Raw genomic sequence first — 57,462 nt, 5'->3', positions numbered from 1 at the left:
GGGTGAGGCAGACGTACAGGCGGCGCAGGCCCGTGCGTTCGTCCGGCTCGCCCGCCACGATCGCCGCCGGCTCGTCCAGGACCACGTAGTCGTACTCCAGGCCCTTCGCCAGCGACGCCGGCACCAGCGTCAGGCGCGACTGCGCCGTCGTCTCCTCACCCGGCGCCAGGTACGGCAGGCCCGCCGCCAGCAGGGCCTCCGCCAGCACCGGGATCCGCGCGTCCGCCGCGATCAGGCCGATCGAGCCCTCGTGCGCGAGGGAGGCCCGGCAGGCGGCGACCACGTCCGCCGTCAGGCCGTCGGCGTCGGCGGACCGGGTCACCGTCAGCGAGCCCGGTGTCTCACGGACCGAGGACACCGCGGCCAGCCCCGGGGAGATCGACGGCAGCAGCCGGGACGCGTACGCGATCACCTCGCGCGGCACGCGGAAGCCCGCCGTCAGCTCCTCCAGCACCGCTTCCGGCTTGCCCAGGTGCGCCAGCGCCTCCTCCCAGCTGCGCGTCGCCCACGGGGTGGTGCCCTGCGCGAGGTCGCCCAGCACCGTCGCCGAGCCCGTCGTGCAGCGGCGGCCCACCGCCCGGTACTGCATCGGGGACAGGTCCTGGGCCTCGTCGACGACCACGTGGCCGAGCGAATGCGTCCGCTCCACCAGGTCCGCCGCCTCGTCGATCAGCACCAGGTCCGCCGCCGACCACTTCGCCGACTTCACGCTGCGGAACGGCTTCGGCCACAGCAGCAGCTCCTGCTCGTCCTGCGTGAGGACCCCCTCCGCGTGCAGCGCCAGGAACTCCGCGTCCGACAGCAGCCGCAGCACCAGCTTCGCCGGGTCGACCGCCGGCCAGACCGCCTTGACCGCCGCCTTCACCGCCGCGTTGCGGGCCACCGCGTCCTGCACCCGGTCGTCCGGCGCCTCGCCCGCCTGCTCCATGCGGACGAGCACCGTGTGCGCGATCCGCTGGGGCAGCGCGTCGCGGGCGGCGCCGTAGCGGATGTCGCGGGCCTGGAGCTCGGCGACGATCTCCGCCAGCTCGTACGCGGGGACGCGCCACCGGCGCGAGCCGCGGACCACCATCAGGGGCTCGGTCGGCACGGTGACGTGCGAGCGGACCGCGCGGCGCAGCACCTCGGCCATCCGGGCGTCGCCCTTGACCACCGCCGTGGCGGCGGCGTCGGCGCCGCGTACCTCCAGCCCCTCGCGGGCGACGAGGTCGTCCACGGTCGCCTGCTTGACCTCCAGCTCGCCCAGGGCCGGCAGGACCTGCTCGATGTAGTGCAGGAAGGAACGGTTCGGCCCGATGACCAGGGTCCCGGTCCGTGCGAGGCGCTCGCGGTGCGCGTACAGGAGGTACGCGACCCGGTGCAGGCCGACGGCGGTCTTGCCGGTGCCGGGGCCGCCCTGCACGCAGACGGATCCGGAGAGCCCGGAGCGGACGATCTCGTCCTGCTCCGGCTGGATCGTCGCCACGATGTCGCGCATGGGGCCGACGCGGGGGCGTTCGATCTCCTGCTGGAGCAGCTTGCTGACGGCGGCCGACTCCGCCGGGTCGGACAGGTGCTCGTCCTCGTACGCGGTCAGCTCGCCGCCGGTGTAGCCGAAGCGGCGGCGCAGCGCGACGTCCTGCGGGTCGGCCTTGGAGGCGCGGTAGAAGGGCTGGGAGACGGGGGCGCGCCAGTCGATGACCATGGGGTCGCCCCCGGCGTCGTGGACGTGGCGGCGGCCGATGTAGAACTGCTCGCCCTCGGCGCCCTCGGCCAGTTCCGCGCCCGGGGCGTGCAGGTAGTCGAGGCGGCCGAAGAAGAGCGGGGTGTGCGCGAGGTCGGCGAGGGCCTTGATGCGGTCGTCGATCTGCGCCTGGAGGACGATGGCGTTGACCCAGTTGGCGGTGACGTCGCGGATGTCGAGGGCCTCGACGTCCTCGCGCATGGCGCGCAGGGCGGAGCGCGAGGCCGACAGGTGGGCCCGCTCGCGGCCGAGCGGGTCGCCGGGGTCGGGTGCGGTCGCCGTGGCGGGTGCGGTGTCGGGGGCGTGCGCGGACACGGGGAGGCCTCCAGCTGCTGGTCTGGTGTCTGGTGCTGCGTCTGGTGCGGTACGGAAAGCCCCCGGTTTCCGTCCGGAAGGCGGCTCTCCCCGATGGGGCGGCGGGAGGCGGCAAGAGCGGAGATTGTACGCAGCAGGGCGGGGCGGCGCGAATGCTTTTGAGGGGCCGGGCGTCCGGCGGGGGAGGCCCCCGTACGGGTGTCATACCTGGGGGTGTCAGACCTTGGTCAGGGCTTCTCGGGGGTGCCGTGGGCCGTGAGGAGGACGCGGGGGGCCCGCAGGTTCCGTCCTGAGGGCGATGTGCGACGAGGGGCGGAAACGCACCATGGATCCATGAGCACCGCAACCTTCGCCCCGGTCCAGGGCGGCCGCCCGAAAGGCGCCGCCGACACCTCCGACCACCGTTCCCGCCACCGCGTCGGCGACGTCCTGCGCGCGGCGAGGGTCTTCGCCGCCGCCGCCGTGAGCGTGGTCGTGCTGGGTGAGTACGCCGAGGACACCGGCCTCATACGCCGCTGATCCCGGGCCGGCCCGCGCGCTCACGGCCCGTGCGAGCCGTGGCCTGAACTCGGCGGGGGTGGGCGGTTGATCCACTAGGGTCACGCGCGTGACCCGCAGCTCCACTTCCGCTTCTTCGCCGTCGCCGCTCGCAGGCGTGCTGGTCACAGCCCCGCTGCTGGTGCTGGGCGTGCTGGGCATCGCCCTGCGCATCCCGACGGCGGACGCCGTCCTCAGCGGCTTCTCCGCCGCCGACTGGCATCCGCCCTCCGCCTATCCGCCGTTCGCCGCGATCCTCTTCACGCCCGCCGCCTGGCTGCCGGCCGGTGTGCTCAAGGCCGTCCTCGTCCTCGGGAACGCCGGCCTGCTCGCCCTGCTGGTCCTGCTCTCCTGCCGCCTCGCGGGAGTACGGACCCGGCGGGGGCCCGTCCTGGCCGCCACCATCGCCGGGCTGTGGCTGGAGCCCCTGTTCCAGAGTCCGCTGCCCGCCCAGATCAACCTGGCGCTCGCCTGCCTCGCCGTGTGGGACCTGGGCCGGGCGCACGCCGCGCTCGGCAAGGGCTTCGCCCTGGGCACCGCCGCCGGGATCACCCTGACCCCGGCGCTGTGCATCCCGTACCTGCTGCTGACCCGGCGCGTCCGGGCCGCCCTGACCGCCCTCGCCGGCTTCGCCGGCACCGCCCTGCTCGGCCTGGTGGTGCTCCCGGAGGCCTCCGCCGACTTCTGGGCCCGGCACCTGCACGGGAGCGGCCGGGCCCTGCTGCGGGAGTGGCCGCAGCTGTGGGTGTGGTGCGTACCGCTGCTCACGGCCCTGGCCGGCGCGGCCCACCGCCGCCACACCGGCCGCCGGCCGACGACGGCGCGCGTCCCGGCCCCGAGGGCGACCCCCGGGGTCGGGGTCAGTCGCTCGTCAGGAGCTCGTCCGCGTCCATGATCCGGTACGCGTAGCCCTGTTCCGCCAGGAAGCGCTGGCGGTGCGCGGCGAAGTCCTGGTCGATCGTGTCGCGCGCCACGACCGAGTAGAACCGCGCCTCGTGCCCGTCCGCCTTCGGCCGCAGCACCCGGCCCAGGCGCTGCGCCTCCTCCTGCCGCGAGCCGAACGTGCCGGACACCTGGATGGCGACGGTCGCCTCGGGCAGGTCGATGGAGAAGTTCGCGACCTTCGAGACGACCAGCACGTTGATCTCGCCCTGGCGGAACGCGTCGAAGAGCTTCTCCCGCTGCGCGTTGGAGGTCTCGCCCTTGATGACGGGCGCGTCCAGGTGTTCGCCGAGCTCGTCGAGCTGGTCGATGTACTGCCCGATGACCAGCGTCTGCTCGCCCCGGTGCTTGCGCACCAGCGCCTCGGTGACCTTCCGCTTCGTCGCGGTCGTCGCGCAGAAGCGGTACTTCTCCTCCGTCTCGGCGGTCGCGTACGCGAGCCGCTCGGACTCGGTCAGGTTGACGCGGACCTCGACGCAGTCGGCGGGCGCGATGTAGCCCTGCGCCTCGATCTCCTTCCACGGGGCGTCGAACCGCTTCGGCCCGATCAGCGAGAACACGTCCGACTCGCGCCCGTCCTCCCGCACCAGAGTGGCCGTCAGGCCCAGCCGCCGCCGCGCCTGCAGGTCGGCGGTGAACTTGAACACCGGCGCGGGCAGCAGGTGCACCTCGTCGTAGAGGATCAGCCCCCAGTCGCGGGAGTCGAACAGCTCCAGGTGCGGGTAGACGCCCTTCCGCTTGGTCGTCAGCACCTGGTACGTGGCGATCGTGACGGGCCGGATCTCCTTGCGGGTGCCGGAGTACTCGCCGATCTCGTCCTCCGTGAGGGAGGTCCGCCGCACCAGCTCGTGCTTCCACTGCCGCGCCGAGACGGTGTTGGTGACCAGGATCAGCGTCGTCGCCTTCGCCTTGGCCATCGCACCGGCTCCGACGAGCGTCTTGCCCGCGCCGCAGGGCAGGACGACCACACCGGAGCCGCCGTGCCAGAAGCCCTCGACGGCCTGCGCCTGGTAGGGGCGCAGCGCCCAGCCGTTCTCCTCGAGCTCGATCGGGTGCGCCTCGCCGTCGACGTACCCGGCGAGGTCCTCGGCCGGCCAGCCCAGCTTGAGCAGGGTCTGCTTGATCTGCCCCCGCTCCGACGGGTGCACGGCCACGGTGTCGGCGTCGAGCCGGGCGCCGACCAGCGGGGCGACCCGCTTCGAGCGCAGGATCTCCTCCAGCACGGGCCGGTCGGTGCTGGTCAGCACCAGCCCGTGGACGGGGTGCTTGGACAGGGTGAGCCGCCCGTAGCGGGCCATGGTCTCGGCGACGTCGACCAGCAGCGCGTGCGGGACGGGGTAGCGGGAGTACTCGACGAGCGCGTCGACGACCTGCTCGGCGTCGTGCCCGGCGGCCCGGGCGTTCCACAGGCCGAGCGGGGTGATCCGGTAGGTGTGGATGTGCTCGGGGGCCCGCTCCAGCTCGGCGAAGGGTGCGATGGCCCGGCGCGCGGCGCCGGCGAGCTCGTGGTCGACCTCGAGAAGGAGGGTCTTGTCGCTCTGGACGATGAGGGGCCCGTTCACCTGGCTGCGTCCCTTCCGCAATGGGTCAAACGTCCAGTGTGCCTCATCAGGGGGCGTTCGGGCCCCTGAGGAGCAGGGCGGGACGGCCGTGGAATCCCCCGGGCACACGCCGTCCGGCCGGGGGCCCGGCGGAAAACCGCTGACACCGGTCCGGGCGCGAACGTACCGTCCCGGCATGAGTGAAGATCAGCAGCCCTTCGTCCCCGAGGACTTCGACGTGCCGCGCACGCTCGCCGGCGACGGCTTCCGGCTGGAGCCGCTCGGGCCGGAGCACAACGCGCGGGACCTCGCCGCCTGGAGCGGGAGCATCGCGCACATCCGGGCCACGCCCGGCTTCGCGGGCCGCCACTGGCCGCCGCCGGAGGGGATGTCCGCCGAGGCGAACCTGGCCGACCTGGAGCGGCACGCCCGGGACTTCGCGGAGCGGCGCGGGTTCACGTACAGCGTCCTGGAAGGGGACGCGGAGGTCGTCGGCTGCCTGTACGTCTATCCGGCGAAGGAGCAGCCCGGGCGGGTGCACGTCAGCTCCTGGGTGCGCGAGGACCGGGCGCACCTCGACGCCGCCGTGTACGGAGCCGTGAGCGCGTGGCTGCGCGAGGCGTGGCCCTTCGACCACGCGCGGACCGACTACGCGCCGAGGTGAGGCAGCGGGCCCGCCGGGTAGGGGGGCTCGGCCGGCAGCAGCGCGCGCGCCGCTTCGGTGTCGCCCGCGCGGACCAGGGCGTGGATCCGGCGGGCCAGCGGGGTGACGTCGCGGATGGACACCGTCCACTCGTCGGCGTAGGCCCGTGACGCCTCCCCCGACAGGCCCAGTTGCAGGGACCGGTGGGGCAGCGGGTTCAGGTGCAGGTCCCGCTCCGGGTCCCACTGCACCCGGGCCGGGGAACCGGCCAGGGACGCCTTCCACGCCTCCCGGTCCGGGTGGACGCCGGGCACGTAGTGGGACAGGCAGGCGCGGGCGAGGGCCCGGTCGAAGCCCGCACGGGTGATCTCGACCGCCAGCACGGTCTCCTGGTCGGCCTTCGTGGCCCAGCCGCAGCGGTACATCATCCACAGGAACGACGGCTTGACCCACGTCATCCGCTCCCGCTTCCAGGCGGGCGGGAAACGCCCGTCGCGGGCGGCGGGCAGGCCGAGGCGGGGAGCGTAGGCCTGGTAGACGGTGATCGTGGACGCGGTGTGGGCGGCGCGGATCCCGTACCGGGGGAGGGCCGGCCCGGGTGCGGGCACGACGTGGGGCGTGGCTTCGGACATGCCGCCAGGGTGCCGTGCGACCCGCCCGCCGACCAGCGGTTTTCCGGCGGGCGGCGTCTCCCGCGCGGCGGGGAACCCCCTAGACCTGGTCCTCCGCCAGCTCCGCCACCCCCGTGATGCGGTGCAGGGCGTACGTGCGGACCTCGTCCGCCGTGTGGTCGTAGCCCGTGACGAAGCCGCCCTCCACCCGGACCGGGGCGATCACCCGCTGGCTCGCCGCGCCGTCGGCGTTCACGTACCCGATCCACACCGCCGACCCCGTCAGCGCCGCCGCCTGCACCGTGGCCAGCGTCTCCGCCGCGCTGGTGCGCGGCAGCTCCCCCGGGACCCCGGCCGACGCGGCGGCCGGCTCCTTGCGGACCGCCGTCGCCGCCAGGTCGCCCGCACGGATCGCCCGTACCGCCGCGCCCAGCAGCGTCGCGTCCGGCACCGGCGGCCCGTCCGGCACCGGAACCGGCGCCGAACGCGCCGGGGTGCGGTGCGCGTCCGCCCGCGCCACCAGCACGTCACCGGTCCGCGACTCCGCCGCCGGGGCGTAACCCATCGCCCGCAGCCCCTCCAGCAGGGCGCCCGGGTCCGCCTGGGCCGCCAGCACCGTCGGCGCCAGACGCCGCAGGCCCAGCGGGGCCGACCGCTTGTCGGCCATGATCTCGCCCAGCATGGCGTCGTCGTCGCACCGCACGTACGAGGACGCCGCGCCCACCCGCAGGTGCCCGTGCCGCCGGGCCACGTCGTCGATCAGGTACGCGAGGGGCTGCGGCACCGGCGTACGGCTGTGCTCGGCGAGGAAGGCGTGCAGGTCGGAAGCCGCGTGCCCGGAGTCCAGCGCCCGCCGCACCGAACCCGGCGTGAACCGGTACACCGTCGCCCCGCCCTTGGACTCCACGTCCGCGAGCACGGCCAGGGTCTCCGCCAGCGGCCGCAGCAGCGGCCCGGGCGCCACCGCCGTCAGGTCGGCCTGCAACAGCACGTGGTCCACCGGCTCCGGCAGCAGCGGGGCCAGCAGCGCCGCCGGATCCCGGTGCTCCAGCAGGGCGCGGCCGAAGACGCTGAGCGCACCCCGGCCGGTGACACCCAGCACCTCGGCCTCGTGCAGCGCCCAGTGCGCGAGCCGGGCCCGCAGGTCGCCCGTACCGCGCGCCGGCCGCTCCCACGCCAGCCGCTCCAGCACCACCTCCGGGTCGGGCACCCCGCCCTCGGGCAGCTCGCCCAGCAGGTCCAGGACCCGGCGGCGCACCTCGGGCGCGGCCGACCGGTCCAGGTCCGGGCCGAGCGCGGACAGCGTGCGGCCCTTGGCGTCCTGCTCCCCGACCAGCCCGGCCGTGCGGGTGGCCGCCATCCAGGCCGCCGCCAGCACCGACCACCGCTCGGCGGGCGGCAGCTCGCGCCAGTCGTCGAAGGCGGGCGTGGGCGCGTACCGCTCGTCGGCCTCCCCGTCACTGGCCAGCAGCCCCGCCGCGTACGCGAGTTCGATCCAGAACGCCGCCTGCTGCTCGGTGGTGTCCAGCGCGGCCGCCGTCCGCTTGAGGTCCCGCACCGCCAGCCCGCCCGCCCGCAGCACCAGCGGCCCGGCGTGCTCCCAGGACTTCACCAACTCCTCGACGGTCGCCAGCGCGGCCAGCGCCTGCCCCGCCGCGTTCGCGTCCACAAGCTGTGGACGGTGCTCCCGGTGCACGCCCACCGGCGGCGCGAGCGGCTCCGTCCGCCGGTGCGCGAGCCCGCCGCGCAGGTGCAGCGCCACCTCCCGGGGCAGTACGACCGTCCGCGGCGAAGCCGGCAGCAGCAGCCCCCGGTCACGCAGCCAGCGCACCGGCGGCGTCGGATTCGGGGTCACCTCCCCGTACGGCGGCCCCCACACGAGCCGCCCCAGCACCTGGTGCGCCTCCGCCGGAGCCTCGTCCAGCAGCGCCGACATGCGCTCCGGGTCGGTGAACAGCCCGGTCAGCGCGGCCACCGCCGACACCGGGTCGTGCGTCGCGGGCAGCCCGGCCGCCGCCACGATCTCCTGGATCCGGGTCGGCGACATGCCCGCCGTCGCCTCCGCCACGGTCGGCCCCAGCCCGGTCGGCGAGGGCCGCTGCGAGGACGGGGCGAGCAGCTCCCGGGCGGTGCGCACCAGCCGCAGCCGGTCCTCGTCCCCCCACACCAGAGCCTGGTCGCGCAGGGTGCCCAGGGCCCGGGGGAGCGCGTCGCGGGCCGCCCCGTCCTCCGCGCCGGAGCCGGCCAGCAGCCCCTCCAGCACCGGGTACGGGCACGGGTCCGGGGCCACCGCGAGGGCCTCCGCCGTCTGGAGCGCGAACCGGTCCAGGCGGTCCAGGGCGCGCACCACCGACGCCCGGGTGCCGGCCCGGGTCGCCAGCTGGGTGACGTCGCCGGGCACCGGGTTCAGCAGATCGGGGCGGGCGTGCAGCAGGGCGGCCAGCGCCACGTCGTCGCGGGCGCGGAGCGCCTCGGCGAGGGAGCGCGGGGCGTTCGCCGCAGCGGTGCTTGCCTCGGGCACGTTGGTCGCCTCCTGGTCACGCCGGCCGGACCGCCGTCCGGTCCCCATCCGGCCAACGGTATCCGCTGCGCCGTCGGCCGCTCCACGGACGCACGCGCTACCGTCGGGGGCGTGGGGATCGAGAGCGACCATCTGGTCTACGAATATCTGAGCCGCGTCGGGGACTTGGCCCAGCGGCGGCAGCTGTCGTCCGGAGAGCGGATGCGGCTGGTTTCGGGGCTGCGGGACGAGATCGAGCGCCGGCGCGCGACGTACGAGCCGGACACCCCGGCGGCGGTACGCGGCATCCTGGAGCGGATCGGCACGCCGGAGGAGGTCGTGGACGGAGTGGGGCCGGCGCGTCCTGCCGCTCCGCCGGCGAGCCCGGGGGTCCCGGTGCAGCGGGGCGGCACGCCGAGCACACCGGCGGCCCCGCAGAACGTGCCGCCGCACCTCGCCGGGCTCGACGAACTCGGGCCCTCGGCCGGAGCCGAACCCGACTGGTGGAGCCTGTCCCCGGGCGCCTCCGGGGCGGGGCCGCAGGTGGCGGGCTTCGCGGGCGGCATCGAGTTCCCGGACTTCTTCCGCGAGCGGGAGGAAGAGGCGGCGGAGCGGGGAGAGAAGCCGGAGCCGGGAGCTCCGGTGACAGGGGCAGGGGCAGGGTCAGGGGCAGGGGGACTCGTACGGTTCCTGCGCGACCGGCGCGAACGGAAGAAGGCCGCCGCGCCGGAGGCCCGGGAACCCCGGCCCCGCCCCCACGCGTTCCTCCTGCTGGCGGCGGCGCTGCTCCTCGCGGGGGCGCTCACCGGGTACTGGCTGCTGCTCGGGGCCGGCGCGCTGGTGGCGTACGCCTCCCGGGTGCTCGGCCCCCGGGAGCGCAAGTGGGTCCTCCCCGGCCTGCCCGCCGGGGTCTTCGCCCTGGCCGCGCTCTGGCTGTGGGGCCGCACCACCGGCCGCTGGGGCGACCCCCTGCCCTCCACGGAGGCCGGTCAGGCCTTCCAGTCCCTCTGGCCCACCCTGGCCCGCACGGCGGCCGCCACCACGGCGGCGTACCTGCTGTGGCGCTCGCGGCGGCGGTAGGGCGGGGCTTCGGGGGCGGGGTCCCCTTGGGCGGTCTCACAGCTGGGTTGGGGGTTTCCCGTCAGTCCCATCGTCATTCCGGTTCGGGCCGGTCCCTCAAGGGCGCTCCTTCGTCGCGTCGCTTCGCGATGGCCTTCGGCCACCCTTGACAGACCGACCCGCCCCGGAAAGCCGAAAGACTGCCGGGAAGCCCCCAAAAGAACGGTCACCAGGGACATCGATCAGGAGCGGCTCCCTCATGGATGAGGCGAGGGGCCAGGGGCCACAACCCCCACCCAACAGCGGCCAGAGCAGCGCGGGAAGCGCCCAGGCGCGACAGATCGCTAGGCCCTCCTCTTGGCTCGGCGACCGGCGGCCGTCTGGGGCTGATACCTGCACCAGACGGTGACCGACAGCCCGTCCGGGACCGAAAGACCAGCGGATCGCGGTGGCGAACTGCGCACTGGATCCGGCCAGTTGCCGTCCATCAGACGTGGATGATGTGCACCCGGTCGCCGCAGAGTCTCGTCATGTCGTCGACATCGGAGGTAAGCAGTTCCATAGGTCGCCTCAGACACGTCTCCACCGGTATCAAAGAAGTAGGAATCCACCCCGGTCGTGCAGGGTCTCATGCGTCGGTCCCCTCCGACGGGCTTCTGTTCACCGTCTGGTGCAGGTATCAGCCCCCGACGGCCGGCAGTCGCCGAGATGTGAGAAGCGCGTAGCGATCTGTCGCGTGCGTGCGCTTCCCGGGCTGCTCTGGTCGCTGTTCGGTGCGGGTGGGGCCGGGGCGTGGGTTGTGGCTCGATGGGACCGGACCCGGGAAGGGGTTATGGCCCCTGGCCCCTCGTCTCGTCCCTGAGGGAGCCGCTCCTCGGACCTGTCCCTGGTGACCGTTCTTTTGGGGGGTTCCCGGCAGTCTTTCGGCTTTCCGGGGCGGGTCGGTCGGTCAAGGGTGGCCGAAGGCCATCGCGGAGCGACGCGACGAAGGAGCGCCCTTGAGGGACCGGCACGAACCGGAATGACGATGGGACTGACGGGAAGCCCCCACCCCAGCCCTGAGGCCGCCCCGCCGGAACCCCGCCCCGAAACCCCGCCCCCCGGTGAGGAATCCCCGCAGAGCTGACATTTCGCCAAATAGGGGCATCCGATAAGCCAACCTCCGCTTACGTTCCCTCACCCCGCTGGAGCCTCGGCACAATGGCGCTATGACCTCCCACATCCCCCCGCAGCCCGGTGCCCCGGTCGCACAGCTGACCGTTGGCTTCGACCTCGACATGACGCTCATCGACTCCCGCCCCGGCATCAAGGCCGCCTACCAGGCGCTTTCCGCGAAGACCGGGGCGTACATCAACGCCGATGAGGCCATCACGCGCCTCGGGCCGCCGCTGGAACAGGAGCTCGCCCACTGGTTCCCCGAGGAGGAGATCCCGGCGATGCGGGACCTCTACCGGGAGCTGTACGTCGACTACGCCATCGAGCCGACGCCGGCGATGCCCGGCGCCCGCGAGGCGGTCAAGGCCGTCCAGGCCCTCGGCGGACGGGCGATCGTGGTGACGGCCAAGAACGAGCCCAACGCCCGCCACCACCTCGAGCACCTCGGCATAGAGCCCGACGCCGTCATCGGCTGGCTCTGGGCGGAGGCCAAGGCCGGGGCGCTGCGCGAGTACGGGGCGCAGGTCTACGTCGGCGACCACGTCGGCGACGTGCGCGGGGCCCGGACGGCCGGGGCGCTGTCGGTCGTGGTGCCGACCGGGCCGTGCCCGGCGGAGGAGCTGCGCGCGGCCGGTGCGGACGTGGTGCTGACGGACCTCACCGCGCTGCCGCAGTGGCTCACGGAGTACGTCCGCAACCGCGCGGCCTGAGCGGCGGCGTCAGGCGGCCTGGGACGCCCGGGCCGCCCGGCGCTGTGCGGCGGCCGAGCGGAGCACGCCCGCCGCCGAGATGGCGAAGCCGACGCCCATGAGCATGCACACGGCCCACGCGTACGGCGGAAAGGGGTCGGTACCCAGGAACAGCGGGGCCATCGTCACCAGGGTCGCCACGGCGCCCACGATGAACACGATGCCCCCCGCCTTGACCAGGCCGTCGCCGGGGCGCGCTTCGTCGGGGTGAGGAGTAACAGTCACGCGACCAGGGTAGTTCCCTGGCCGAAGCGGCGAAGCGGGAAGGACCGGGGGACGTCTTGCCAGCGGTTTCTGGACCATTAGCCTTGAGGAGGCGGGTCGGAGGACCCGCTGCACTGCTATCCGGAGCCGTTCACCCCGGCCGACCGGACCCGACGAGCACAAGGACAGAGGACGGACGTGCCTACCGGCAAGGTCAAGTGGTTCAACAGCGAGAAGGGCTTCGGCTTTCTCTCCCGCGACGACGGCGGAGACGTCTTCGTGCACTCGTCGGTGCTCCCGGCCGGGGTCGAGGCCCTCAAGCCCGGGCAGCGGGTGGAGTTCGGAGTCGTCGCGGGACAGCGCGGTGACCAGGCACTTTCCGTGACGGTGCTGGATCCGGCGCCCTCGGTCGCGGCCGCCCAGCGCCGCAAGCCCGACGAGCTCGCCTCGATCGTGCAGGACCTGACGACCCTGCTCGAGAACATCACGCCGATGCTGGAGCGCGGCCGCTACCCCGACAAGGCGCACGGCACGAAGATCGCCGGCCTGCTGCGCGCGGTGGCCGACCAGCTCGACGTCTGAGACGCCCGGGCGTCCGGGACGTCCGTGACGCCTGACGGTGCCCCGCCGCTCCTGTGAGCCGCGGGGCACCGGTGCGTCACGCGTGCCGCGTCACGGGAAGCGCAGTGCGTCCGGCGGGATGGCCGGAACCAGTCCCTCGGCCGCGGCCCTGGTCAGCAGCCCGCGGACGGCCGCGTACCCGGCGTCGCCGAGGTCGGCGGTGAACTCGTTGACGTACAACCCGATGTGCTGGTCCGCCACCGCCGGGTCCAGCTCCTGCGCGTGGGCGCGTACGTACGGCCGCGACGCCTCCGGGTCGTCCCACGCCATCCGGACCGACGTACGGGCCGACTCGGCCAGCGTGCGCAGCGTGTCCGCGCCCAGCGAGCGCTTGGCGATGATCGCGCCGAGCGGGATCGGCAGGCCGGTGGTGGACTCCCAGTGCTCGCCCATGTCGGCCAGGCAGTGCAGCCCGTAGTCCCGGTACGTGAACCGGGCCTCGTGGATGACCAGTCCCGCGTCCACCCGCCCGTCGCGCACCGCCGGCATGATCTCGTGGAACGGCAGCACGACCACCTTGCCGACCCCGTCCGGCAGCACGTCGGCCGCCCACAGCCGGAAGAGCAGGTAGGCGGTGGAGCGTTCGCTCGGCACCGCGACCGTGCCGGTGCTCAGGTCCGCGCCCGGCTCCCGCGTCAGCACGAGCGGGCCGCAGCCGCGCCCCAGCGCCCCGCCGCACGGCAGCAGCGTGTACTCCTCCAGCACCCACGGCAGTACGGCGTACGACACCTTCAGCACGTCCAGCTCGCCGCGCTCGGCCATGCCGTTGGTGATGTCGATGTCGGCGAAGGTCACGTCGAGCGGGGGCGCGCCGGGGACGCGTCCGTGCGCCCAGGCGTCGAAGACGAAGGTGTCGTTCGGGCAGGGCGAGTAGGCGATGCCCAGCGGTTCACCGGTGCTCATGGCGTTCTCCCCATGTGACGAGTACGGGTCCCAGGGCGCCGAATCCGGCGGTCAGGGCGTCCAGCGCCTCTCCGATCCGCCAGGCGGCCCGGTCGCGCGGTCCGACGGCGTTGGACACGGCGCGGATCTCCAGTACCGGCAGCCCGTGCGCGGCGGCGGCCTCCGCCACCCCGAAGCCCTCCATCGCCTCGGCCCCGGCGAGCGGGTGCCGGGCGGACAGCTCGGCGGCGCGGGCGGCGGTGCCGGTGACGGTGGACACGGTCAGGACGGGCGCGAGCAGCGCCCCGGTCGCCTCGGCGGCGCGGGCGGCGAGCTCGGCGGGCGGCAGGTGCACGCTGCGGCCGAAGCCGAGCTCCTGCACCGGCAGGAAACCCTCGGGGGTCTCGGCCCCCAGGTCGGCGGCGACGAGCGCGTCGGCGACCACCAGCGAGCCGGGCGGGGCGGCGGGCGCGAACCCGCCGCCGATGCCGGCGGAGACGACGAGGGAGTAGTCGGCCAGCGCGAGCGCGGTGGCCGTGGCGGCCGCGGCGGCGGCCGGGCCGACACCGCCGACGAGCACGTCGGCGGCGAGGCCGGGCAGGTCCCGGCGGGTGATGAGGTACCCACCGGGAAGGGTGCGCGGCTCGGGCGTGACCGGGTCCGGATGAGGGGTCAGGCCGGCGGCCGCGGATTCGGCCTCCGCGGCCACCGCGGTCACGATCAGCGCGCGCACGCCGCTGCGCCTGCCGCTACTTCTTCAGCTTGAGCTTGAACGACCAGACGGCGAGGGGCTTGCCGTCCTCGCCGACCTGGACGAAGCCCAGCATCTTCGACTGGGGCGCCTCGCCCTGGCCACCGGTCGCGAAGACGTCGGCGCCCTGGAAGCTGCGGTAGGTGTTCGCGGACGGCTCGGTGATCGGCTGGCCGTCGAGGACCGCCTGCCACTTCTTGCCGTCCTCGACGATCTCGGGCTCGACGCCCAGGCGCAGCGTGTCGCCGCGGCCGTAGTCGATCGTCTTGGCGTCCTTCAGGTCCGTCAGGCACTCCTGGACCCTGTCCATGGAGAGGTCCTTGCCGTCGGCGCGGCACTCGGACTCGGCGGACACCGAGGTGCTGCCGACGGTCACCGTCGCGAGCGGCGTCGGCTTGTCGTTGGCGCAGGCGGACAGGAGGAGGAGGCCGGCGGACACGGCTCCGAGGGCCGCGACGCTGCGGCGGGCCCTACCCGGGAAAAGCGGTGCGGTCATGAGCCGAAGGCTATCGGGCCGGTGGGCTGCGCCGCCGCACGGGGGTCCTGCGGCGGGGCGACCGTTGCCCTGGCCGGGCGGGTGGGGGCACCGGGCGGCTGCGCCGCGGGCTGGGGGGCTCCCCGGGGCTCCGCCCCAGACCCCGCGCCTCAAGCGCCGGCGGGGCTGGATTCGGCTCCGCCCCAGTCCCCGCGCCTCGAGCGCCGGCAGGGCTGGATGGGTGGCGCCCCAGACCCCGCGCCTCAAGCGCCGGCGGGGCTGGAATCGGCTCCGCCCCAGACCCCGCGCCTCCAGCGCCGGTGGGGCCGGATCGGGCGCCGGGCCGGGGGCGCGCGCTTTGAACGCCGGTGGGGCGGGATTTCGCGCCCGAGGCTCGGGGTGTTACGCCACTCGGGGGTGGGCCGGGTGGGGGCGGGAGGTGAGGAGGCCGCGGAGGGCCATCGTCGTGCCCAGGGCGACCAGGACGGCGGCGACCGACATGCCCAGGATCCCGTTCAGCGGCAGGGCGATGCCGATCGCGCCGCCCAGCACCCACGCCACCTGGAGCAGCGTCTCCGAACGGGCGAAGGCCGACGTGCGGACGGCCTCCGGGACGTCCCGCTGGATCATCGCGTCAAGCGACAGTTTCGCCAGCGCCTGGCAGAAGCCCGCCGTCCCGGCCAGGACGGCCATGAGCAGCCCGCTGAAGAGGACGGCCGCCAGGATCGCCACGCCCAGGGTGGCGCAGAGGACCGCCGCCACGATCGCCTCCGGGGCGCGCGCCCGCAGCCACGCACCGACCGCCGTGCCGCAGGCGTTGCCGAGGCCCGCCGCCACGCCGACGATGCCCAGCGACACCGCCGCGCTCTGCCCCCCGAGCGGGTGCTCACGCAGCAGGAACGCCAGGAAGAAGATCAGGAACCCGGACAGCCCGCGCATCGACGCGTTCGCCAGCAGCCCGCACAGCACCGGACGGCTGACCGTCCGCAGCCCCGGGCGCTTCGAGTGCGCCTCGTGGGTGGACAGCCGGGCCCGGCGCTCGCCCTTGGCCTCGTCCACCTTGTGCGGCAGCTGGAACGCCGCGACCGTGCCCCAGACGAAGATCGCGCAGGCCCCGTACAGCGGCCACGGCGGCCCGATCCCGTGCAGGGCGGCCGCCACCGGCGCCGCCGCGCCCGTGGCGAGCAGGCCCGCCAGCGTGACCCGGGAGTTCGCCTTGACGAGTGAGAACGTCGGCGGCAGCAGGCGCGGGACCACGGCGCTGCGGACGACGCCGTACGCCTTCGAGGCCACCAGCACGCCCAGCGCCGCCGGGTACAGCTCCAGCCCGCCCGTCGCGACCGCGCCGGACATCATCAGCGCCAGCAGGGCCCGCGTCAGCATCGCGCCCGCCATCGCCGCCCGCCGGCCGTGCGGCAGCCGGTCCAGCAGGGGGCCGATCACCGGGGCCAGCAGGGTGAAGGGCGCCATGGTGATCGCCAGGTACAGGGCCACCCGGCCGCGCGCCTCGTCCGTGGGGACGGAGAAGAACACCGTCGACGCCAGCGCCACCGTGATCATCACGTCGCCGGCGCCGTTGATCGCGTGCAGTTCGATCAGCCGGCCCAGCCCCGATTCACCCGCCCCCTGGGCGTGCGTGGCACGCCGGATCCCGCGCGCCGGGCCGGTGATCGGCAGGTGCAGGGCACGCCCGACGGCCCGGCCGGCCCGCCTGGCCGGTCCCGGGCCGTCTGCGGACGACCGTACGGGTGCCACGTGGCCATAGTGCCCCACACGGCCGCCAGTACCCCCTCCGGCACGTCCCCCGGTGCGTTGCGGGCCGCCGCCGCGCCGGTCCCCTCGTACGGGCGTTGTCCGCGAATCGGACCTCGCATGTGGGCCGAAGGCTCCGGAGGAGGTAGCGTGCGTAGCGCGCCACCGGCGGTTGCACTTGGCCGCGCGCCTCTTCGCGATCCCGCAGAATGGATCACAGTGGGGTGCGCCCGAGGCCGATCGGGGCGCGGACGTCGACGCGGCCCTCTGGTCCGCTCCGCCCGCGCTACGTACGGACGAGACCGACGGGTCGTTGTGGACGACAGTACGGACGGCGCACTCGTGAGACGGCGTAGGAGAGAACGAGACCTGTGAGTGCTGCGACGACGCGAAGCCGTACCCCGCGTACCCCGCGTACGCCCGCCCCCGACCGCCTCTGCGCCGAGGCGGTGGAGTTCGCCCGCGCGGCGGCCGAGGAGGCCGCCCACCCCGGTGTGGTGGGCGAGCACGTGTCGGTCGTCGCGGAGGGCGACCGGGTCGTCACGCACCTCTTCGAGTGCGAGGAGCCGGGCTACCGGGGCTGGCGCTGGGCCGTGACCGTGACCCGCGCCTCCCGCGCGAAGAACGTCACCCTCGACGAAACGGTGCTCCTGCCCGGCGACGACGCGCTGCTCGCCCCCGAATGGGTGCCGTGGAGCGAACGGCTGCGCCCGGGCGACATGGGCCCCGGCGACCTGCTGCCCACGGACGCCGACGACCTGCGGCTGGAGCCGGGCTGGTCCGGGGAGGACGCGCCGCCGCCGAACTCGGTGGTGTCGGCCGAGATGGCCGAACTGGTGGAGGCGGAGGACGCCGACGTCACCGACCGGGCGGTCGTCCCGGCGCGCGGCTCCATCGCCGCGGTGGCGGAAGAGCTCGGCATGCGCCGTGCGCGCGTCCTGTCGCGGTACGGGCTGCACAGTGCGGCCGACCGGTGGGACGAGTCGTTCGGGGCGAAGACGGCGATGGCGCAGGCGGCGCCCGCGTCGTGCGTCTCGTGCGGGTTCCTCGTCGCGATCGGGGGCTCGCTGGGGCAGGCCTTCGGTGTCTGCGCGAACGAGTTCGCCCCGGCGGACGGCCGGCTGGTGTCCCTGTCGTACGGCTGCGGCGGCCACTCGGAGGCCGCGGTCATGCCGAAGCCGCTGCGGCCCGCGCCGCCGGTGCTCGACTCGATGGCGACGGACGAGTTCCCGCTCCGCCAGGCCCCCGACACCGGCTCGGTGCCCCCGGCGGACCTGCCGTCCGCCGACCTGGGGCACTCGTAGCGCAGGCGGCGCGGGCCGGCGGGCAGAGCGGGCGCGGACCCCTGTCGTCACCCCCGTGAACGACAAGGGCCCGGGCCCGGCGGTGCGCCGTGGCCGCAAGGCCGGGCGCGGAGAGGGACGCCGTCGGCCGCCCGCCCGGTTCCCGAACGCCCCGGCAACGCCGGAACGGGCCCGCGGCCGGGCCGGCTCAGTTCCGGGCGGCGGCGTCCGGACGGCCCGCGGCCGCGGTGGCTCAGGGCTTCGGGCGGCGGCGCAGCACGCGCTTGCCCGCCAGGACCAGGGCCGTGCCCGCCGCCAGGACCAGGGCCCCCTTGGTGAAGCTGCCGGAACCCGGCGTGGCGGGCTCGCCCTGGGCCCCGGAGCCCGATCCGCCGGCGCCCTGGCCCCCGGGCTGCTGCGGCGACCCGGCCCCCGCCGGGTCGGGCGCACCCGACGCGGTCGCCACGGGTACCGCCACCACCTTGCTGTTCGCGCCCTCCGCCCCGAACATCAGCGTCCGGCCGTCCGGCGTGTACGTCACCGACTCGGCCTGCCCCTGCCACGGCGCGTCCTGCCGCTCGCCCTCCCCCTGCGGGCGGCCGTCCTTCCACGGGTACGTCCGGGCCGTGAAGTACCCGCGCAGCGTCAGCCGCCCCCCGTCCGGCGAGAACGCCCCGTCCGTCACCCACGGCACGTCCGCGACCCGGCGGAAGACGTTGCGCCCGTCCGCCGACAGCCGCTCGGGGCCCTCGTACAGGCCGCCGCCCTGCTCGTTCTTGCTCGCGATGTACACCCGGCCCGTCACCGGATGGACCATCAGCGCCTCCGCGTTGCGCGGCCCGTCGGCGTAGACCACGGTGAACTGCTCGGCCTTGACGGTCTGGTCGCCCAGTTCCCTCGGCTCCTGGAAGCGGTAGATCCACACGTGGTCCCAGGTGCCGTTCCTGTTGTCGCCGATGTCGCCCACGTACAGCTGCCCGTCCGGGCCGAGCGAGATCGCCTCCACGTCGCGCGGCGTCCCGATCCCGGTCAGCGTCACCCGTGCGAGGGTCCTGCCCGTCGCGGAGTCCACCGCGTACACGTACGGGCCGTCGTCGCTGTCGTTGTGCGTCCAGTACACGCCCGGGTGGACGCGGCTGGCCGCGAGGCCGCTCGACTCCCTGATGCGCGGGTCGGTGATGGTGAACCCGGCGGCGGCGGGGGTTTCCGCCGCCAGGGCGGCCCCCGGCAGCACGGCCAGCACGAGGGCGGCGGGAACGGCGGTCAACCGGGGCAGCAGGCGCATCCCTCAAGCCTGCCAGCCCGTGGGGGGTGTCCGGTGGACCGGGCCGGGTCCGCGGTGTCCGGTGCCCCGCCCACCCCCTGCGGCGTGTCCGGCGTCACAGGGGTTCCGGTCGTGTGATCCGCGATGATGGCCGGATGCGTTTCATGTTCGTCGGCGACTCCATGACCATCGGACGCGCCGGCGACTTCACCTGGCGCTACCGGATGTGGCAGCACCTCGGCGCCACCCTGGGCGACGGCTCCTTCGAGATCGTCGGGCCGCGCAGCGCGCTGTACGACACCGCCACCGACACCCCCACCAGCCACGCCTACGCCGCCGCGGACTTCCCCGCGCACGCCCGCCGGCACCTGGCCGGCTGGGGCGAGGGCTGGCAGCACATGGCACCCCTGGTCGGGCCCGCCGCCGGCGCCGCCCGCGCGGACGTCCTGCTCGTCTCCCTCGGCCTGATCGACCTCGGCTTCTACACGAAGGCCGACCAGACCGCCGACAACGTGCGCCGCTTCGTCGCGGCAGCGCGGGAGGCCCGCCCCGCCGTCCGGATGGTCTTCCTGCCGGTCATACCCAACGTCCGCGCCGAGAAGGACGCCCCGTTCGCGGCGGAGGTCGCCCGCTTCAACGAGCTGCTCGGGAAAGCGGTCGCCGACCTGACGGCCGACGCCTCGCCGATCCTGCTGGCCGCCCGCCCGCACGCGTACGACATCCACCGGGACACCTACGACGGCACGCACCCCAACGCCTCCGGGGAGCACCGCCTCGCCGGCGAGTTCGCGGCCGTCCTGCACCAGGCCTGGGGCATCGGCGGCCCCTACCGGCCCGCGCGGGATCCGTAACCCCCTTCGTGCGAAGGGGTCTTGCCTGGAGCGCACTCCAAGCAGTTGGCTAGTGGCCCATGAAGTACACGCAGCTCGGACGCACCGGTCTCAAAGTCAGCCGCCTCGTACTCGGCACCATGAACTTCGGCCCCCAGACGGGCGAGCCGGAGAGCCACGCGCTCATGGACGCCGCCCTCGACGCCGGCATCAACTTCTTCGACACCGCCAACGTATACGGCTGGGGTGAGAACAAGGGCCGCACCGAGGAGATCATCGGGACCTGGTTCGCGCAGGGCGGCGGCCGCCGCGAGAAGACGGTCATCGCCACCAAGGTCTACGGCTCCATGTCCCGTGGGGGCGAGACCTGGCCCAACTACGACCGCCTCTCCGCCCTGAACATCCGCCGGGCCGTCGACGAGAGCCTGCGCCGCCTGAAGACCGACCACATCGACGTCTACCAGTTCCACCACGTCGACCGGCAGACCCCCTTCGAGGAGATCTGGCAGGCCATCGAGGTCCTCGTCCAGCAGGGCAAGATCCTCTACGCGGGCTCCTCCAACTTCCCCGGCTGGAAGATCGCCCAGGCCAACGAGACCGCCGCCCGCACCGGCCGGCTCGGCCTCGTCAGCGAGCAGTGCCTCTACAACCTCTCCGAGCGGCGCGCCGAGATGGAGGTCATCCCCGCCGCCGAGGCGTACGGACTCGGCGTCATCCCCTGGTCCCCGCTGCACGGGGGGCTGCTGGGCGGCGTCATCAAGAAGGAGGCCGCGGGCGGCCGGAGGGCCTCCGGGCGCTCGGCGGACGCCCTCGCCAACAGCTCGGTCCGGGCACAGCTGGAGGCGTACGAGGACCTCCTCGACAAGCACGGCCTGGAACCCGGCGAGGTCGCCCTGGCCTGGCTGCTGACCCGCCCCGGCGTCACCGGCCCGATCGTCGGCCCGCGCACCGCGGAGCAGCTGGAGTCGGCGCTGCGGGCGGTGGAGCTGGAACTCTCCGAGGAGCTGCTGGCCTCCCTGGAGGAGATCTTCCCCGGCCCGGGCCCCTCCCCGGAGGCCTTCGCCTGGTAGCCGCGGCGGCTGCGCACGCACACCGCCCCGCCGCGCGCTTCGGGCGCGGGCGGGGCGGGCGGGTACGGGCGTACGGCAGCGGCGGGGCGTGCGGGCTACTGGCCCACCGCGGCCGCCACCGCCACGACGACGAACATCAGCACGAGCACACCGGCCATGACACGGTTCCTGGTCTTCGGGTCCACCCGTCGAGACTAACGCGCTCCCCTCCCCGCCCTTCGCCAGGGGCTGCGAGACTTGCGTCATGGTCACCGTCGACGACGTACGGCGGCTCGCGCTCGCGCTGCCGCGCACCGAGGAACACCTCGTCCGCGACCGGGTGAAGTTCCGCATCGGCCGGATCGTCTACCTCGCCCTGTCCCGGGACGAGACCGAGCTCGGCTTCGCCTTCCCCAAGGAGGAGCGGGCCGCGCTCGTCGCCTCCGCCCCGGACACGTTCTCCCTGCCCGGCGCCGGGGACATGCGCTACCACTGGGTGCACGCCCGCATGGCCGCCCTCGACACCGCGGAACTCGCGGAGCTGGTCACCGACGCCTGGCGGATGTGCGTACCGGCCGGCGTCGCCCGCGCCCACCTGGCGGGCCCCCCGCCGCCCGCGCCCGGGCCGGAGGCGGCCGGAAGCTGACCGGGGCGCGGGGACGGCCGGGCACCCGGGACCCCCGCCGGCCGAGGTGCCCGGCGCGTACCGCTACGTCACCGTCAGCCGCAGGGCGGGCAGCCCCGCGCCGTCCGGCGGGACCAGGGCCGGCGCCTCGCCGATCCGGGCCGCCCGCGGGCGCACCAGCGCCAGGTAGCTGGAGGTGCGCAGCGCCACCGACTCGTCGAGGCGGCCCGCGTTGAACCAGATCTCCTCGTGCTCCAGCAGGGCCGGGTCCACGACCACCTCCACGGAGGGATCGAAGCTCACCGGCATGATCGAACCGCTGACGCAGCCCGTCAGCTCCTCGGCGACCTCCCGCACGGCGAAGGAGGCGTTCGTGCCGCCGTACTCGGCCCGCACCGCCTCCAGGTCGACGCGGCAGTGCCCCGGCACCACGGCGATCACGTAGCGGCGCTGTTTGCGTCCCAGCGCGACTCTGATCACCAGGCACTTGGCGGCCTGTTCGAGCCGGTGGCCGCGTATCAGGCTGGCGCGTTCGGTACGCCCCTCCGGGGCGTGGCGCAGCAGCCGGTAGTCGGCTCCTCCGTCCGCCAGGAGGCCGAGCAGGCGGGCGTAGCTGTCCGCGATCGCGGTCGCAGAGGTCACAACGGTCCTTTCCGGAAATACGTCGGTGATGACGTCGGTGGTGACTCAGCGGTCGCGCAGCTCCAGGGTGCAGCACTTCACGCTGCCGCCCGCCTTCAGGAGTTCGGAGAGCCCGACTCCCACCGGCTCGAAGCCGCGCGCGCTGAGCTGGGCCATCAGGCCGGTCGCCGCCTCCGGCAGCAGCACGTGCCGGCCGTCGGAGAAGGCGTTCAGCCCGAAGACCGCCGCGTCCTCGGCGGTCGCGAGGATCGCGTGGGGGAACATCGTGCGGAGCACGGCCCGGCTGCCCTCGGAGAAGGCGGCCGGGTAGTACATGACCTCGTCGTCGGAGAGCACGGCCAGGGCCGTGTCCAGGTGGTAGTACTCCGGGTCGACGAGGGTCAGGCTCGTCACCGGCAGGCCGAAGAACTCCTGGGCCTCGGCGTGCGAGCGCGGGTCGGTGCGGAAGCCGGTGCCGGCGAGCAGCCGGCGGCCGACGGTGAGGAAGTCGCCCTCGCCCTCGTTGACGTACTCGGGCCACAGCACCTCGCGGTAGCCGCGCCGGCCGAACCAGTCCAGGTACGCCGGGCCCTCGGCGGTGCGCTGCACGTGCCGGAACCGCGCGCCGTAGACCCTGCCGTCGACGACGGTGGCGCCGTTCGCTGCGAACACCATGTCGGGCAGGCCCTCGACGGGGTCGATCTCCTCGACCGTGTGGCCGAGTTCGCGGTACAGGTCGCGCAGCCGCTCCCACTGGCGGACCGCGAGGCCGGGGTCGGTGCTCCTCTCCGGGTGCATCCAGGGGTTGATCGAGTACGTGACGTCGTAGTGCTGGGGACGGCACATCAGCAGCCTGCGCCGGGTGGCGGTGCGCGCGGGGGTGGTGGGCGCGGTCGTCGTCATCGTCGGCTCGGTGAGCGGCACGGGGACTCCTTCGGGGGTGACTGGAGGAACTCCGGGCCGTCGCCGCGCGCGGTGGCGCGGGGCGACGGGTGGTGCGGGGCGTCAGCGGGCGGCCTGCTCGGTTTACTGGGCCGGAGCATGCCGGGGCCGCCTCTACTGCTTCTGTTTCACCGGAATCCGGATTCCGCGCCCCGAAGTACGGGCCACGGGGGAGTGAACCCTCCCCGAACGCCGGCCTCAGCCCGACAGGGGCCAGGCCCCGGCCACCTCGTAGCGGGGCTGCTCGCCGGGGATGCCGCTGGTGGGGAGGTTGCTGCGGACCAGGCTGAGGGTGTCGACCCGCCAGGGCGTGCCCTCGAAGCCGGCGAGGGCGTCGAGGCAGGGCCGCAGAGAGGCGCCGGGGCCGGGGCCGGGGCGGCTGCGGGCCAGGGTGAGGTGCGGGGTGTAGCGGCGGTGCTGCTCCATGGGGATCCCGGCCCGGCGGGCGGCGGCGTCGGCGCGCTCGGCCAGCAGGCGCAGCGCGTCGAGCCCGCCGGCGGCCCCGGTCCACAGGGTGCGGTTGCCGAAGTGGCCGACGCCGTGGAGGCGGAGCGGGAAGGGGGCGGTACGGTGCGCCGCGCGGGCGAGGCGGGCGTGCAGCTCGGGGAGCAGGGGGTCGGGGACCTCTCCCATGAAGGCGAGCGTGAAGTGCCAGGCCGCCTCGGTGGTCCACCGCAGCCCCTCCGGGTGGGGCGCCCGCGCGACGGCGTCACGCAGCTCCCCGACGGCGTCGGGCCCGGGCAGCACGGCGGCGAACAGCCTCACGCCCCCGACGCTACCGCTCCGCTCCGCGCCGGGGCAGGGGGCCGTGCCGGGGGCCGGGGGCCGGGGGCCGAGTGCGGGGTGACGGGCCCCAGGGGGGCCGTGTCGCTGCGCCGGGCTCGCCCCTCCCCGCCCTTCGTCCGTTCCCCGGGGCTGCGCCCCGGCCCCCCCTGGGGTCGCCCCCGGACCCCCGCGCCTCTCCCGCCGGCGGGGCCGGGCAGCGCCCGGGGAACGGTGGAAGGGCGGGTCGGGGACCCCCCACCGGACCGCCCGGCCAGGGCTCAGGCGGCCGTGGTCAGTTCGCGGCGCGGGGACGGCACGAACGCGATGCCGCGGCGGTTCACGCTCAGGCGGAGGTTGCCCACGCGGGAGAGGACCACCGCGACGCCGACCGCCGCCGCCAGGGAGAGCAGGCCGCCGGACGCCATGCCCAGCCGCGCTCCGTAGGTGTCCGTGATCCATCCCACCAGCGGGGCCCCCACGGGCGTGCCGCCGGTGAAGACCATCATGTACAGCGCCATGACCCGCCCCCGCATCTCGGGATCGGTGGCCATCTGGACGCTGGAGTTCGCCACGACGTTCACGGTCAGGCCGAACATCCCGATCGGCACCAGCAGCGCCGCGAAGAGCCAGAAGCCCGGGGCGAACGCGGTGACCAGCAGCAGGGCCGAGAAGAGCACCGCCGCCGTCACCAGCAGCCGCAGCCGGGCCTGGCCGCGGCGGGCCGCCAGCAGGGCACCGGCCAGGGAGCCGGCCGCGATGAGGGTGTTGAACAGCCCGTACGTGCCCGCGTCCCCGTGGAAGACGTCGTCGACGAAGGCCGACAGCCAGATCGGGAAGTTGAACCCGAACGTGCCGATGAAGCCGACCAGCACGATCGGCCACACCAGCTCGGGCCGGCCCGCGACGTACCGCAGGCCCTCGCGCAGCTGGCCCTTGGCGCGCGGCTGCGGGGTGACGGAGTGCAGCTCGTGCGTGCGCATCAGCAGCAGGCCGGCGATGGGCGCGGCGAAGGACAGGCCGTTCATCAGGAAGGCCCAGCCGGAGCCGACGGCCGTGATGAGCACGCCGGCGATCGCCGGGCCGACCAGCCGCGCGGACTGGAAGTTGGCGGAGTTCAGGCTGACCGCGTTGGCGAGCTGCGCGGGGCCGACCATCTCGGAGACGAACGTCTGCCGGGCCGGGTTGTCGACGACGGTGACCAGGCCGATGAGGAAGGCCGCGAGGTAGACGTGCCAGACCTGGACGTGTCCGGCCAGGGTCAGCGCGGCGAGCGCGACACCGGTGAGGCCCATCGCGCTCTGCGTGGTGATCAGCAGCGGCCGCTTGGGCAGCCGGTCGGCGAGTACGCCTCCGTAGAGCCCGAACAGCAGCATCGGCAGGAACTGCAGGGCGATGGTGATGCCGACGGCGGACGCGGAGCCGGTCAGGGAGAGGACCAGCCAGTCCTGCGCGATGCGCTGCATCCAGGTGCCCGTGTTCGAGACGACCTGGCCGGTGGCGAAGAGCCGGTAGTTGCGGATCTTCAGCGAGCTGAACATGGTCTGCCTGCCCGCACTGCCACCCGGAGCAGTAGTAGTGGTGGATGTATGGCCGGGTGCGGAGTCTGCTCCGGTTCCCGTACTCAAAAGCGTTCGCCTCCTGGCGTGGTTCCTATAGGTGCGCGAGCTTCTCCAGGACGGGTGCGGCCGCGCGGAGCTTGGCCCATTCGTCCTCGGTGAGCTCGGCCGCGAGCCCGGCCAGGAAGGCGTTGCGCTTGCGACGGCTCTCTTCGAGCATCGCCTCGGCCTCCTCGGTCTGGCGGACCACCTTCTGGCGGCGGTCCTCGGGATGCGGCTCCAGCGTGACCAGTCCCTTGGCCTCCAGCAGCGCGACGATGCGTGTCATCGACGGCGGCTGGACGTGCTCGCGCCGGGCCAGCTCGCCGGGTGTGGCGTGGCCGCAGCGGGCGAGGGTGCCGAGCACCGACATCTCGGTCGGGCTGAGCGATTCGTCGACGCGCTGGTGCTTCAGGCGCCGGCCCAGCCGCATCACGGCGGAGCGGAGGTCGTTCACGGCGGCGGCATCGTCGCCATGGGAAAGGTCATGCATGTCTTTAGAGTAACTCATTACTCTGTCTAATGAAAAACCGGTTACCGGCCACCCCGTCTCACTCGTACGGGTGAGGAAGCGGCGAAAAGTGACACGCGCCCGCACCGTCTGCCCCGACCCTGTCGGGCATGGGGACACATGTGCTGAGCGTGCGCATGGACGGGGAGCTGCTGGACCGGCTCCGCCACCATGCCGCCAAACGCGGAATGAGCGTCCAGGACTATGTGGTCCGGACGCTCATTCGCGATGACTTCGACGAGCGGTTCAAGGCCGCCGTCGACGAGACGGAGAAGTTCTACGGGCTCACGTGAGGCCCGGCCGTGCGCGGGGCCTGCGTGAGGCCGGGTGGGCCTACGTGAGGCCGAGGGCCGGCATCGCGTAGTAGAAGACGAAGACCGCCGCGACGGCGTACATGGCCGCCGGCACCTCGCGGCCCCGGCCCGTCGCCAGGCGCAGCACGCAGAAGCTGACGAAGCCGATGCCGATGCCGTTGGTGATCGAGTAGGTGAACGGCATCAGCACCATGGCCATGAAGGCCGGGACGGCGATGGTGAAGTCGTTCCAGTCGATGTCCCGGACCGAGCCCGCCAGGATCAGGAAGCCGACCGCCACGAGGGCGGGGGTGGCGGCCTGCGAGGGGACCATCGTGGCGAGCGGGGTGAGGAAGAGCGAGACGGTGAAGAGCGCGCCGGTCACCACGTTGGCCAGGCCCGTGCGGGCGCCCTCGCCGACGCCCGCCGTGGACTCCACGAAGCAGGTGGTGGCGGACGAGGAGGTCGCGCCGCCGGAGGCGACGGCCAGGCCGTCCACGAGCAGGACCCGGTTGATGCCGGGGAAGGTGCCGTCCGGCTTCGTCAGCTTGGCCTCGTCGCCGACGCCGAGGATGGTGCCCATCGCGTCGAAGAAGCAGGACAGCAGCACGGTGAAGACGAACAGGGCGCCCGTGAGCACCCCGACCTTCCCGAAGCCGCCGAAGAGGCTGACCTGGCCGACGAGCCCGAAGTCGGGCGCGGCCACCGGATTGCCCGGCCACTGCGGCACGGTCAGGCCCCAGGCCAGGTCCGGCAGGTCGGTGACCGCCTGGACGGCGACCGCGACGACGGTCATGACCACGATGGAGATCAGGATCGCGCCGGGCGTCTTGCGGATCAGCAGCGCGAGGGTGAGCAGGACGCCGACGACGAAGACCAGGACCGGCCAGCCGTGCAGGTGGCCGTTGCCGCCCAGCTGGAGCGGGACCGTCGTGTGCGCGGCGTCCGGGATGCGGGTGACGAAGCCGGAGTCGACCAGGCCGATCAGCATGATGAAGAGGCCGATGCCGATCGCGATGCCCTTGCGCAGGCCCAGCGGGACGGCGTTCATGACCCGCTCGCGCAGGCCGGTGGCGACCAGCAGCATCACCACGAAGCCGGCCAGCACCACCATGCCCATGGCGTCGGGCCAGCTCATGCGGGGGGCCAGCTGGAGGGCCACGACGGTGTTGACGCCGAGACCGGCCGCCAGTGCGATCGGCACGTTGCCGATGACGCCCATCAGGAGGGTGGAGAAGGCGGCCGTCAGGACGGTGGCGGTGACGAGCTGGCCGCCGTCGAGCTGGTGCCCGTACATGTCCTTCGCGCTGCCCAGGATGATCGGGTTCAGCACGATGATGTAGGCCATCGCGAAGAAGGTGGCGAAGCCGCCCCGGACCTCGCGGGCGACGGTCGAACCACGCTCGGAGATCTTGAAGTAGCGGTCCAGGCCGGTGGTGGGGGCCGCGGCGGGTGCCGAGGTGCTCATGCGGTCCTCAAACGGGGTCTATTGGGCGGTTCATACGAACGAATCCGGTCGCAGGCAAACCGTTTCAGTATGAACACACGACCGAAGGCCAGTCCATCTCCGCGCGTAGACCCCGAAACGCGCCGCCTAGACTGGTCGCCATGGCGAAGTGGACTGCGAAGCACGAGGCGCCCGAGCCCCTGGAGGGCCCGGTTGTCGCCACCATCACCGGCGGCACGGTCCTCTGGTTCGCCCTGTTCGTCCTCCAGCTGCCCTTCTACGGCTGGTTCGCCGACCGGGACCTGCTGTGGTGGGTGTGGACCTGCGCCGCCGGCGGCGGCCTCGGCCTGATCGGCATCTGGTACGTCCGCGGCCGTGACGCCGCGCTCCGCGCCCACGCGGCGGAGCGGGCCGCACGGGCCGACGGGTCCGGGGAGGCGGGACCGGCCGCGCAGCCGGGCGACGGCGCGTAGCACCTCCGCGGGGGCGACCCGGGGACGGTCCGGGTCATCCCGACGTCGGATCCTCCGGCCGCTCGGCGGGTGAAGCGCCCGCACCGCCTTTACCGTCGAAAGCATGACGCAGCGGGCGAGGACCGACCACGACGGGCCGGAACGGGCCGACGGCGCCGCCATCGACGCGGGCGCCGAGCTCGATCCCGTACACCCGGTGAAGCCCCCCGCCCCCCGCTTCACGCCGGGCGGCCTCACCACCGCCGAAGTCGCCGAACGCGTGGCGCGCGGCGACATCAACGACGTCCCCGTCCGCTCGTCCCGCTCCACCGCCGACATCGTCCGCGGGAACGTCTTCACCCGCTTCAACGCCATCATCGGCCTCCTGTGGGCGATCATGCTGATCGTCGCGCCCATCCAGGACAGCCTCTTCGGCTTCGTGATCCTCGCGAACACCGGCATCGGCATCATCCAGGAACTGCGCGCCAAGAACACCCTCGACGGCCTCGCCGTCATCGGCGAGGCCAAACCGAGCGTGCGCCGCGACGGCACCACCGCCGAGGTCTCCACCTCCGAGATCGTCCTCGGCGACGTCATCGAACTGGGCCCCGGCGACAAGGTCGTCGTCGACGGGACCCTCGGCGAGGCCGACGGACTGGAGATCGACGAGTCCCTGCTCACCGGCGAGGCCGACCCCGTCCTGAAGAAGGCCGGCGACCCGGTCATGTCCGGCTCCTTCGTGGTCGCCGGCAGCGGCGCCTTCACCGCCACCAAGGTCGGCCGCGCGGCCTACGCCGCCCAGCTGGCCGAAGAGGCCTCGCGCTTCACCCTCGTCCACTCCGAACTGCGCTCCGGCATCTCCACCATCCTCAAGTACGTCACCTGGATGATGGTCCCGACCTCCATCGGCCTGATCATCAGCCAGCTCGTGGTGAAGGACACGGACCTCAAGGAGTCCGTCGCCCGCACCGTCGGCGGCATCGTCCCGATGATCCCCGAGGGGCTCGTCCTGCTCACCTCCGTCGCCTTCGCCATCGGAGTCATCCGGCTCGGCCGCAAACAGTGCCTCGTCCAGGAACTGCCCGCCATCGAAGGCCTCGCCCGCGTCGACGTCGTCTGCCTCGACAAGACCGGCACCCTCACCGAGGGCGGCATGGACGTCACCGAGGTACGCCCGCTCGGCGGCGCGGAACCGGCGTACGTCGAGAAGGTGCTCGGCGCCCTCGGCGAATCCGACCCGCGCCCCAACGCCAGCCTCCAGGCCATCATCGACGCCTACCCCGACAGCGCCGACTGGCGCTGCACCGAGTCCCTGCCCTTCTCCTCCGCCCGCAAGTACAGCGGCGCCAGCTTCAGCGAGGGCGACGGCGAGAACAACACCTGGCTGCTCGGCGCCCCCGACGTGCTCCTGCCCGCCGGGGACCCGGCGCTCCAGGAGATCGACGGCCTCAACGAGCAGGGACTGCGGGTCCTGCTGCTGGCCCGCTCCGCCCGCGAGCTCGACGACCCCGCCGTGGCCACCGCCGTCCGGCCCACCGCCCTCGTCGTCCTCGAACAGCGGCTGCGCCCCGACGCCGCCGACACGCTGCGCTACTTCGAGGACCAGGCGGTGAAGGCGAAGGTCATCTCCGGCGACAACGCCGTCTCCGTCGGCGCGGTCGCCGGCAAGCTCGGGCTGCCCGGCGCCCAGAACACCGTCGACGCCCGCGACCTGCCGGCCGAACGCACCGCAATGGCCGAGGCGCTCGACGGCAACTCGGTCTTCGGCCGCGTCACCCCGCAGCAGAAGCGGGACATGGTCGGCGCCCTCCAGTCCAACGGCCACACCGTCGCCATGACCGGCGACGGCGTCAACGACGTCCTGGCCCTCAAGGACGCCGACATCGGCGTGAGCATGGGCTCCGGCTCCGAGGCCACCCGCGCCGTCGCCCAGATCGTGCTCCTGAACAACAGCTTCTCCACCCTGCCCTCGGTCGTCGCCGAGGGCAGGCGGGTCATCGGCAACATCACCCGGGTCGCGACGCTCTTCCTCACCAAGACGGTCTACTCGGTGCTGCTGGCGGTCCTGGTGGTCTGCTCCCAGGTCGAGTACCCCTTCCTGCCGCGCCACCTCACCCTGCTGTCCACGCTCACCATCGGCATCCCCGCGTTCTTCCTGGCGCTCGCCCCGAACACGGAGCGCGCCAGACCGCACTTCGTGAAGCGGGTCATGCGCTACGCCGTCCCCGGCGGCGTGATCGCGGCGGCGGCCACCTTCGCCACGTACCTGATCGCCCGGCACCACTACAGCGGCCCGGGCTCCCTGGAGGCCGAGACGAGCGCGGCGACGCTGGCCCTCTTCCTGACCTCCATGTGGGTGCTGGCGATCATCGCCCGGCCGTACACGTGGTGGCGGGTCGCCCTGGTCGGCGCGATGGGCGCGGCCTTCCTCGTCGTGCTGGTGGTGCCGTGGCTCCAGCACTTCTTCCAGCTCAAGCTGGAGGGCACCACGATGCCCTGGACGGCGGTCGCCATCGCGGCGGGCGCGGCGGCGCTGATCGAGTGCACCTTCCGGTGGGTGGACCGGCGGTTCCCGGCGTAGGCGCCCTAGTCGAACCACCTGTCCCGGGCCAGTTCCGCCGTGCGGGACGGGTCCTCCAGGAGGGCCGCCACCTCGAAGCGGCGGGGCCACTGGGCCGCCGCCCAGGCCAGGCCCGCCGCCACGCCCTCCAGGGTCGCCGCGTGCAGGACGCCGTCCGGGGTGAGCCGCCAGTCCAGCTCCGTACCGCCCGCCACCAGCTCCTCGTGCTCCACGTACGTCTTCGGCGTCGACGGCCCCAGCAGGGCCCGTACCGGCTCCGGGACCTCGTGCTCCTCGCCCGGCGTGCTCACCTCGGCCGGGACCGTGTCCGACAGGCGGCGCACCTGGAGCAGGTCCGCCAGGTCGGCCGCGCGGGACGGGGACACCGGCAGGAGCGGCAGACCCCCGGTGAGCGGCAGGAGGTCGGGGGCGTCGGCGACGACCGCGTCGGCCGCGTCCACCACGACCACCTCCCCGTCCACCACCGCCCGCAGCTCGTCCGGGAGCGTCACCTGCTCCGGGTCCAGGTCCGCCAGCGCCCCGTACAGGCCGTGCAGCTGCCGGCCCGTCACCTCGCGCTCCGGGTCCGCGAGGCGGGCCAGCAGTTCGGCGGCGCCGCCGGGCTCCTCCAGCAGGGCCCGCACGGAGGTCCGTACGCCCAGGGCGCGCAGCACCTGCTCGTCCTCGAAGCCGGTCGCGTCCGCCGGGGTGTACAGGCCCGCCAGCAGCGGATCGCCGCCGGCCGCCCGCAGCCCCGCGGGGCGGCGGCCGTCGAGCACCGGGTGGTCGCGCAGCCACCAGGCCGTGTACGGGCGCACCGACCGGGTCGTGCCGTCCGGGAGCAGGATCCGCACCGGCTGGGTCAGGGCGTCGCGCAGCGGCGGCTGCGCCAGCATCGCCAGGGCCTGCGGCCAGCGGTCGTCGTCGACGAGGTCCAGGTCCCGCACGGCGATCAGCTCGGTCGCCACCGGCGGCACGGGCGTGTCCGGGAGCTGGTCGAGCAGGTCCTCGCACCACACGTCGACGGCGTCCAGCAGACCCGCGTCATCCGGCTCGGCGAAGTCCCCCTCGCGCGGCTCCAGTTCGTCCGGGTCGAGCACCACGTCGGTGGCGCGGACCAGCTGGAACGCGGTCAGCACCCCGCACGCGGCCAGCGTGTCCGCGTCCCAGCGGGCGGCGAAGTCGGCGTCCAGGTACGGGACCTCGCCCTCGCGCAGCACCGACGCCAGCGGACTCCCGGCGAGCAGCAGCTCACCGGCCGGGGTCGGCTCCCCGTCCTCGTCCGGCAGGGCCAGCGCGCCCAGCCAGGGCTCGTCACCGCGGGCCAGGCCCGCGGCGCGGACCAGGGTCAGGACGGTGTCGGCGAGCTCCTCCGGGTCGGGCGCGTCCTCGTCCCAGATCTCGCCCGCGTCCAGCGAGGCGGCCACGGCGGCCCGGACCTGCGGGGTCGTCAGGACGGCGCGCGCGGTGGCCGGGAGGGCGCCGAGCCGCTCCAGCAGCGGGTGCGCGGCGTCCGGGTGGGCCACCTTCAGGCCCAGCCGGGCCAGCTCCGCCGGGGTGTCCGGGCCGGGCAGCAGCACGTGGCGCGGGCCGATGGTGGTGCGGCCGTCGGCGAGCGGCACGGGCAGGCCCGACAGCCGGTCGGGGTCCACCCCCGCCAGGGTGTCGTACAGGCGGTGCCACCAGTCCGGGGTGCGCTCGATGCCCGCGATCCGCTCGATGGCGTCACCGAGGGGGAGCCGGCCCACGCCCAGGGTGCGCAGCTCGGGGCGCCGCTCCAGCCCGGCCGGCAGCAGCGTCGGGAGCACCTCCGCGAGGACCCGTACCGTGTCGGCGCCCGCGCCCTCCACGACCTCGGCCTCGAAGGGGCGCAGCGCCGACAGCTCCTCGGTGGGGGCGGCCGGGGCGAGGAAGGCGGTACGGGGCAGCCGCCGCAGCACGGCGGCGCGCAGCGCCCCGTCCAGCGGGCCCTTGCCGAGCGGGCCGGGCACGAGGTCCACCAGCGCGGTGCTCACCGGCTCCCAGGTGCCCAGGAGTTCGGTGTACGCGTCCGCCGCGCGCTCCACCAGGAAGTCGGTCAGCGGTCCCGGCGCGGGGTGGCGGCGCGTGGTGTCCAGCGGCAGCGAGGCGATGAGCAGGGCGGGGACGCCGAGCGGCTCGTCGGTGGGGGTCGGGGCGTGGACGACGGGCGCGGTACGGGGGTGCACGGGTGCGCCGTCGGCGTCGACCGGGACGGCCCAGGTGACCGTCCAGTCGGGCCGCAGCCGCTCCTCGACGGGCCGGTCGGCGAGCAGGGCCGGCTCGATGGGGCCCGTGTGGCGGACGGTGCGCCAGCGGTGGGTGCCGGAGGCGGAGTCCTCGATGACGGTGTACGGGCCGTCCATGCGCCGGTACAGCACGCGGTGCCCGGCGGACGGGGTCTCGATGACGACCTCGCGCAGCCCGGGCAGGGTCAGCAGCAGCGCGTCGTCCACGCCGGCCAGCAGGCGTTCGGTGAGGTCCTCGGCGGCGGCGTCGCGCAGCGGGAGGACCACGACGGTGTCGTACCCCTCGGGGGCGGTGCCCTCGGCGGGCAGCGGCAGCCGCAGCAGCGGTACGTGGCCGTCGCGGCGGCGGAGTTCGTCGCCGAGGCCGGGGCTGCCGTTGGCGGCGTCCCGGGCCAGCTCGCGGGCCTCGGCGAGGGACCAGCGGACGCCGCCGTGGCGGCCGAGCACCGCCGGCTCGTCGGAGACGGCCAGCACGGCGGCGAAGCCGACGCCGAAGCGGCCGACGGAGCCCTGGTCGTTCTCCCGCTTGGCGGAGGCGCGCAGGGTGCTCAGCGACTCCACGCCCGTCGCGTCGAGCGGGGCCCCCGTGTTGGCGGCGGCCAGCACGGCGGGGCCGTCGGGGCCGGAGGGGTGCAGGGTCAGGCGCAGCCGGCCGGGGACCTTGGCGCGGCCGGCCGCGTCGGCGGCGTTCTGCGCCAGCTCCACGACGAGCCGGTCCCGGTAACCGCCGAGCGCGAGGTCCTCCTCGGCGTTGGCGTCCTCACGGAAGCGGGCCGGGCCCGCCCCCCACGCGTCGAGCACCCCGCGCCGCAGCCGGGCGGTGCCGAAGGGGTCCACGCCGGTCTGGGCCGCTGTCACTCGCACGTTCACGCCGCTGCCTCCATGCTGCCGCTGCCACTGGAGTGTCGAAGGTATCGCGTGGGCGGCCGCGCCCTGGCCGTGAGGTGGGCGAACACGGCGACGCGGAGGGGCGGTCGGGCGCCGGCGGGGGCCGGGCCGGGGGTCACCGGGTGCCGCTGGTCCGCACGGTCAGGTGCGCGGTGGCCCGCAGCGGGGTGCCGTCGGGGGCGCTGCCGGTGAGGAGGACGTCGTAGGGGCCGTCCTTGACGCGGGCGACCCCGGCGGTGGCGGCCCAGGTGCCGTCCTGGCCGGCGGCGGGCGTGACGCGGCCCAGGGCGGCGGAGGAGACGGCCAGGTGCCGCGAGCCGGCGGGGGCGGTCACGGTGACGCTGACGGCGTCGCCCGGCTTCACGGGGGAGGCGGGCACCTCCACGCGGGCGGAGGGGGCCGGGTGCGTGCTCGTGCGGACGGACGGCGAGGGGGCGGGGGCGGGGGTGCCGGCGGCGAAGGCGGTGGCGCCGCCGAGGGCCAGCGACGCGGTGAGGGCGGCGGCGGTGAGGGTGAGAGCGGTGCGCATGGGTTCCTCCTTGAGCGGAGCCGGGCGAGTCCCGGCACACCGGACAAGAGGGACATTCGGGGGCTTCGGTTTCAGTGCATTCCGGGCGCCGGGAGGAGAGGGACGAAAGTACCGCGACCGGAAGGCGCAGGCGGGAGCGGGTGCGAGGGGCATCCGCCCGCTTGCCCCCCGCCCCGGTTTTGGGGACGAAAGTCCCGGCCGCCGAGGTGGAGGACACGGAGGACACGGAGGACAGGCGGACACGGAGGACACGGAGGACACGGACGATACGGAGGACACCCGGGGAACGCGGAAGCCCCGGCGCCGCGAAGGCGCCGGGGCTTCCCGGGTACGGGCGGGGCCCGTCGATCCCGTCAGGTCAGAGCTGCTCGATCACGTAGTCGATGCAGGCCGTCAGCGCCTGCACGTCCGCCGGGTCGATCGCCGGGAACATCGCCACGCGCAGCTGGTTGCGGCCCAGCTTGCGGTACGGCTCGGTGTCCACGATGCCGTTGGCGCGCAGCACCTTCGCCACCGCCGCCGCGTCGATGTCGTCGGAGAAGTCGATCGTGCCGATGACGGCGGAACGCTTGTCGGCGTCCTGCACGAACGGGGTCGCGTACTTCGACGCCTCCGCCCAGCCGTACAGGCGGCGCGCACTGTCCGCCGTACGGGCCGTCGTGAACTCCAGGCCGCCCTGGCTGTTCATCCACTCCAGCTGCTGGTCCAGCAGGAAGAGGGTGGCCAGCGCCGGGGTGTTGTACGTCTGGTTCTTCAGCGAGTTATCGATCGCCGTCGGCAGCGAGAAGAACTCCGGGACGTGCCGGCCCGAGGCGTGCACGCGCGCGGCCCGCTCCAGGGCGGCCGGGGAGAACGCCGCCACCCACAGACCGCCGTCCGAGGCGAAGGACTTCTGCGGGGCGAAGTAGTAGACGTCGGTCTCGGTGATGTCCACCGGAAGTCCACCGGCACCCGAGGTCGCGTCCACCAGGACGAGGGAACCGGCGTCCGCGCCCGCGACCCGCCTGATCGGCGCCGCGACACCCGTCGAGGTCTCGTTGTGCGTGTACGCGTACACGTCCACGCCCGCCTCGGCGACCGGCTCCGGGTGCGTGCCCGGCTCGGAGGAGATCACGGACGGCTCGTCCAGCCACGGCGCGAGCTTCGCGGCCTTGGCGAACTTGGACGAGAACTCGCCGAAGGTGAGGTGCTGGGACTTCCGCTCGATGAGACCGTGGGTCGCGATGTCCCAGAAGGCGGTGGAGCCGCCGTTGCCCAGGATCACCTCGTATCCCTCCGGCAGGGAGAAGAGGTCCCGGAGGCCCTGACGCACCGAGCCGACCAGGTTCTTGACCGGGGCCTGGCGGTGCGAGGTGCCGAGCAGGGAGGTACCGGTGGCGGCCAGGGCGTCCAGCGCCTCGGTCCGCACCTTGGAGGGGCCCGCGCCGAAGCGTCCGTCGGCGGGCCTGATGTCAGCGGGAATCTGGATCTCAGCCACGAGCGGAGCGTATCGGGTCCCGGACCGGCCGTCGGACGCGCGTCCACCCGGTGAGACGCGGGGCGGCGGTGGCAGGGTGTGCCCGTGACGTCTCCTGGGGAAATCGAGCGGACCTTGCGGGCCGGACTGCGCGGGGAGGTGGACTTCGGCGCCGCCGCACGGGCACTGGCCACCATGGACGCCTCGAACTACCGACGGGTACCGGTGGGCGTCGTCGCCCCGCGCGACGCCGAGGACGTCGCGGCCGCCCTGCGGATCTGCGCGGACGCCGGGGTGCCCGTCGTACCGCGCGGCGGCGGCACCTCCATCGCCGGCCAGGCCACGGGGGTGGGCGTGGTGCTCGACCTCACCCGCCACATGAACGCCCTGGTGTCGGTGGACCGCGCCGCACGGACCGCCGTCGTCCAGCCCGGGCTGGTGCTCGACCGGCTGCGGGAAGCGGTGCGCCCGTACGGGCTGACCTTCGGGCCCGACCCGTCCACGCACTCCCGCTGCACCCTCGGCGGAATGATCGGCAACAACGCGTGCGGGGCCCACTCCGTCGCCTGGGGCACCACCGCCGACAACGTGGAGGAACTCGCGGTCACCACGTACGGGGGCGCCGCCCACCGGCTCGGGACGGGGTGGGCGGGCGCGCCGGCGGGGCTGCGCGAACTGGTCGCCGGCAACCTCGCGGTGCTCCGTACGGGCCTCGCCGCCGGATCCTTCTCCCGCCGCATCTCCGGCTACGGCGGGCTCGACGCGCTGCTCCCCGAACGGGGCGTGCGCCTCGCGCGGGCCTTCTGCGGCAGCGAGGGCACCCTCGGGGTGGTCACCGAGGCGGTGGTGCGCCTCGTGGAGCTGCCGCCCGAGCCGGTGCTGGTGGTGCTCGGCTACCCCGACGAGAGCGCCGCGGCGGACGCGGCCGCCGGGCTCCTCGGACACGGGCCGCTCACGGTGGAGGGCATGGCCGAGGACCTGGTGCGGGGGGCGGCCGGGAGCGGGGGCCTGCTGCCCCGGGGAGGCGCCTGGCTGTTCGTGGAGATGCCGGACGGGGCGGCGGCGCGGCACCTGCTGCGGGAGGCCGACGCGCTCGACGCGCTGCTGGTGACGGAGCCCGCCGCGCAGCGCGCCCTGTGGCGCATCCGGGAGGACGCGGCCGGCACGGCGACGCGGATGCCCGGGGGTACCTCCCGGACGGAGTCCGGGGGAGGGGGCATGGCCTGGCCGGGGTGGGAGGACTGCGCGGTCCCGCCGGCCCGGCTCGGGGCGTACCTGCGGGACTTCCGGGCCCTGCTGGCGCAGCACGGGCTGCACGGGACCCCGTACGGGCACTTCGGGGAGGGCTGCGTCCACGTCCGGATCGACTTCGACCTGGTGTCGGCGGAGGGCGTGGCGCGCTTCCGGGCGTTCTCCGGCGAGCTGGCCGACCTCGTCGTCGCCCACGGCGGCTCCCTGTCGGGGGAACACGGCGACGGACAGGCCCGGGCGGAGCTGCTGCCCCGGATGTACGGGCCGCGGGTCATCGAGCTGTTCGGTGCGTACAAGGACGTGTGGGACCCGGCGGGCGGCATGAACCCCGGGATCCTCGTCAGGCCGGCGCGCCTCGACGAGAACCTGCGGTTCGCGGTGCTGCCCCTGGCGGCGTCCGGTGCGGCGGAGGGCGTGGCGGAGGGCGCGGCCCGCTGCGTCGGCGTCGCCAAGTGCCGGTCGGCCGAACCCGGGGGGCCCGGGGTGATGTGCCCCTCGTACCGGGTCACGGGGGAGGAGCGGCATTCCACGCGCGGCCGGGCCCGGCTGCTGCACGAGATGCTGGCCGGGGAGATCATCACCGACGGGTGGCGCTCGGCGGAGGTCGCCGAGGCCCTGGACCTGTGCCTGAGCTGCAAGGGCTGCCGCAGCGACTGCCCGGTGGGCGTGGACATGGCCGCCTACAAGGCGGAGTTCCTGCACCGCCACTGGTCCGGCCGGCTGCGCCCGCTGTCCCACTACACCCTGGGCGGCCTCCCGGCCTGGCTCCGGCTGATCGCCGCGCTGCGGGCGGCCGGGCCCGTCAACGCGGCCGGGCGGATCCTGCGCGTACCCGGCCTGGCGCGGGAGCGGGCCCTGCCGCCGGTGGCCAGGGTGCCGTTCACGCGGTGGTGGGGGGCGGGGGCGGGGGGTTCGGGTGGTGGGGGTGTCCTGCGGGTGACGCTGTGGCCCGACACCTTCACGGAGTACCTGGCCCCCGAGGCCGGCCGCGCCGCGGTCCGGGTCCTGGAGGCGGCCGGCCTCGGCGTCACCGTCCCCACCGGCGGCCGGGTGTGCTGCGGGCTGACGTACGTCTCCACCGGCCGGCTGGACCGGGCCCGCACCGTCCTGCTGCGCACCCTGGACGCCCTGGGGGAGGAGGCACTGCGGGGTCCCGTGCTGGTCCTCGAACCCAGCTGCGCGGCGGCCCTGCGCACCGACCTCCCCGCCCTGCTGCCCGAGGACCCGCGCGCCCACCGCCTCGCCGGAGCCGTGCGTACCTTCGCGGAGACGCTGGAGGAGTACGCCCCCCACTGGGCCCCGCCCCGGCTGGACCGGCCCGTCGCGGGCCAGACCCACTGCCACCAGCACGCCGTACTCGGCGACGCCGCCGACCGGCGGCTGCGCGAGCGGGCCGGGCTCACGGGCGAGCTCAGCGGCGGCTGCTGCGGCCTCGCGGGCAACTTCGGCTTCGAGCCGGGCCACCACGCCGTCTCGGTGGCGTGCGCGGAGGAACAGCTGCTGCCGTCGCTGCGCGCCGCGCCGCCCGAGACGGCGGTACTGGCGGACGGGTTCTCCTGCCGCACCCAGATCGCGCAGCTGGCCGGCCGGCGGGGCCGGCACCTGGCGGAGCTGCTGGCGGAGGGGGCGATGGAAGGGGCGGCGGAAGAGTCGTAGGGGCGCGGGGCCGGGGGTGCGGGAGGGTGTGGGCCGGGGGTAAGGCAGGACACGTGGGGATGGGGCTTACATACCCCTTAGGCTGGATTCATGCCTGCGCCCTCCTCATCGTCCCCGACGACCGCCGCCCCGGTTTCCGCCCCGGCCCCGACCCCCGCCCCCGCCCGGTCCTCCCGGTTCGGGCCGGTCGCGCTGGTGGTCTCGGCCGGGGTGTCGGTGCAGTTCGGCGCTGCCCTCGCGGTGATGGTCATGCCGAGGGTGGGCGCGGCGGGCGTGGTCACGCTGCGGCTCGCGGCCGCCGCGCTGGTGCTGCTGCTGGTGTGCCGGCCCAAGGTGCGCGGGTACGGGCGCTCCGACTGGGGGACGATCGTCGCCTTCGGGGTGGCCATGGCCGGGATGAACGGCCTCTTCTACCAGTCCATCGACCGCATCCCCCTGGGGCCGGCCGTGACCCTGGAAGTGCTCGGCCCGCTGGCCCTGTCCGTGATCGTTTCGCGCCGCCTGGTGAACCTGCTGTGGGCCGCCCTCGCCCTGACCGGCGTCGCCCTGCTAGCCGGCCACGGCGGCGGAGGCCTGGGCGGGCTCGACCCGCTCGGCGCGGGCTTCGCGGTGGGCGCGGGCGCGATGTGGGCCGCGTACATCGTCTTCAGCGCCCGTACCGGCCGCCGCTTCCCGCAGGCCGACGGCCTGGCCCTGGCGATGGCGGTGGCCGCCGTCATCTCGCTCCCGCTCGGCGTGGCGGAGGCCGGTTCCGACCTCCTCACCCCGAGCACGCTGGCCCTGGGCCTCGGTGTGGCGCTGCTGTCGTCGGTGCTCCCGTACACGCTGGAGCTCCTGGCCCTGCGCCGCCTGCCGGCGCCGACCTTCGCGATCCTGATGAGCCTGGAACCGGCCATCGCGGCGACGGCCGGATTCCTGATCCTGAGCCAGGCCATGTCAGCGCTCGACGCCCTCGCGATCGCCCTGGTGATCGCGGCGAGCATGGGCGCGGTGCGCTCGCAGGGGGAGAGGAAGGCGAAGCGGGGGCGGGGGTGAGGGGCGGGATGCCCCCGATGCCCCCGGCCCGGCTACTGGCGGCCGTCTGATGCTGATACCTGAATCAGACGGCGATCAGGACGGCGGTGGGATCAGGGGGCGATGGGGAGCTGGCGCTTGTGGTCGGTGAGGCGGTAGCGGGCGACGATCGTCTCGTAGGCGCGTTCGTCCACCGGCTTGCCCTCCAGGAAGTCGTCGATGTCGTCGTACGTGACTCCGAGGGCGTCCTCGTCGGCCTTGCCCGGGTCGAGGGTCTCCAGGTCGGCCGTCGGGACCTTCCACACCAGCTCGGCGGGCGCGCCCAGCGCGTCCGCGACCGCGCGCACCCGGCGCTTGGTCAGGCCGGTCAGCGGGACCAGGTCGGCCGCGCCGTCGCCGAACTTGGTGAAGAAGCCGGAGATGGCCTCGGCGGCGTGGTCGGTGCCGACCACCAGACCGGCGTGCGCGCCGGCCACCGCGTACTGGGCGATCATGCGCTGGCGGGCCTTGATGTTGCCGTGCACGAAGTCCTGGTGCGCGGCGTCGCGGAAGGTCACGCCGGCGGCCACCGACGCCTCCAGCGCCGCGTCGCTGGCGGGCTTGATGTCCACGGTCAGGACGTGGTCGGCCTGGATGAAGGACAGCGCCAGCTGCGCGTCGTGCTCGTCGGCCTGGACACCGTAGGGCAGCCGCATCGCGTAGAACCGCGCCTCGTGACCGGCCTCGCGGGCCCGCTCGACGGCGAGCTGGCAGAGCCGGCCCGCGGTGGTCGAGTCGACGCCCCCGCTGATGCCGAGTACGAGGGCCCGCAGACCCGTGGAGGTCAGCCGCTCGGTGAGGAAGGCCACCCGGCGCTCGATCTCCTGTTCGGCCTCGAAGGTCGGGGCGACCTGGAGTTCCCGGGCGATCTCCTGCTGGAGGGCGATGGCGCTCACGTCTGCTCCTTGTTCCGGTTCACGATGTGCCGTCCACCCTAAAACGTTTCCGCGGGGACCTTCATGCGGTGTTCCAGGCCGGATAGTCCTCGCCGCCCGTGCGCTCGGCCGCGTCGATGTAGTCGGACAGGGCGCCACGGGACTGCGCGAGCCTGTCCATCTGATCGTCGATGCGCCGCAGCCGGGTCCTCATCGCGGCGAGCAGTTCGGGGCAGCCGGGCAGCTCCGGGACCTCGCCGACCGCACAGGGCAGCAGGTACGCGATGTCCTCGGAGGACAAGCCGGCCCCCAGCAGGTGCCGGATCTGCTTCACCCGCAGTACGGCGGTCTCGTCGTACTCGCGGTAGCCGTTGGCGCGGCGCTCCGCCGCCAGCAGGCCCTGGGCTTCGTAATAGCGCAACTGGTGGGCGTTGACGCCCGTCCGGCGACTCAGTTCCCCGATCCGCATCGCATCCCCCACTTGACCTTGAGACCGGTATCAACGTTGACGATGCTGCCATGACCGACAAACTCCCCGTCTCCGTCATCGGACTCGGACTCATGGGCCAGGCCCTCGCCGGCGCGTTCCTGAAGGCCGGACACCCCACCACGGTGTGGAACCGTACGGCCTCCAAGGCCGACCGGCTGGTGGCCGAAGGCGCACAGCCGGCGCCCACGGTGGACGACGCGCTCACGGCAGGTTCCCTGACGATCGTCTGCCTCACCGACTACCAGGCCGTGCACGAGCTGCTCGACGCGAGCGAGCTCAAGGGCACCACCCTGCTCAACCTCACCTCGGGCAACTCGGCCCAGGCCCGGGAAGCCGCCCGCTGGGCCGAGCAGCGGGGCGCCCGGTACGTGGACGGCGCCATCATGGCCATCCCCTCGACCATCGGAACCCCTGAGGCGGTCATCCTCCTCAGCGGCCCCCATCTCCAGGATCTCGACGCCCTCGGCACCGTCACCCACCTCGGCACCGACCCCGGGCTGGCGTCCCTCTACGACGTGGCGGGTCTGGCCATGATGTGGAGCGTCCTGAACGCCTGGCTCCAGGGCACCGCCCTGCTCCGGACGGCCGGCGTGGACGCCGCGACCTACGCGCCGTTCGCCCGCCAGATGGCTGCCGGCGTGGCCGAATGGCTCCCCGGATACGCCCAGCAGATCGACGACGGCTCCTTCCCGGCCGAGGTGTCGGCCCTGGAGACCGACGCGAGGGCGATGGCGCACCTGATCGAAGAGAGCGAGGCATCGGGCGTCAACGCCGAACTCCCCAAGCTGTTCAAGGCCATGGCCGACCGCGCGATCGCCGCCGGACACGGCGCAGAGCAATACCCCGTCCTGATCGAAGAGTTCGCCAAGCCCCAGCCGACTACAACCCGCCGGGACGAGAGGAGCGCGTAGCGATCCGCCGCGCCTGGCCCCAGGGGGCTGGGCCGGGGACATCGGGGGCCGGATGCGGGGGCGGGCCGGGGCCCGGCCCGCCGCCTCGTCCCCGAGGAACCCGCCCACCGCTCACCCCACCGGCACCTCCAGGTACGACGGCGTCGGCTCCGGCGAGGTGAACGCCAGCGTCGCGCGCGGCAGGTTGGCGTCCCCGTAGAAGGGGTCGCGCCCCGCCGCCACCAGCAGGAGGCGGTGCCCGCGCGGGACGTCGTACGCCGTGGCCTGGAGGTCGATGTCCGCGCCGATCAGGCTGTCCGGCGGGGACGGCAGGTCGCTGAACGGGGCGTGCGTGATCAGGCGGGCCGAGCCGTCCGGGGCGAGGTCCAGGAGGTACGCCACGAAGGTGGAGCCGGAGTTCGCGGCCCGGTACGTCACCCGCAGCCGCGGGATGCCCCGTACGCGGACGGTCTCCTCGGCGGGGGCGCCGACCCAGGTCGCGGTCACGGCGGAGTCGATCTCCCCGGCCCGGTACGTCCTGGGCCGCCCCGCCATCTCCGCGTACCCCGAGCTCACGATCGCGTCGGCCACGGCGGCCGGGGTGTCCACCCCGCACAGCACGCCCGCCGTCCAGCCGTGCTCGGGCTCCCCGGCCAGGCCCCCGCCTCCCGTGAGGTACAGCCGGCGGACCTCCCGGGTGAGGTCGGGCCAGCCGGCGGAGGGCTCCAGGGCGCGGGTCCACATCACCTCGGCGAGCACCTCGCCCTCCGCGTCGACACCGTTGGCGGCGCCCCGCAGGTGGTGGTCGAACCAGCGGTGGGCGTCCGTCCACACCGGACTCGGCAGCCCGAGCAGTCCGGCGCTCTCGGGGCCGCCGTGGTCGCCGATCGACAGGTCGAGCCGCTTGGGCCCGGTGAGCTCGTCGAACAGCCTCAGCGTCTGGTTGGCGGGGAAGAGCGTCTCGTGCCAGGCGTGCGCGAGGAAGACCGGCACGCGCCGCCGGTTCAGCTCCTTGACCTGGCCGAACGGTGAGCGCTGCTGCGCCCACCGCAGCGTCGCTTCGCCGTCCCGGTCGGCCAGGACGTCCTCCAGCGCCCGCTCCGTCTCCGGGCTGAGCCGGGCCCGCCCGGCCGCCGTGAGCAGCGCCTGCACGGCGGCGCAGCGGCGGGTGGAGTTCTCGCGGAGCACCTCGCCGAGGTCGCCCCAGGTGCTGAGCGCCGCCACCGCGTCGACCCGGGGGTCGTGCGCGGCGACGAGCTGGCTGATGCCGGCGCCGTACGAGACGCCGAGGAAGCCGATCCGGGTGACGGGGCCGGCGGCGCGCTCCAGCAGGTGGTCCAGGGCCCGTCTGCCGTCGGCGACGTCCAGGGGTCCGGCGAAGTCGGCCTGGCCGTCGGAGCGGCCGAAGCCGCGGACGGTGTAGGCCAGTACGTCGTAGCCGCGTGCCGCGAACGCGGCCCCCTGGACGGCGTACGCGGCCCAGCCCAGGCCCGTCCACGGCGAGGGCATCACGACGACCGCCCGCGGCCGGGGGCCGGTGTGCCGCCAGAGCGCGGCGTCGAGCAGGTCGCCGCAGGCGCCGGTGACCTTGCCGCGGGTGAAGACGGCCGCTGCGCGCACGACCTGGGCTTCGGCGGCGCGCGCGGGCGGCAGGCCGGTGAGGTCGCCGCTCTCCAGGGCGTCGGCGTAGGCGGTGAGGGCGGTGGCGTCGAGCTGGGGATAGAGGGAGTGGAAGTCGGCTGGGGCAGCGGGGTTCACGGCGGACCGTCCTCGTCGTCGGCTGGCGTGGAGGGGATCGGGTGCGGCGGCTGCACAGGCGGCCCCCAGTATCGGCGCGCGGCGGTCGCCCCTCCGGTGCCTTCCCGGCGTACGGCCGGAACCGTCCCTCGGCGTGCGCGGCAGGGCGCGGCCGCTGCCTTGGGCGGGCCTTGCCGGATGGCGGTGGCACGCCAAGCACCGCATCCGGACGGGCAGTTGGCGATCCTGGCGGGAATGTCACGCACGGCGCACAAATCATGCAAGCGTGCTTGATTGTTTTAGTGGAGGCTGCCAGGCTTCCGCTCACGCCGAGAGAGGAGCACCCCGTGCCCGATCCGTCCGCCGCCGCAGGAACCCCCGCCGCAGGAACCCCCGCCGCAGGAACCCCCGCCGCAGGTCCCCCCGCGCCCGGTACCCCTGCTGCGGAAGCCCTCGCCGCGGAAAGCTCCGCCCTCGCCGCGGTCTTCGCCGACCTCCGGGACGAGGGCCGGGAACTGGACGCCCTGGTGGCCGGCTTGCCCGGTACCGCGTGGGCGCGGCCGACGCCCGCGCCCGGATGGAGCATCGCCCACCAGATCGCCCACCTGCACTGGACCGACCAGGCCGCGCTGCTCGCCCTCACCGACGCCGAGGGCTTCGCGCGCAGGGTGGAGGAGGCGCTGAAGGCCCCCGAGTCCTTCGTCGACGAGGGCGCCGAGGAGGGGGCGGCCCTGGCGCCCGCCGAGCTGCTCGCCCGGTGGCGGGAGGGCCGGGCCGCGCTCGACGCGGCACTCGCGGCCGCCTCGCCGGACGCGCGGTTCCCCTGGTACGGGCCCCCGATGAAGGCCGCCTCCATGGCGAGCGCCCGGCTCATGGAGACCTGGGCGCACGGCCAGGACGTCGCCGACGCCCTCGGCGTACGCCGCATCCCCACCGCCCGGCTGCGGCACGTCGCGCGGATCGGGGTGCGGGCGCGCGACTACGCGTACGCCGTCCGGGGCCTGCCGGCGCCGCAGGCGGAGTTCCGGGTGGAGCTGGCGGCCCCCGGCACCGGCGAGGTGTGGGCGTACGGCCCGGCCGACGCGGTGCAGCGGATCGCGGGGCCCGCGCTGGACTTCTGCCTGCTGGTCACCCAGCGCGCCCACCGGGCCGACCTCGGGCTCACGGCCACCGGGCCCGACGCCGACCAGTGGCTCGGCATCGCCCAGGCCTTCGCGGGTCCGGCGGGCCCGGGCCGCGCCCCGCAGGGGAGCCGGCGGTGACGCGGCGGCCGCTGCGCGTCGCCAACGCGTCCGGCTTCTACGGCGACCGGTCCGACGCCGTGCGCGAGATGCTGACCGGCGGCCCGCTGGACGTCCTGACCGGTGACTACCTCGCCGAGCTCACCCTGCTGATCCTCGGCCGCGACCGCCTGAAGAACCCGGACCTCGGCTACGCCAAGACGTTCCTGAAGCAGCTGGAGGAGGGCCTCGGGCTCGCGCACGAGCGGGGCGTGCGGATCGTGGCGAACGCGGGTGGGCTAAACCCCGCGGGGCTGGCCGCGGCGGTACGGGCCCTGGCCGCCAAGGTGGGGGTCGGCGTCTCCGTCGCGCATGTCGAGGGCGACGACCTGATGCCGTCCGGGAGCGGCGCGGCCACCACCGCGTACCCCGATGCCCTCACCGCCAACGCCTACCTGGGCGGCGCCGGGATCACCGCCTGCCTGCGGGCGGGCGCGGACGTGGTCGTGACCGGCCGGGTCACGGACGCGGCGCTGGTCAGCGGGCCGGCCGCCTGGTGGTTCGACTGGGGTCCCCAGGAGTACGACCGGCTGGCGGGGGCGGTGGTCGCGGGCCACGTCCTGGAGTGCGGCACGCAGGCCACCGGCGGGAACTACTCCTTCTTCACCGCCCACGACGTACGGCGGCCCGGGTTCCCGCTCGCGGAGATCTCCGAGGACGGCTCGGCGGTCATCACGAAACACCCCGGCACCGGCGGAGCCGTCACGCCGGGTACCGTCACCGCGCAACTCCTGTACGAGACCCAGGGCGTGCGCTACCTCGGCCCCGACGTCACGGCCCGCCTGGACACGGTCCGCCTCGCCCCGGACGGCGAGGACCGGGTCCGGATCAGCGGGGTCGAGGGGGAACCGCCGCCCCCCACCCTCAAGGTGGGCGTCACCCGCATCGGCGGCTGGCGCAACGAGGTGGTCTTCGTCCTCACCGGGCTCGACATCGAGGCCAAGGCCGCCCTGGTGCGGGCGCAACTGGCGGAAGCGCTGCGGGAGGTGGACTACGTCCGCTGGACGCTCGCCCGCACGGACCACGCGGACGCGGACACGCAGGAGACGGCGAGCGCCCTGCTGCGTCTGGTGGTCCGCGATCCCTCCCCGGACCGGGTCGGTCGGGAACTGACCTCGGCGGCGGTCGAGCTGGCCCTCGCCAGCTACCCCGGGTTCCACGTGACGGCCCCGCCGGGCCCCGCCCAGCCGTACGGGGTGTTCACCTCGGCCCTCGTTCCGGCAGGCTCCGTCCCGCACACGGCGGTCCTCGAAGACGGCACCCGCCTGCCGGTCCCCCCTTCGCCGCGCCCCCCGGACTCCGCGCCGCTGCACCGGACTCCGCCCGCAGGACCCGGAGACCGGCCCCGGATCCCGGCTCCGGACGGGACCGGGCCCACCGTCCGCGCCCCGCTCGGGGCGGTGGCCGGGGCCCGGAGCGGGGACAAGGGCGGCGACGCCAACGTCGGGGTGTGGGTCGGGAGCGACGACGCGTGGCAGTGGCTGCACCGCACCCTCACCGCCGAGACCTTCCAGGACCTGCTGCCCGAGACCCGGGGCCTGCCCGTCACCCGCCACGAACTGCCCCACCTGCGCGCCCTCAACTTCACCGTCACCGGCCTCCTCGGCGACGGCGTCGCCTCCGGCCACCGCTTCGACCCGCAGGCCAAGGCCCTCGGCGAATGGCTGCGCGCCCGCCACCTCGACGTCCCGGCCCGCCTCCTGCCCCCACACCACCCCGCCGCCGCCCCACCGGCCCCGGCGGACCACCCCGCCGCCGGCCCACCGGCCCCCGCCGACCACGTCGCCGCCGGCCCGCCGCACCGCCCCGCCGGCCCGCCGTCGTCCCGGGAGGCGCCGCCGCACCGCACCGCCAGCCCGCCGCCCGCCCCGGAGGGGACCCCATGACCCGCCTCGGTACCACCGTCGACCCCCTCGCCGCCGAGCACGCGCAGGCCCGTACCGCCGCCCTGGAGCGGCTCGCGGAGCTCGACGCCGAGCACGCCAACGCCCTGGCCGGCGGCGGCGAGAAGTACACCGCCCGGCACCGCGACCGCGGCAAACTGCTGCCCCGCGAGCGGATCGAGCTGCTCCTCGACCCGGACACCCCGTTCCTGGAGCTGTCGCCCCTCGCCGCCTGGGGCAGCGACTACCCGGTCGGCGCCTCGATGGTGACCGGCATCGGCACCGTCGAGGGCGTCGAGTGCCTGATCACCGCCAACGACCCCACCGTGCGCGGCGGCGCCAGCAACCCGTGGACCTTGAAGAAGGCGCTGCGGGCCAACGAGATCGCCCGGCAGAACCGGCTGCCCTGCATCAGCCTGGTCGAGTCCGGGGGCGCCGACCTGCCGTCCCAGAAGGAGATCTTCATCCCGGGCGGTGCGGTCTTCCGCGACCTCACCCGGCTCTCGGCGGAGGGCATCCCGACCGTCGCCGTGGTCTTCGGCAACTCCACCGCCGGCGGCGCGTACGTGCCCGGGATGTCGGACCACACCATCATGATCAAGGATCGTTCCAAGGTCTTCCTCGGCGGCCCGCCGCTGGTCAAGATGGCCACCGGCGAGGAGAGCGACGACGAGTCCCTCGGCGGCGCCGACATGCACGCCCGCGTCTCGGGGCTCGCCGACCACTACGCCCTCGACGAGTACGACGCCATCCGCCAGGCCCGCCGTGTCGTGGCCCGGCTCAACCACCGCAAACCGTACGCCGACCCGCCCCCGGCCGAGGAGCCGCTGTACGACCCGGAGGAACTCCTCGGCATCGTCCCCGCGGACCTGAAGACCCCCTTCGACCCCCGCGAGGTCATCGCCCGCATCGTCGACGCCTCCGACTTCGACGAGTTCAAGCCCCTCTACGGCACCAGCCTGGTCACCGGCTGGGCCACCCTGCACGGCTACCCGGTCGGCATCCTCGCCAACGCCCAGGGCGTCCTGTTCAGCGCGGAGTCGCAGAAGGCCGCCCAGTTCATCCAGCTCGCCAACCAGCGGGACATCCCGCTGCTGTTCCTCCACAACACCACCGGCTACATGGTCGGCAAGGAGTACGAGCAGGGCGGCATCGTCAAACACGGCTCGATGATGATCAACGCCGTCTCCAACTCCAAAGTCCCGCACCTGTCCGTCCTCATCGGCGCCAGCTACGGCGCCGGCCACTACGGCATGTGCGGCCGCGCCTACGAGCCCCGGTTCCTCTTCGCCTGGCCCAGTGCCAAGTCCGCCGTCATGGGCCCCGCCCAGCTCGCCGGAGTCCTCTCCATCGTGTCCCGCCAGTCCGCCGCCGCGAAGGGACTCCCGTACGACGAGGAACAGGACGCGGGGATGAGGGCCTTCGTGGAGGCGCAGATCGAGTCCGAGTCCCTCCCCATGTTCCTGTCCGGGCGGCTGTACGACGACGGCGTCATCGACCCGCGCGACACCCGTACCGTCCTCGGCCTGTGCCTGTCGGCCGTCCACAACGCCCCCGTCGAGGGCGCCCGCGGCGGCTTCGGCGTCTTCCGGATGTGAGCCCCCACATGACCGCTCCGATCACCTCCCTCCTCGTCGCCAACCGGGGCGAGATCGCCGTCCGGATCTTCCGCACGGCCCGCGCCCTGGGCCTGGCCACGGTCGCCGTCCACTCCGACCCCGACGCCGACGCCCTGCACGTCCGCAGCGCCGACGCGGCCGTCCGCCTGCCCGGGGCCGCTCCCGGCGACACCTACCTGCGCGGCGACCTGCTGATCGAGGCGGCCCGCGCGGCGGGCGCCGACGCGGTGCACCCCGGGTACGGCTTCCTCTCCGAGAACGCGGACTTCGCCCGGCAGGTCCTGGACGCCGGCCTGACCTGGGTCGGCCCGCCGCCCGCCGCCATCGAGGCCATGGCCTCCAAGACCCGGGCCAAGGAACTCGTACGGGCCGCCGGCGTCCCCCTCCTCGACCCCGTCGACCCGGCCACCGCCACCCCCGGCGATCTGCCCCTGCTCCTCAAGGCCGCGGCGGGCGGCGGCGGCCGCGGGATGCGCGTCGTACGGGACCTCGACTCCCTCAAGGAGTCCCTGGAGGCGGCCCGTGCCGAGGCCCTGTCGGCGTTCGGAGACGACGAGGTCTTCGCCGAGCCGTACGTGGAGCGCGGCCGCCACGTCGAGGTGCAGGTCCTCGCCGACGCCCACGGCACCGTCTGGGCGCTCGGCACCCGCGACTGCTCCCTCCAGCGCCGCCACCAGAAGGTCATCGAGGAGGCCCCGGCCCCCGGCCTGCCCGCAGCGCTGCGCGAGCGGCTCCACAGCGCCGCCGTGGCCGCCGCCCGGGCCGTCTCGTACCGGGGCGCGGGCACGGTCGAGTTCCTCGTCGGCGCCGACGGACGCCCGTGCTTCCTGGAGATGAACACCCGCCTCCAGGTGGAACACCCGGTCACGGAGGAGGTCTTCGGCCTCGACCTCGTCGCACTCCAGCTGCGGATCGCCGAGGGCGAAGCGCTCCCCTCCACCCCGCCGGAACCCACCGGCCATGCCGTGGAGGCCCGCCTCTACGCGGAGGACCCCGCCCACGACTGGCGGCCGCAGACCGGGGTGCTGCACACCCTCGACGTCCCCGGCAGGGTCCGTGTCGACACCGGCTTCACCGCCGGGGACACCGTCGGCGTCCACTACGACCCGATGCTGGCCAAGGTGGTCGCCCACGCGCCGACGCGCGCCGAAGCGGTCAGGATCCTCGCGGACGCCCTGTCCCGGGCCCGGATCCACGGGCTGACCACCAACCGGGACCTCCTCGTACGCTCCCTGCGGCACCCGGAGTTCGCGGCCGCCCGCCTCGACACCGGCTTCTACGACCGCCACCTCGACGCCCTCACCGCAGCCGCCCCGGACCCCGCCCTGGCCTGCCTGGCCGCCGCCCTCGCCGACGCGGCCCCCGCCGCCGACGCGCCCCTCGCCGCCCGCCTCGGCGGCTGGCGCAACCTCCGCTCCCAGCCGCAGAGCCGCCGCTACACCGTGGCCGGCACCGCGTACGAGGCCCGCTACGCGCCGGTGGAGGAGCCGGGCGTCCGCGTCCTGGCCGCCACCCCGGAGACCGTCACCCTCGAAGTGCACGGCGTCCGGCGGATGTTCCACGTGAAACGTAATTCGAACACCGAGGTCTACGTGGACTCCGTGCTCGGCTCCCACACCCTCGTGCCCGTCCCCCGGTTCCCCGACCCTCAGGACCGCACCGCACCGGGCTCCCTGCTCGCCCCCATGCCCGGCACCGTCGTCCGCGTCGCCGAGGGCCTGGCCCCCGGCAGCACCGTCACCACCGGGCAGCCCCTGCTGTGGCTGGAGGCCATGAAGATGGAGCACCGCATCCTCGCCCCCGCCTCCGGCACGCTCACCGCGCTCCACGCCGTCACCGGCCGCCAGGTCGAGTTCGGCGCCCTGCTCGCCGTAGTCCAGGAGGAACAGCCGTGATCGAGACCGAAGAGCACAAGGCCCTGCGCGCAGCCGTCGCCGCCCTCGGGCAGCGCTACGGCCGCGACTACCTCACCCGCGTCGCCCGCGAGGGCCGCCACCCCGACGAGCTGTGGGCCGACGCCGCCAAGCTCGGCTACCTCGGCGTCAACCTCCCGGAGGAGTACGGGGGCGGGGGCGGCGGCATCGCCGAACTCTCCATCGTCCTCGAAGAGCTGGGCGCCGCGGGCTGCCCCCTCCTCATGATGGTGGTCTCGCCCGCCATCTGCGGCACGGTCATCGCCCGCTTCGGCACCGACGCCCAGAAGAGCACCTGGCTCCCCGGTCTCGCCGACGGCAGCCGCACCATGGCCTTCGGCATCACCGAACCCGACGCCGGCTCCAACTCCCACCGCATCACCACCACGGCCCGCCGCGACGGCGACGACTGGATCCTCACCGGCCGCAAGGTCTTCATCTCCGGCGTGGACATCGCCGACGCCACCCTCATCGTCGGCCGCACCGAGGACGCCCGCACGGGCCGCCTCAAGCCCTGCCTGTTCATCGTCCCGAGGGACGCGCCCGGCTTCGGCCGCTCGGTCATCGACATGGAACTCCAGGCGGCGGAGAAGCAGTTCGAACTCACCCTGGACGAGGTCCGCCTCCCCGCCTCCTCCCTCGTCGGCGACGAGGACGCGGGCCTCCTCCAGCTCTTCGCCGGGCTCAACCCCGAACGCATCATGACGGCCGCCTTCGCGATCGGCATGGGCCGCCACGCCCTGGCCAAGGCCGTCGCGTACGCGCAGACCCGCCAGGTGTGGAAGGAGCCGATCGGCGCCCACCAGGCCATCGCCCACCCCCTGGCGGCGGCACACATCGACCTGGAACTGGCCCGCCTCATGATGCAGAAGGCCGCCCGCCTGTACGACGAGGGGGACGACATGGGCGCGGGGGAGGCGGCGAACATGGCGAAGTACGCGGCGGGGGAGGCGTGCGTCCGCGCGGTGGACCAGGCGGTGCACACGCTGGGCGGCAACGGCCTCACCCGCGAGTACGGGCTGGCTTCCCTCATCACGGCGGCCCGCGTCTCCCGCATCGCGCCGGTCAGCCGGGAGATGATCCTCAACTTCGTCTCCCACCAAACCCTGGGCCTCCCCAAGTCGTACTAGGAGACGGCGTAAGGAGGTCGGCCGCGACCGGAAGGTGAAGGCGTACGGAGGGGGGGGGGGCGGGGTGGGGTGTCGTCCGGGACTAAAACGAGATGAATTCGGCGCGCGGTACCGTCCAACAGACCACACCCGGCACAGGCGCCGAACATCGAAGCCCGTCCCGGACGACACCCCCCCCCGCCCCCGACCCCGGCCCACGACACCCCGCCAGAGCACACCGCCCAGCCAGGGGCAACACCGGCCCACCGGGACGCCGCCCCCAGCCCCCCGCCCGGCCAGGGCAACGGCCCGGCCAGGGCAACGGCGTACTCTCCCCCCGGGAGGGCCCGGCCGGGCGCCCCACCCGTACACCCCCTCCGGAGGAGACATGGCCCCACTCGTGCACGCCACCGCCGGCCCGGCGACCAGCATCACCACGCTCACCCTCGACTCCCCGGCCAACCGCAACGCGCTCTCCGCCCGGCTCGTCGCCGAGCTCCGCGCCGCCCTCGCGCGGGCGGCCGCCGACCCCGGGGCGCGGGCGGTGCTCCTCACCCACACCGGGAACACCTTCTGCGCCGGTGCCGACCTGAAGTCCCCGTGCGACCCCGCCGACTTCCTCGCCCTGCTGCGCGAAGTCACCGCCCTGCCCAAGCCGGTGGTCGCCCGCGTCACCGGGCACGTACGCGCCGGCGGCCTCGGCCTCCTCGGCGCCTGCGACATCGCCGCCGCCGGACCGCAGTCCTCGTACGCCTTCACCGAGACCCACCTCGGCCTGGCCCCCGCCGTGATCTCCATGACCCTGCTGCCCCGCCTCGACCCCCGCGCCGCCTCCCGCTACTTCCTCACCGCCGAGCCCTTCGACGCCGCCGAGGCCGCCCGCATGGGGCTGCTGACGCTCCACGCCGCGGACGACGTCGACGCCGCCCTGACGCCCGTCCTCGACGGACTCCGCAAGGCCTCCCCGCAGGCCCTCGCCGAGACCAAGGCCATGGTCACCGCCGCCGTACGGGAGGCCCTGGACCGGGACGGCGACCGGCTGACGGAGCTCTCCGCACGCCTCTTCGCCTCCGACGAGGCCCGCGAGGGCATCACCGCCCGCTTCGAGCGCCGGGACCCCTCATGGGCACGGTGACCGGCCCCGCCCCCCGGCAGACCGGCCTCGTCCCCAAGCAGGCCCGCAGCCGGGTCACCCGGCGCCACCTGCTGGAGGCGGCCGTCTCCTGCCTGGCGGAACACGGCTGGGCGGGTTCCACCGTCGCCGTCGTCGCCGAACGCGCCGGGGTCTCGCGCGGCGCCGCCCAGCACCACTTCCCGACCCGCGAGGCCCTCTTCACCGCCGCCGTCGCGTACGTGGCCGAGGAGCGCTCCACCGCCCTGCGCGAGCTGTTCCATGCCGCCCCGGCGCCGCGTCCGGCGGTGGTCGAGGCCCTGGTCGACCTGTACACCGGCGCCCTGTTCCGTGCCGCGCTCCAGCTGTGGGTCGCCGCCTCCAACGAGGAGCAGCTGCGCCCCCAGGTGGTCGAGCTCGAAGCCCGGGTGGGCCGCGAGACCCACCGGATCGCCGTCGAGCTGCTGGGCGCGGACGAGTCGCGGCCGGGCGTACGGGAGACGGTGCAGGGGCTCCTCGACATGGCCCGCGGTCTGGGCCTGGCCAACGTGCTGACCGACGACACGGCCCGCCGGGCGCGGGTGGTGGCGCAGTGGTCCGAGCTCATCGACGCCGCCCTGGGCTGACGGACCCGGACGCGCGAGGGCGCCGCACCCCGTACGGGATGCGGCGCCCGAAACACACCGCCGGGCGCTCAGGCCGTGGCGGCGATGTCCCCGTACCCCTCGATGTCGCGCGGGTCGCGCCGCCCCGGGCCGATGTAGCGGGCGGAGGGGCGCACCAGGCGGCCCGTGCGCTTCTGCTCGAGGATGTGCGCCGACCAGCCGGCGGTGCGGGCGCAGCTGAACATCGAGGTGAACATGTGCGCCGGGACCTCGGCGAAGTCCAGCATGATCGCGGCCCAGAACTCCACGTTGGTCGCGAGGACCCGGTCGGGCCGGCGGGCGTGCAGTTCCTCCAGCGCGGCCTTCTCCAGGGCGGCGGCGACCTCGTAGCGCGGGGCGTCCAGCTCCTTGGCGGTGCGCCGCAGGACGCGGGCGCGGGGGTCCTCGGCGCGGTACACGCGGTGCCCGAAGCCCATCAGCCGCTCGCCCTTGTCCAGGGCCTTCTTGACGTACGCGACGGCGTCGCCGGTCCGCTCGATCTCCTCGATCATGCCGAGCACGCGCGAGGGCGCGCCGCCGTGCAGCGGCCCGGACATGGCGCCGACGGCACCCGACAGGGCGGCGGCGACGTCGGCGCCGGTCGAGGCGATGACGCGGGCGGTGAAGGTGGAGGCGTTCATGCCGTGCTCGGCGGCGGAGGTCCAGTACGCGTCGACGGCCTTGACGTGCTTGGGGTCGGGCTCGCCCCGCCAACGGATCATGAACCGTTCGACGACGGATTCGGCCTTGTCGATCTCCCGCTGCGGCACCATCGGCAGGCCCTGGCCGCGGGCGGACTGGGCGACGTACGACAGCGCCATGACGGCGGCGCGGGCGAGGTCGTCGCGGGCGGTCTCCACGTCGATGTCGAGCAGCGGTTTCAGACCCCATACGGGCGCGAGCATGGCGAGCGCGGACTGCACGTCGACGCGGATGTCGCCGGAGTGCACCGGGATCGGGAAGGGCTCGGCGGCCGGCAGGCCGGGGTTGAACGCACCGTCGACCAGCAGGCCCCAGACGTTCCCGAAGGAGACGTGCCCGACCAGGTCTTCGATGTCCACCCCCCGGTAGCGGAGCGATCCGCCTTCCTTGTCAGGCTCGGCGATCTCCGTCTCGAACGCGACGACCCCTTCGAGTCCGGGTACGAAATCGGACATCAGGCGGCTCCTCAGGTAGTGCGAACACGCGCGGTTCCGGCGTGATTCGCGGTCCGGCGCGGTCATCCCCGTTGATGCCCGGCAGGGCCGAAGGTCATCCGTGCGGGAACCCTCGGACCGGCCCCAAGATTTTGTCCGTTCCCGTGGGCCTGCGGAAGCGTGACATACGGCACACCGGTGGCCGGCGTCCTGCGGCAGGATGACCGTGTGACCGATCAGGACATTGACCCCGCCGTCATGCGCAAGCAGTACCGCTCCGAGATCGTCGAGGAGGCGGGCCTCGCCGACGACCCCATGGCGCAGTTCGCCCTGTGGTTCCAGCAGGCGGCCGACTCGCACCTCTTCGAACCCAACGCGATGGTCGTCTCGACCGCCACGGCAGGTGGGCGGCCCAGCTCCCGCACGGTGCTGCTGAAGCAGTACGACTCGCGGGGCTTCGTCTTCTTCACCAACTACGGCTCCCGCAAGGTCCGGGAGATCGACGAGAACCCGTACGTCTCGCTGCTGTTCCCCTGGCACCCGATCGCCCGCCAGGTCATCGTGACGGGCCGGGCCGAGCGGATCGGCCGGGACGAGACGGCCGCCTACTTCCGGTCCCGGCCGCACGGTTCGCAGCTGGGTGCCTGGGCGAGCGCGCAGTCGACGGTGATCGGGTCGCGGGCGGAGCTGGACCGCCGTTACGCGGCGCTGGCCGAGCGCTACCCGGAGGGCGAGCAGGTGCCGGTGCCGCCGGAGTGGGGCGGGCTGCGGGTGCTGCCCGACGCGCTGGAGTTCTGGCAGGGCCACGAGAACCGGCTGCACGACCGGCTGCGGTACGTCCTCGACGGGGACAAGTGGCGGGTGGAGCGCCTCTGCCCGTGACGCCGGTGGCTGTCGGGGAGCGGGGCGGGGTCCGCGGCCCGGTGCTGCGGGTTCCGCCCGCCGTTCCCCGCGTTCCCGTGTCCCGGCGGGGCGCAGACGCAGACGACCCGCGGGCTCGGGTTCCTCTCCTGCAGTGAGAGGAGCCGGCCGGACGTGCCGGCGAGCCCGCGGGTCGGGTGACTGCTTGGGATTGGCGCCGGGCGGTTTCCGCCGGGCACCGCACTGGGTGCGCTGCTGACGACGGGCCCTAGCCCGCAGCCACCTCACGCGTCCGGTTTCCGTACATTTCGGGAACCACCTCCCTTCTCGTGTACGGCAGAGCCTAGGCCGCCCTTCCGGAGCCCTCAAGTGATTTACGGGGCGAATGGCGAGGCGGACATTCCGGGACGATTCCGAGAAGCGGCTGTGGCCTGGGTCACGTTCCAGTTCAATGATCTGACGTGCCGCACACGCGAACACCTGCGGGGGGTGCCAGGTGAGTGCTTCCGGGCGTAGCGAGACCGCCGACGATCTGCTGGCCGCGCTGCTCGACGGGATGGACGCCGCCCTGTGCGCGTTCGACTCCGACGGCGTGATCACCCACTGGAACCGCGAGGCCGAGCGGATCCTCGGCTGGAGCGCCGCCGAGGCGGTGGGGCGGCGCGGCTTCGCGGGGTGGGCCGCGCGCGCCGCGGACGCCGACGACGTGCAGGACCGGCTGATGGCGGCGCAGGACGCGCCGGGCCGGCAGGTCCACGAGTTCGCCCTGCTGACCAAGGACGGCGGCCGGATCCTCGTACGGACCCAGTCCGCCGCGGTGCCCGGCGCCGACGGGAAGCCGGCCGGGGTCTACTGCGCCTTCAGCGAGGTCCACGCCCAGATCGACCTGGAGCGGTCCATCGCCCTCAGCGAGGCGCTGATGGACGACGCCTCGTGGGGGGTCGTCCTGGTCGACGTGGACCTGCGGCCGGCGGTGGTCAACGCGCACGCCGCGCGCGCCTTCGGAGCCGGGCGCAGCGCACTGCTGGGGCGGCCGCTCGGGGACCTGCTGGAGCAGGGCGTGGAGGAACTGGAGGGCGCGCTCCAGCACGTGCTGGCCGAGGGGGCGCCGCCGTCGCCGCTGGAACTGTGGGTGTCGGTCCGCACCCCGGAGGGGGTGCGGCGGCGCTGCTGGCGGTGCGGGTTCCTGCGGCTGGCGTCACCGCTGGCGGAGGAGCCGGTCCCGTTGGGGGTCGGCTGGCTGTTCCAGGACGTCACCGAGGCCCGTCAGGCCGAGCTGGACACCGGGCAGCTGCGGTTCCGGACCAACCAGCTGTACCGGGCCGGGCGGGCCGCCGCCGAGTGCGAGGACCCGGCGGAGGCGGCCGCCGTCCGGCTGGACTACGCGCTGGCCGGCTTCGCGGAGCACGCGCTGGTGGACGTACTGGTGCCCGGGCCGGGGCGGCGCCTGGTCCGCTCGGCGGCCTCTCCGTCGGGGCTGGCGCTGCTCCTGCCGGGGCCGGGTGCGATTCCCGTCCGGTACGGGGCCGCGCACCCGGCGCTCCAGGCCCTGGACCGGATCGGCCCGGTCCGGGCCAGCGCCCCGGCGGGGGAGGCGGCCGACGCGTGGGCCCGGGCCCGCCAGTGGCCCCCGGGCGCCACGCACGCCCTGTGCGCGGTCCTCCGCAGCCGCGGCCGCACCCTGGGCGCCCTCACGTTCCTCCGCGGCGCCTCCCGCCCGCCGTTCGAGCGCGCGGACGCGCTGTACGCGGAGGAGGTGGCGGCCCGAGTGGCTGCGGACCTCTCCCTGGCGACGCACCCGCCCCTGCCGTGACCCTGGCCGGGTGGGGTGGGGGTGTGGCTGCCCCGGCGGGGGCCGTTGCCCTGGCCGGGCGGGGTGCGGGTGCCGGGTCCCGGTGAGGCCGTTGTCCTGTGCCGGGCGGGGTGTGGGTGGCGGGGCGCTGTGGGCCGGGCGGTGTGGGCGGTGTGGGCGGGGTGTCGTGGGCCGGGGTCGGGGGCGGGGTGGGGTGTCGTCCGGGACGGGCTTCGATGTTCGGCGCCTGTTCTGTGTTTGCTTTGTCGGGCGGTGCCTCGCGCCGAATTCATCTCGTTTTAGTCCCGGACGACACCCCACCCCG

Annotated in this window: 48 protein-coding genes (1 of these 48 only partly in view); 25 read left to right on the top strand and 23 right to left on the bottom strand. The window is 74.4% G+C overall.

Annotated elements, in window-relative coordinates; genetic code table 11:
• A protein-coding gene (locus AB0D45_RS22825) for an AAA family ATPase (RefSeq protein WP_362461937.1) crosses the window boundary here: on the bottom strand, positions 1-1,924 show its 5' portion. The gene continues 68 nt to the left of window position 1, outside the view; 1,924 of the gene's 1,992 nt are visible here — the first part of the coding sequence; its start codon is at positions 1,922-1,924; its stop codon lies beyond the left edge, outside the window.
• A 447-nt stretch (positions 1,925-2,371) separates the two neighbouring features.
• Between AB0D45_RS22825 and AB0D45_RS22820 the strand changes: the two genes are divergently transcribed.
• Both AB0D45_RS22820 and AB0D45_RS22815 read left to right on the top strand, forming a co-directional pair.
• Positions 2,372-2,557 carry a hypothetical protein gene (locus tag AB0D45_RS22820; RefSeq protein ID WP_361603723.1) on the top strand — a complete coding sequence of 62 codons (186 nt, stop codon included), beginning with the start codon at positions 2,372-2,374 and terminating at the stop codon, positions 2,555-2,557.
• Positions 2,558-2,645: 88 nt separating this feature from the next.
• On the top strand, positions 2,646-3,470 hold the full coding sequence (locus AB0D45_RS22815) for a glycosyltransferase 87 family protein (protein WP_362461931.1): 825 nt from the start codon (positions 2,646-2,648) through the stop codon (positions 3,468-3,470).
• Here AB0D45_RS22815 and AB0D45_RS22810 read toward each other — a convergent pair.
• On the bottom strand, positions 3,436-5,079 hold the full coding sequence (locus AB0D45_RS22810) for a DNA repair helicase XPB (protein ID WP_361603717.1): 1,644 nt from the start codon (positions 5,077-5,079) through the stop codon (positions 3,436-3,438). The two genes, AB0D45_RS22815 and AB0D45_RS22810, sit on opposite strands and share 35 nt — an antisense overlap.
• Positions 5,080-5,254: 175 nt before the next feature.
• On the opposite strand from AB0D45_RS22810, the gene AB0D45_RS22805 reads away from it, so the two are divergent.
• Positions 5,255-5,722 carry an N-acetyltransferase gene (locus AB0D45_RS22805; RefSeq protein ID WP_362461927.1) on the top strand — a complete coding sequence of 156 codons (468 nt, stop codon included), beginning with the start codon at positions 5,255-5,257 and terminating at the stop codon, positions 5,720-5,722.
• Here AB0D45_RS22805 and AB0D45_RS22800 read toward each other — a convergent pair.
• Together AB0D45_RS22800 and AB0D45_RS22795 are read right to left on the bottom strand one after the other, a co-directional pair.
• Positions 5,707-6,333, bottom strand: a complete 627-nt coding sequence (locus AB0D45_RS22800; protein ID WP_362461924.1) for a DUF4291 domain-containing protein — start codon at positions 6,331-6,333, stop codon at positions 5,707-5,709. The genes AB0D45_RS22805 and AB0D45_RS22800 overlap by 16 nt on opposite strands.
• 79 nt (positions 6,334-6,412) lie before the next feature.
• Positions 6,413-8,881 (bottom strand): helicase C-terminal domain-containing protein, encoded by a 2,469-nt coding sequence (locus AB0D45_RS22795; protein ID WP_362461921.1) that lies wholly within the window; start codon positions 8,879-8,881, stop codon positions 6,413-6,415.
• 63 nt (positions 8,882-8,944) lie between these two features.
• Here AB0D45_RS22795 and AB0D45_RS22790 point away from each other — a divergent pair, with 63 nt between their 5' ends.
• Both AB0D45_RS22790 and AB0D45_RS22785 read left to right on the top strand, forming a co-directional pair.
• Positions 8,945-9,892, top strand: coding sequence for a hypothetical protein (locus AB0D45_RS22790; RefSeq protein WP_362461919.1), 948 nt, complete (start codon positions 8,945-8,947; stop codon positions 9,890-9,892).
• Between the two features lie 1,187 nt (positions 9,893-11,079).
• Positions 11,080-11,736, top strand: a complete 657-nt coding sequence (locus tag AB0D45_RS22785; RefSeq protein WP_361603702.1) for an HAD family hydrolase — start codon at positions 11,080-11,082, stop codon at positions 11,734-11,736.
• A 9-nt stretch (positions 11,737-11,745) separates the two neighbouring features.
• Here the strand turns inward: AB0D45_RS22785 and AB0D45_RS22780 are convergent, their stop codons facing one another.
• A complete protein-coding gene (locus AB0D45_RS22780) occupies positions 11,746-12,000 on the bottom strand; it encodes a hypothetical protein (RefSeq protein ID WP_362461916.1) in 255 nt (84 codons plus the stop codon).
• Positions 12,001-12,177: 177 nt separating this feature from the next.
• Between AB0D45_RS22780 and AB0D45_RS22775 the strand changes: the two genes are divergently transcribed.
• Positions 12,178-12,561 carry a cold-shock protein gene (locus AB0D45_RS22775; protein ID WP_361603696.1) on the top strand — a complete coding sequence of 128 codons (384 nt, stop codon included), beginning with the start codon at positions 12,178-12,180 and terminating at the stop codon, positions 12,559-12,561.
• A 90-nt stretch (positions 12,562-12,651) separates the two neighbouring features.
• Here the strand turns inward: AB0D45_RS22775 and AB0D45_RS22770 are convergent, their stop codons facing one another.
• From AB0D45_RS22770 to AB0D45_RS22755, 4 genes are all read right to left on the bottom strand, one after another.
• Positions 12,652-13,503, bottom strand: coding sequence for a 1,4-dihydroxy-6-naphthoate synthase (locus AB0D45_RS22770; protein WP_362461913.1), 852 nt, complete (start codon positions 13,501-13,503; stop codon positions 12,652-12,654).
• A complete protein-coding gene (locus AB0D45_RS22765; RefSeq protein ID WP_362461911.1) occupies positions 13,490-14,215 on the bottom strand; it encodes a futalosine hydrolase in 726 nt (241 codons plus the stop codon). Before AB0D45_RS22765 ends, AB0D45_RS22770 begins: the two co-directional genes overlap by 14 nt.
• Before the next feature lie 16 nt (positions 14,216-14,231).
• Positions 14,232-14,729, bottom strand: a complete 498-nt coding sequence (locus AB0D45_RS22760; RefSeq protein ID WP_361603687.1) for a DUF2771 domain-containing protein — start codon at positions 14,727-14,729, stop codon at positions 14,232-14,234.
• Between the two features lie 381 nt (positions 14,730-15,110).
• Complete coding sequence (locus tag AB0D45_RS22755; RefSeq protein WP_362461908.1) at positions 15,111-16,463, bottom strand: MFS transporter; 1,353 nt, start codon at positions 16,461-16,463, stop codon at positions 15,111-15,113.
• Positions 16,464-16,831: 368 nt separating this feature from the next.
• On the opposite strand from AB0D45_RS22755, the gene AB0D45_RS22750 reads away from it, so the two are divergent.
• Positions 16,832-17,764 (top strand): DUF3027 domain-containing protein, encoded by a 933-nt coding sequence (locus AB0D45_RS22750; protein ID WP_362461905.1) that lies wholly within the window; start codon positions 16,832-16,834, stop codon positions 17,762-17,764.
• 232 nt (positions 17,765-17,996) lie between these two features.
• Here AB0D45_RS22750 and AB0D45_RS22745 read toward each other — a convergent pair whose 3' ends face one another.
• Positions 17,997-19,028, bottom strand: coding sequence for a WD40 repeat domain-containing protein (locus tag AB0D45_RS22745; RefSeq protein WP_362461902.1), 1,032 nt, complete (start codon positions 19,026-19,028; stop codon positions 17,997-17,999).
• A 134-nt stretch (positions 19,029-19,162) separates the two neighbouring features.
• Between AB0D45_RS22745 and AB0D45_RS22740 the strand changes: the two genes are divergently transcribed.
• The 3 genes from AB0D45_RS22740 to AB0D45_RS22730 all read left to right on the top strand — a co-directional run bounded on the left by AB0D45_RS22740 (position 19,163) and on the right by AB0D45_RS22730 (position 21,532).
• Entirely contained in the window at positions 19,163-19,858 is a 696-nt protein-coding gene (locus AB0D45_RS22740) for a GDSL-type esterase/lipase family protein (RefSeq protein WP_362461900.1), read from the top strand.
• Positions 19,859-19,917: 59 nt separating this feature from the next.
• Complete coding sequence (locus tag AB0D45_RS22735; protein WP_362461897.1) at positions 19,918-20,907, top strand: aldo/keto reductase; 990 nt, start codon at positions 19,918-19,920, stop codon at positions 20,905-20,907.
• A 244-nt stretch (positions 20,908-21,151) separates the two neighbouring features.
• The gene (locus AB0D45_RS22730) at positions 21,152-21,532 is read left to right on the top strand and encodes an MmcQ/YjbR family DNA-binding protein (protein WP_361602414.1); all 381 of its coding nucleotides are present in this window, start codon (positions 21,152-21,154) and stop codon (positions 21,530-21,532) included.
• Between the two features lie 63 nt (positions 21,533-21,595).
• On the opposite strand, the gene AB0D45_RS22725 is transcribed toward AB0D45_RS22730, so the two are convergent.
• From AB0D45_RS22725 to AB0D45_RS22705, 5 genes are all read right to left on the bottom strand, one after another.
• Positions 21,596-22,153, bottom strand: a complete 558-nt coding sequence (locus AB0D45_RS22725) for a YbaK/EbsC family protein (protein ID WP_362461894.1) — start codon at positions 22,151-22,153, stop codon at positions 21,596-21,598.
• Positions 22,154-22,198: 45 nt separating this feature from the next.
• Positions 22,199-23,056, bottom strand: a complete 858-nt coding sequence (ddaH, locus tag AB0D45_RS22720) for a dimethylargininase (RefSeq protein ID WP_361602408.1) — start codon at positions 23,054-23,056, stop codon at positions 22,199-22,201.
• Between the two features lie 216 nt (positions 23,057-23,272).
• Positions 23,273-23,839: an RNA 2',3'-cyclic phosphodiesterase gene (gene thpR / locus AB0D45_RS22715; protein WP_362461891.1), complete on the bottom strand. Its 567-nt coding sequence runs from the start codon at positions 23,837-23,839 to the stop codon at positions 23,273-23,275.
• Between the two features lie 278 nt (positions 23,840-24,117).
• Complete coding sequence (locus tag AB0D45_RS22710; protein ID WP_362461888.1) at positions 24,118-25,464, bottom strand: MFS transporter; 1,347 nt, start codon at positions 25,462-25,464, stop codon at positions 24,118-24,120.
• Positions 25,465-25,489: 25 nt separating this feature from the next.
• On the bottom strand, positions 25,490-25,927 hold the full coding sequence (locus AB0D45_RS22705) for a MarR family transcriptional regulator (protein WP_361602399.1): 438 nt from the start codon (positions 25,925-25,927) through the stop codon (positions 25,490-25,492).
• Between the two features lie 128 nt (positions 25,928-26,055).
• Here AB0D45_RS22705 and AB0D45_RS22700 point away from each other — a divergent pair, with 128 nt between their 5' ends.
• Positions 26,056-26,238: a ribbon-helix-helix protein, CopG family gene (locus AB0D45_RS22700; protein WP_361602396.1), complete on the top strand. Its 183-nt coding sequence runs from the start codon at positions 26,056-26,058 to the stop codon at positions 26,236-26,238.
• A gap of 40 nt (positions 26,239-26,278) precedes the next feature.
• Here the strand turns inward: AB0D45_RS22700 and AB0D45_RS22695 are convergent, their stop codons facing one another.
• A complete protein-coding gene (locus AB0D45_RS22695) occupies positions 26,279-27,706 on the bottom strand; it encodes an NCS2 family permease (protein ID WP_361602393.1) in 1,428 nt (475 codons plus the stop codon).
• Positions 27,707-27,846: 140 nt separating this feature from the next.
• Here AB0D45_RS22695 and AB0D45_RS22690 point away from each other — a divergent pair, with 140 nt between their 5' ends.
• Entirely contained in the window at positions 27,847-28,158 is a 312-nt protein-coding gene (locus AB0D45_RS22690; RefSeq protein ID WP_362461883.1) for a DUF2530 domain-containing protein, read from the top strand.
• Positions 28,159-28,261: 103 nt separating this feature from the next.
• Complete coding sequence (locus AB0D45_RS22685) at positions 28,262-30,718, top strand: HAD-IC family P-type ATPase (protein WP_362461880.1); 2,457 nt, start codon at positions 28,262-28,264, stop codon at positions 30,716-30,718.
• A gap of 5 nt (positions 30,719-30,723) precedes the next feature.
• Here the strand turns inward: AB0D45_RS22685 and AB0D45_RS22680 are convergent, their stop codons facing one another.
• The 3 genes from AB0D45_RS22680 to serC form a co-directional block, all read right to left on the bottom strand.
• Complete coding sequence (locus AB0D45_RS22680; RefSeq protein WP_362461877.1) at positions 30,724-33,834, bottom strand: molecular chaperone Hsp90; 3,111 nt, start codon at positions 33,832-33,834, stop codon at positions 30,724-30,726.
• A gap of 133 nt (positions 33,835-33,967) precedes the next feature.
• Positions 33,968-34,381: a hypothetical protein gene (locus AB0D45_RS22675; RefSeq protein WP_362461874.1), complete on the bottom strand. Its 414-nt coding sequence runs from the start codon at positions 34,379-34,381 to the stop codon at positions 33,968-33,970.
• A gap of 358 nt (positions 34,382-34,739) precedes the next feature.
• The gene (serC, locus tag AB0D45_RS22670) at positions 34,740-35,858 is read right to left on the bottom strand and encodes a phosphoserine transaminase (protein ID WP_361602379.1); all 1,119 of its coding nucleotides are present in this window, start codon (positions 35,856-35,858) and stop codon (positions 34,740-34,742) included.
• 84 nt (positions 35,859-35,942) lie between these two features.
• On the opposite strand from serC, the gene AB0D45_RS22665 reads away from it, so the two are divergent.
• Positions 35,943-38,744 (top strand): FAD-binding and (Fe-S)-binding domain-containing protein, encoded by a 2,802-nt coding sequence (locus AB0D45_RS22665; RefSeq protein WP_362461871.1) that lies wholly within the window; start codon positions 35,943-35,945, stop codon positions 38,742-38,744.
• A gap of 90 nt (positions 38,745-38,834) precedes the next feature.
• The gene (locus AB0D45_RS22660) at positions 38,835-39,779 is read left to right on the top strand and encodes an EamA family transporter (protein ID WP_362461868.1); all 945 of its coding nucleotides are present in this window, start codon (positions 38,835-38,837) and stop codon (positions 39,777-39,779) included.
• A 92-nt stretch (positions 39,780-39,871) separates the two neighbouring features.
• Here AB0D45_RS22660 and nadE read toward each other — a convergent pair whose 3' ends face one another.
• Entirely contained in the window at positions 39,872-40,693 is an 822-nt protein-coding gene (gene nadE, locus AB0D45_RS22655) for an ammonia-dependent NAD(+) synthetase (RefSeq protein ID WP_361602370.1), read from the bottom strand.
• Positions 40,694-40,754: 61 nt separating this feature from the next.
• Positions 40,755-41,141 carry a MerR family transcriptional regulator gene (locus AB0D45_RS22650; protein WP_361602367.1) on the bottom strand — a complete coding sequence of 129 codons (387 nt, stop codon included), beginning with the start codon at positions 41,139-41,141 and terminating at the stop codon, positions 40,755-40,757.
• Positions 41,142-41,191: 50 nt separating this feature from the next.
• Here AB0D45_RS22650 and AB0D45_RS22645 point away from each other — a divergent pair, with 50 nt between their 5' ends.
• Entirely contained in the window at positions 41,192-42,073 is an 882-nt protein-coding gene (locus tag AB0D45_RS22645; RefSeq protein WP_362461864.1) for an NAD(P)-binding domain-containing protein, read from the top strand.
• A gap of 111 nt (positions 42,074-42,184) precedes the next feature.
• Here AB0D45_RS22645 and AB0D45_RS22640 read toward each other — a convergent pair whose 3' ends face one another.
• Entirely contained in the window at positions 42,185-43,810 is a 1,626-nt protein-coding gene (locus tag AB0D45_RS22640) for a CocE/NonD family hydrolase (RefSeq protein ID WP_362461861.1), read from the bottom strand.
• Positions 43,811-44,136: 326 nt separating this feature from the next.
• Here AB0D45_RS22640 and AB0D45_RS22635 point away from each other — a divergent pair, with 326 nt between their 5' ends.
• The 7 genes from AB0D45_RS22635 (at position 44,137) to AB0D45_RS22605 (ending at position 53,330) form a co-directional block, all read left to right on the top strand.
• Positions 44,137-45,051 carry a TIGR03084 family metal-binding protein gene (locus AB0D45_RS22635; protein ID WP_362461858.1) on the top strand — a complete coding sequence of 305 codons (915 nt, stop codon included), beginning with the start codon at positions 44,137-44,139 and terminating at the stop codon, positions 45,049-45,051.
• Positions 45,048-46,955 carry an acyclic terpene utilization AtuA family protein gene (locus AB0D45_RS22630; RefSeq protein WP_362461855.1) on the top strand — a complete coding sequence of 636 codons (1,908 nt, stop codon included), beginning with the start codon at positions 45,048-45,050 and terminating at the stop codon, positions 46,953-46,955. The genes AB0D45_RS22635 and AB0D45_RS22630 overlap by 4 nt, the downstream gene beginning before the upstream one ends.
• Complete coding sequence (locus tag AB0D45_RS22625; RefSeq protein WP_362461852.1) at positions 46,952-48,550, top strand: carboxyl transferase domain-containing protein; 1,599 nt, start codon at positions 46,952-46,954, stop codon at positions 48,548-48,550. The genes AB0D45_RS22630 and AB0D45_RS22625 overlap by 4 nt, the downstream gene beginning before the upstream one ends.
• 8 nt (positions 48,551-48,558) lie before the next feature.
• Positions 48,559-50,466 (top strand): biotin carboxylase N-terminal domain-containing protein, encoded by a 1,908-nt coding sequence (locus tag AB0D45_RS22620; RefSeq protein WP_362461849.1) that lies wholly within the window; start codon positions 48,559-48,561, stop codon positions 50,464-50,466.
• Entirely contained in the window at positions 50,463-51,614 is a 1,152-nt protein-coding gene (locus AB0D45_RS22615) for an acyl-CoA dehydrogenase (protein WP_362461846.1), read from the top strand. Before AB0D45_RS22620 ends, AB0D45_RS22615 begins: the two co-directional genes overlap by 4 nt.
• Positions 51,615-51,981: 367 nt before the next feature.
• Positions 51,982-52,728: an enoyl-CoA hydratase family protein gene (locus AB0D45_RS22610; protein ID WP_362461843.1), complete on the top strand. Its 747-nt coding sequence runs from the start codon at positions 51,982-51,984 to the stop codon at positions 52,726-52,728.
• Positions 52,716-53,330 carry a TetR/AcrR family transcriptional regulator gene (locus tag AB0D45_RS22605; RefSeq protein WP_362461840.1) on the top strand — a complete coding sequence of 205 codons (615 nt, stop codon included), beginning with the start codon at positions 52,716-52,718 and terminating at the stop codon, positions 53,328-53,330. Before AB0D45_RS22610 ends, AB0D45_RS22605 begins: the two co-directional genes overlap by 13 nt.
• 68 nt (positions 53,331-53,398) lie before the next feature.
• Here the strand turns inward: AB0D45_RS22605 and AB0D45_RS22600 are convergent, their stop codons facing one another.
• The gene (locus tag AB0D45_RS22600) at positions 53,399-54,505 is read right to left on the bottom strand and encodes a citrate synthase 2 (protein WP_361609428.1); all 1,107 of its coding nucleotides are present in this window, start codon (positions 54,503-54,505) and stop codon (positions 53,399-53,401) included.
• 237 nt (positions 54,506-54,742) lie between these two features.
• Between AB0D45_RS22600 and pdxH the strand changes: the two genes are divergently transcribed.
• Both pdxH and AB0D45_RS22590 read left to right on the top strand, forming a co-directional pair.
• Positions 54,743-55,366, top strand: coding sequence for a pyridoxamine 5'-phosphate oxidase (gene pdxH, locus AB0D45_RS22595; RefSeq protein ID WP_362461934.1), 624 nt, complete (start codon positions 54,743-54,745; stop codon positions 55,364-55,366).
• 475 nt (positions 55,367-55,841) lie between these two features.
• Positions 55,842-57,158 (top strand): PAS domain-containing protein, encoded by a 1,317-nt coding sequence (locus AB0D45_RS22590; RefSeq protein ID WP_362461837.1) that lies wholly within the window; start codon positions 55,842-55,844, stop codon positions 57,156-57,158.
• The last annotated feature ends 304 nt before the right edge of the window (positions 57,159-57,462 follow it).

This window comes from Streptomyces sp. NPDC048352 (assembly GCF_040651895.1).
GTDB lineage: Bacteria > Actinomycetota > Actinomycetes > Streptomycetales > Streptomycetaceae > Streptomyces.
The sequence above is the reverse complement of the archived record's forward strand: the minus strand, read 5'-3'. Positions and strand labels throughout refer to the sequence as shown.

Coding starts and splice junctions, on each gene's coding strand:
- AB0D45_RS22745 (WP_362461902.1), bottom strand. CDS start 19,028: ATGCGCCTGCTGCCCCGGTTGACCGCCGTTCCCGCCGCCCTCGTGCTG.
- AB0D45_RS22675 (WP_362461874.1), bottom strand. CDS start 34,381: ATGCGCACCGCTCTCACCCTCACCGCCGCCGCCCTCACCGCGTCGCTG.
- AB0D45_RS22705 (WP_361602399.1), bottom strand. CDS start 25,927: ATGCATGACCTTTCCCATGGCGACGATGCCGCCGCCGTGAACGACCTC.
- AB0D45_RS22650 (WP_361602367.1), bottom strand. CDS start 41,141: ATGCGGATCGGGGAACTGAGTCGCCGGACGGGCGTCAACGCCCACCAG.
- AB0D45_RS22645 (WP_362461864.1), top strand. CDS start 41,192: ATGACCGACAAACTCCCCGTCTCCGTCATCGGACTCGGACTCATGGGC.
- AB0D45_RS22690 (WP_362461883.1), top strand. CDS start 27,847: ATGGCGAAGTGGACTGCGAAGCACGAGGCGCCCGAGCCCCTGGAGGGC.
- AB0D45_RS22820 (WP_361603723.1), top strand. CDS start 2,372: ATGAGCACCGCAACCTTCGCCCCGGTCCAGGGCGGCCGCCCGAAAGGC.
- AB0D45_RS22605 (WP_362461840.1), top strand. CDS start 52,716: ATGGGCACGGTGACCGGCCCCGCCCCCCGGCAGACCGGCCTCGTCCCC.
- AB0D45_RS22730 (WP_361602414.1), top strand. CDS start 21,152: ATGGTCACCGTCGACGACGTACGGCGGCTCGCGCTCGCGCTGCCGCGC.
- AB0D45_RS22685 (WP_362461880.1), top strand. CDS start 28,262: ATGACGCAGCGGGCGAGGACCGACCACGACGGGCCGGAACGGGCCGAC.
- AB0D45_RS22695 (WP_361602393.1), bottom strand. CDS start 27,706: ATGAGCACCTCGGCACCCGCCGCGGCCCCCACCACCGGCCTGGACCGC.
- AB0D45_RS22600 (WP_361609428.1), bottom strand. CDS start 54,505: ATGTCCGATTTCGTACCCGGACTCGAAGGGGTCGTCGCGTTCGAGACG.
- pdxH (WP_362461934.1), top strand. CDS start 54,743: ATGCGCAAGCAGTACCGCTCCGAGATCGTCGAGGAGGCGGGCCTCGCC.
- AB0D45_RS22620 (WP_362461849.1), top strand. CDS start 48,559: ATGACCGCTCCGATCACCTCCCTCCTCGTCGCCAACCGGGGCGAGATC.
- AB0D45_RS22805 (WP_362461927.1), top strand. CDS start 5,255: ATGAGTGAAGATCAGCAGCCCTTCGTCCCCGAGGACTTCGACGTGCCG.
- AB0D45_RS22760 (WP_361603687.1), bottom strand. CDS start 14,729: ATGACCGCACCGCTTTTCCCGGGTAGGGCCCGCCGCAGCGTCGCGGCC.
- AB0D45_RS22800 (WP_362461924.1), bottom strand. CDS start 6,333: ATGTCCGAAGCCACGCCCCACGTCGTGCCCGCACCCGGGCCGGCCCTC.
- AB0D45_RS22660 (WP_362461868.1), top strand. CDS start 38,835: ATGCCTGCGCCCTCCTCATCGTCCCCGACGACCGCCGCCCCGGTTTCC.
- AB0D45_RS22610 (WP_362461843.1), top strand. CDS start 51,982: ATGGCCCCACTCGTGCACGCCACCGCCGGCCCGGCGACCAGCATCACC.
- AB0D45_RS22740 (WP_362461900.1), top strand. CDS start 19,163: ATGCGTTTCATGTTCGTCGGCGACTCCATGACCATCGGACGCGCCGGC.
- AB0D45_RS22735 (WP_362461897.1), top strand. CDS start 19,918: ATGAAGTACACGCAGCTCGGACGCACCGGTCTCAAAGTCAGCCGCCTC.
- AB0D45_RS22700 (WP_361602396.1), top strand. CDS start 26,056: ATGGGGACACATGTGCTGAGCGTGCGCATGGACGGGGAGCTGCTGGAC.
- AB0D45_RS22770 (WP_362461913.1), bottom strand. CDS start 13,503: ATGAGCACCGGTGAACCGCTGGGCATCGCCTACTCGCCCTGCCCGAAC.
- AB0D45_RS22625 (WP_362461852.1), top strand. CDS start 46,952: ATGACCCGCCTCGGTACCACCGTCGACCCCCTCGCCGCCGAGCACGCG.
- AB0D45_RS22785 (WP_361603702.1), top strand. CDS start 11,080: ATGACCTCCCACATCCCCCCGCAGCCCGGTGCCCCGGTCGCACAGCTG.
- AB0D45_RS22795 (WP_362461921.1), bottom strand. CDS start 8,881: ATGGGGACCGGACGGCGGTCCGGCCGGCGTGACCAGGAGGCGACCAAC.